68 protein-coding genes are annotated in these 43,684 nt (G+C 70.2%); 61 read left to right on the top strand and 7 right to left on the bottom strand.

Features of this window, described 5'->3' with window-relative positions; genetic code table 11:
• Positions 1–36: 36 nt before the first annotated feature.
• Both ABT245_RS40610 and ABT245_RS40605 read right to left on the bottom strand, forming a co-directional pair.
• Positions 37–1,254: a tyrosine-type recombinase/integrase gene (locus ABT245_RS40610; RefSeq protein ID WP_351744546.1), complete on the bottom strand. Its 1,218-nt coding sequence runs from the start codon at positions 1,252–1,254 to the stop codon at positions 37–39.
• 362 nt (positions 1,255–1,616) lie between these two features.
• Entirely contained in the window at positions 1,617–2,201 is a 585-nt protein-coding gene (locus tag ABT245_RS40605; protein WP_351744543.1) for a hypothetical protein, read from the bottom strand.
• Positions 2,202–2,391: 190 nt separating this feature from the next.
• On the opposite strand from ABT245_RS40605, the gene ABT245_RS40600 reads away from it, so the two are divergent.
• From ABT245_RS40600 to ABT245_RS40455, 29 genes are all read left to right on the top strand, one after another.
• Entirely contained in the window at positions 2,392–2,694 is a 303-nt protein-coding gene (locus tag ABT245_RS40600) for a helix-turn-helix transcriptional regulator (RefSeq protein WP_351744541.1), read from the top strand.
• A complete protein-coding gene (locus ABT245_RS40595; protein WP_351744538.1) occupies positions 2,691–2,906 on the top strand; it encodes a helix-turn-helix domain-containing protein in 216 nt (71 codons plus the stop codon). The genes ABT245_RS40600 and ABT245_RS40595 overlap by 4 nt, the downstream gene beginning before the upstream one ends.
• A gap of 86 nt (positions 2,907–2,992) precedes the next feature.
• A complete protein-coding gene (locus tag ABT245_RS40590; protein ID WP_351744535.1) occupies positions 2,993–3,478 on the top strand; it encodes a hypothetical protein in 486 nt (161 codons plus the stop codon).
• Positions 3,475–4,050 (top strand): hypothetical protein, encoded by a 576-nt coding sequence (locus tag ABT245_RS40585; protein ID WP_351744533.1) that lies wholly within the window; start codon positions 3,475–3,477, stop codon positions 4,048–4,050. The genes ABT245_RS40590 and ABT245_RS40585 overlap by 4 nt, the downstream gene beginning before the upstream one ends.
• Entirely contained in the window at positions 4,047–4,325 is a 279-nt protein-coding gene (locus ABT245_RS40580) for a hypothetical protein (RefSeq protein ID WP_351744530.1), read from the top strand. The genes ABT245_RS40585 and ABT245_RS40580 overlap by 4 nt, the downstream gene beginning before the upstream one ends.
• A gap of 2 nt (positions 4,326–4,327) precedes the next feature.
• The gene (locus tag ABT245_RS40575; RefSeq protein WP_351744527.1) at positions 4,328–4,942 is read left to right on the top strand and encodes a hypothetical protein; all 615 of its coding nucleotides are present in this window, start codon (positions 4,328–4,330) and stop codon (positions 4,940–4,942) included.
• Complete coding sequence (locus ABT245_RS40570) at positions 4,939–5,280, top strand: hypothetical protein (protein ID WP_351744524.1); 342 nt, start codon at positions 4,939–4,941, stop codon at positions 5,278–5,280. The genes ABT245_RS40575 and ABT245_RS40570 overlap by 4 nt, the downstream gene beginning before the upstream one ends.
• Before the next feature lie 100 nt (positions 5,281–5,380).
• A complete protein-coding gene (locus ABT245_RS40565) occupies positions 5,381–5,695 on the top strand; it encodes a hypothetical protein (RefSeq protein ID WP_351744521.1) in 315 nt (104 codons plus the stop codon).
• Positions 5,692–6,141 (top strand): hypothetical protein, encoded by a 450-nt coding sequence (locus tag ABT245_RS40560; RefSeq protein WP_351744519.1) that lies wholly within the window; start codon positions 5,692–5,694, stop codon positions 6,139–6,141. Before ABT245_RS40565 ends, ABT245_RS40560 begins: the two co-directional genes overlap by 4 nt.
• Entirely contained in the window at positions 6,138–6,977 is an 840-nt protein-coding gene (locus ABT245_RS40555) for a hypothetical protein (RefSeq protein WP_351744516.1), read from the top strand. Before ABT245_RS40560 ends, ABT245_RS40555 begins: the two co-directional genes overlap by 4 nt.
• Entirely contained in the window at positions 6,974–7,219 is a 246-nt protein-coding gene (locus ABT245_RS40550) for a hypothetical protein (protein WP_351744513.1), read from the top strand. The genes ABT245_RS40555 and ABT245_RS40550 overlap by 4 nt, the downstream gene beginning before the upstream one ends.
• The gene (locus ABT245_RS40545; protein ID WP_351744511.1) at positions 7,216–7,764 is read left to right on the top strand and encodes a hypothetical protein; all 549 of its coding nucleotides are present in this window, start codon (positions 7,216–7,218) and stop codon (positions 7,762–7,764) included. The genes ABT245_RS40550 and ABT245_RS40545 overlap by 4 nt, the downstream gene beginning before the upstream one ends.
• Before the next feature lie 99 nt (positions 7,765–7,863).
• Positions 7,864–8,565 (top strand): VWA domain-containing protein, encoded by a 702-nt coding sequence (locus tag ABT245_RS40540; RefSeq protein WP_351744509.1) that lies wholly within the window; start codon positions 7,864–7,866, stop codon positions 8,563–8,565.
• The gene (locus ABT245_RS40535) at positions 8,562–8,858 is read left to right on the top strand and encodes a hypothetical protein (protein WP_351744507.1); all 297 of its coding nucleotides are present in this window, start codon (positions 8,562–8,564) and stop codon (positions 8,856–8,858) included. Before ABT245_RS40540 ends, ABT245_RS40535 begins: the two co-directional genes overlap by 4 nt.
• 60 nt (positions 8,859–8,918) lie before the next feature.
• A complete protein-coding gene (locus ABT245_RS40530) occupies positions 8,919–9,317 on the top strand; it encodes a hypothetical protein (protein ID WP_351744505.1) in 399 nt (132 codons plus the stop codon).
• Positions 9,318–9,340: 23 nt separating this feature from the next.
• Positions 9,341–11,080 (top strand): hypothetical protein, encoded by a 1,740-nt coding sequence (locus ABT245_RS40525; protein WP_351744502.1) that lies wholly within the window; start codon positions 9,341–9,343, stop codon positions 11,078–11,080.
• The gene (locus ABT245_RS40520) at positions 11,070–11,390 is read left to right on the top strand and encodes a hypothetical protein (RefSeq protein WP_351744500.1); all 321 of its coding nucleotides are present in this window, start codon (positions 11,070–11,072) and stop codon (positions 11,388–11,390) included. The genes ABT245_RS40525 and ABT245_RS40520 overlap by 11 nt, the downstream gene beginning before the upstream one ends.
• A complete protein-coding gene (locus tag ABT245_RS40515) occupies positions 11,387–12,226 on the top strand; it encodes a DNA adenine methylase (protein ID WP_351744497.1) in 840 nt (279 codons plus the stop codon). Before ABT245_RS40520 ends, ABT245_RS40515 begins: the two co-directional genes overlap by 4 nt.
• On the top strand, positions 12,223–13,758 hold the full coding sequence (locus tag ABT245_RS40505; RefSeq protein WP_502982294.1) for a WhiB family transcriptional regulator: 1,536 nt from the start codon (positions 12,223–12,225) through the stop codon (positions 13,756–13,758). Before ABT245_RS40515 ends, ABT245_RS40505 begins: the two co-directional genes overlap by 4 nt.
• Positions 13,751–13,972: a hypothetical protein gene (locus ABT245_RS40500; protein ID WP_351744494.1), complete on the top strand. Its 222-nt coding sequence runs from the start codon at positions 13,751–13,753 to the stop codon at positions 13,970–13,972. Before ABT245_RS40505 ends, ABT245_RS40500 begins: the two co-directional genes overlap by 8 nt.
• Before the next feature lie 70 nt (positions 13,973–14,042).
• Positions 14,043–14,288 carry a hypothetical protein gene (locus ABT245_RS40495; RefSeq protein WP_351744492.1) on the top strand — a complete coding sequence of 82 codons (246 nt, stop codon included), beginning with the start codon at positions 14,043–14,045 and terminating at the stop codon, positions 14,286–14,288.
• The gene (locus ABT245_RS40490; protein ID WP_351744489.1) at positions 14,285–14,953 is read left to right on the top strand and encodes a hypothetical protein; all 669 of its coding nucleotides are present in this window, start codon (positions 14,285–14,287) and stop codon (positions 14,951–14,953) included. The genes ABT245_RS40495 and ABT245_RS40490 overlap by 4 nt, the downstream gene beginning before the upstream one ends.
• Before the next feature lie 49 nt (positions 14,954–15,002).
• A complete protein-coding gene (locus ABT245_RS40485; protein WP_351744486.1) occupies positions 15,003–15,665 on the top strand; it encodes a hypothetical protein in 663 nt (220 codons plus the stop codon).
• Between the two features lie 312 nt (positions 15,666–15,977).
• On the top strand, positions 15,978–16,139 hold the full coding sequence (locus ABT245_RS40480; RefSeq protein WP_351744483.1) for a hypothetical protein: 162 nt from the start codon (positions 15,978–15,980) through the stop codon (positions 16,137–16,139).
• Entirely contained in the window at positions 16,136–16,405 is a 270-nt protein-coding gene (locus ABT245_RS40475) for a hypothetical protein (RefSeq protein ID WP_351744481.1), read from the top strand. Before ABT245_RS40480 ends, ABT245_RS40475 begins: the two co-directional genes overlap by 4 nt.
• Positions 16,402–16,764 carry an HTH domain-containing protein gene (locus tag ABT245_RS40470; protein WP_351744478.1) on the top strand — a complete coding sequence of 121 codons (363 nt, stop codon included), beginning with the start codon at positions 16,402–16,404 and terminating at the stop codon, positions 16,762–16,764. Before ABT245_RS40475 ends, ABT245_RS40470 begins: the two co-directional genes overlap by 4 nt.
• Positions 16,765–16,894: 130 nt before the next feature.
• Positions 16,895–17,623, top strand: coding sequence for a DNA-methyltransferase (locus ABT245_RS40465; RefSeq protein ID WP_351744475.1), 729 nt, complete (start codon positions 16,895–16,897; stop codon positions 17,621–17,623).
• A gap of 14 nt (positions 17,624–17,637) precedes the next feature.
• Positions 17,638–17,841 (top strand): hypothetical protein, encoded by a 204-nt coding sequence (locus tag ABT245_RS40460; RefSeq protein ID WP_351744473.1) that lies wholly within the window; start codon positions 17,638–17,640, stop codon positions 17,839–17,841.
• Positions 17,842–18,042: 201 nt separating this feature from the next.
• Positions 18,043–18,204, top strand: a complete 162-nt coding sequence (locus tag ABT245_RS40455; protein ID WP_351744470.1) for a hypothetical protein — start codon at positions 18,043–18,045, stop codon at positions 18,202–18,204.
• A gap of 3 nt (positions 18,205–18,207) precedes the next feature.
• Here the strand turns inward: ABT245_RS40455 and ABT245_RS40450 are convergent, their stop codons facing one another.
• Positions 18,208–18,423 carry a hypothetical protein gene (locus ABT245_RS40450; RefSeq protein ID WP_351744468.1) on the bottom strand — a complete coding sequence of 72 codons (216 nt, stop codon included), beginning with the start codon at positions 18,421–18,423 and terminating at the stop codon, positions 18,208–18,210.
• A gap of 40 nt (positions 18,424–18,463) precedes the next feature.
• Between ABT245_RS40450 and ABT245_RS40445 the strand changes: the two genes are divergently transcribed.
• From ABT245_RS40445 to ABT245_RS40310, 28 genes are all read left to right on the top strand, one after another.
• Positions 18,464–18,847 carry a holin gene (locus ABT245_RS40445; protein ID WP_351744466.1) on the top strand — a complete coding sequence of 128 codons (384 nt, stop codon included), beginning with the start codon at positions 18,464–18,466 and terminating at the stop codon, positions 18,845–18,847.
• Positions 18,844–19,098 (top strand): hypothetical protein, encoded by a 255-nt coding sequence (locus ABT245_RS40440; protein WP_351744463.1) that lies wholly within the window; start codon positions 18,844–18,846, stop codon positions 19,096–19,098. The genes ABT245_RS40445 and ABT245_RS40440 overlap by 4 nt, the downstream gene beginning before the upstream one ends.
• Positions 19,095–19,259 (top strand): hypothetical protein, encoded by a 165-nt coding sequence (locus ABT245_RS40435; RefSeq protein WP_351744461.1) that lies wholly within the window; start codon positions 19,095–19,097, stop codon positions 19,257–19,259. The genes ABT245_RS40440 and ABT245_RS40435 overlap by 4 nt, the downstream gene beginning before the upstream one ends.
• 252 nt (positions 19,260–19,511) lie before the next feature.
• The gene (locus ABT245_RS40430; RefSeq protein ID WP_351744458.1) at positions 19,512–19,979 is read left to right on the top strand and encodes a hypothetical protein; all 468 of its coding nucleotides are present in this window, start codon (positions 19,512–19,514) and stop codon (positions 19,977–19,979) included.
• Positions 19,966–21,594, top strand: coding sequence for a hypothetical protein (locus ABT245_RS40425; RefSeq protein WP_351744455.1), 1,629 nt, complete (start codon positions 19,966–19,968; stop codon positions 21,592–21,594). The genes ABT245_RS40430 and ABT245_RS40425 overlap by 14 nt, the downstream gene beginning before the upstream one ends.
• 17 nt (positions 21,595–21,611) lie before the next feature.
• Positions 21,612–23,036, top strand: a complete 1,425-nt coding sequence (locus ABT245_RS40420; RefSeq protein ID WP_351744453.1) for a phage portal protein — start codon at positions 21,612–21,614, stop codon at positions 23,034–23,036.
• 3 nt (positions 23,037–23,039) lie between these two features.
• Positions 23,040–24,065: a VG15 protein gene (locus ABT245_RS40415; protein WP_351744450.1), complete on the top strand. Its 1,026-nt coding sequence runs from the start codon at positions 23,040–23,042 to the stop codon at positions 24,063–24,065.
• 47 nt (positions 24,066–24,112) lie between these two features.
• Positions 24,113–24,778, top strand: coding sequence for a hypothetical protein (locus tag ABT245_RS40410; RefSeq protein ID WP_351744448.1), 666 nt, complete (start codon positions 24,113–24,115; stop codon positions 24,776–24,778).
• Positions 24,779–24,820: 42 nt separating this feature from the next.
• Positions 24,821–25,777 (top strand): SU10 major capsid protein, encoded by a 957-nt coding sequence (locus tag ABT245_RS40405; RefSeq protein WP_351744446.1) that lies wholly within the window; start codon positions 24,821–24,823, stop codon positions 25,775–25,777.
• Positions 25,778–25,789: 12 nt separating this feature from the next.
• Positions 25,790–26,005, top strand: coding sequence for a hypothetical protein (locus ABT245_RS40400; protein WP_351744444.1), 216 nt, complete (start codon positions 25,790–25,792; stop codon positions 26,003–26,005).
• Positions 26,006–26,014: 9 nt separating this feature from the next.
• Positions 26,015–26,362, top strand: a complete 348-nt coding sequence (locus ABT245_RS40395) for a hypothetical protein (RefSeq protein WP_351744441.1) — start codon at positions 26,015–26,017, stop codon at positions 26,360–26,362.
• A complete protein-coding gene (locus tag ABT245_RS40390; protein ID WP_351744438.1) occupies positions 26,359–26,769 on the top strand; it encodes a DUF6093 family protein in 411 nt (136 codons plus the stop codon). Before ABT245_RS40395 ends, ABT245_RS40390 begins: the two co-directional genes overlap by 4 nt.
• 17 nt (positions 26,770–26,786) lie before the next feature.
• Positions 26,787–27,167: a hypothetical protein gene (locus ABT245_RS40385; RefSeq protein ID WP_351744436.1), complete on the top strand. Its 381-nt coding sequence runs from the start codon at positions 26,787–26,789 to the stop codon at positions 27,165–27,167.
• A gap of 4 nt (positions 27,168–27,171) precedes the next feature.
• Positions 27,172–27,585, top strand: a complete 414-nt coding sequence (locus tag ABT245_RS40380) for a hypothetical protein (protein ID WP_351744433.1) — start codon at positions 27,172–27,174, stop codon at positions 27,583–27,585.
• Positions 27,586–27,597: 12 nt separating this feature from the next.
• A complete protein-coding gene (locus tag ABT245_RS40375) occupies positions 27,598–27,927 on the top strand; it encodes a hypothetical protein (RefSeq protein ID WP_351744431.1) in 330 nt (109 codons plus the stop codon).
• 87 nt (positions 27,928–28,014) lie between these two features.
• Positions 28,015–28,494 carry a phage tail tube protein gene (locus tag ABT245_RS40370; RefSeq protein WP_351744429.1) on the top strand — a complete coding sequence of 160 codons (480 nt, stop codon included), beginning with the start codon at positions 28,015–28,017 and terminating at the stop codon, positions 28,492–28,494.
• On the top strand, positions 28,494–29,015 hold the full coding sequence (locus ABT245_RS40365) for a hypothetical protein (protein ID WP_351744426.1): 522 nt from the start codon (positions 28,494–28,496) through the stop codon (positions 29,013–29,015). Before ABT245_RS40370 ends, ABT245_RS40365 begins: the two co-directional genes overlap by 1 nt.
• Positions 29,016–29,035: 20 nt before the next feature.
• Positions 29,036–29,320, top strand: coding sequence for a hypothetical protein (locus tag ABT245_RS40360; protein WP_351744423.1), 285 nt, complete (start codon positions 29,036–29,038; stop codon positions 29,318–29,320).
• Positions 29,321–29,337: 17 nt separating this feature from the next.
• Entirely contained in the window at positions 29,338–33,387 is a 4,050-nt protein-coding gene (locus tag ABT245_RS40355; RefSeq protein ID WP_351744420.1) for a phage tail tape measure protein, read from the top strand.
• Between the two features lie 17 nt (positions 33,388–33,404).
• Positions 33,405–34,274 (top strand): phage distal tail protein, encoded by an 870-nt coding sequence (locus tag ABT245_RS40350; protein ID WP_351744417.1) that lies wholly within the window; start codon positions 33,405–33,407, stop codon positions 34,272–34,274.
• 13 nt (positions 34,275–34,287) lie between these two features.
• Positions 34,288–35,310 (top strand): hypothetical protein, encoded by a 1,023-nt coding sequence (locus ABT245_RS40345; RefSeq protein WP_351744414.1) that lies wholly within the window; start codon positions 34,288–34,290, stop codon positions 35,308–35,310.
• Entirely contained in the window at positions 35,307–36,383 is a 1,077-nt protein-coding gene (locus tag ABT245_RS40340) for a hypothetical protein (protein WP_351744411.1), read from the top strand. Before ABT245_RS40345 ends, ABT245_RS40340 begins: the two co-directional genes overlap by 4 nt.
• The gene (locus ABT245_RS40335) at positions 36,384–37,133 is read left to right on the top strand and encodes a hypothetical protein (RefSeq protein ID WP_351744409.1); all 750 of its coding nucleotides are present in this window, start codon (positions 36,384–36,386) and stop codon (positions 37,131–37,133) included.
• Entirely contained in the window at positions 37,130–37,348 is a 219-nt protein-coding gene (locus ABT245_RS40330; protein ID WP_351744406.1) for a hypothetical protein, read from the top strand. The genes ABT245_RS40335 and ABT245_RS40330 overlap by 4 nt, the downstream gene beginning before the upstream one ends.
• 58 nt (positions 37,349–37,406) lie before the next feature.
• Positions 37,407–38,282, top strand: a complete 876-nt coding sequence (locus ABT245_RS40325; RefSeq protein ID WP_351744403.1) for a peptidoglycan-binding protein — start codon at positions 37,407–37,409, stop codon at positions 38,280–38,282.
• A 9-nt stretch (positions 38,283–38,291) separates the two neighbouring features.
• Positions 38,292–38,633 (top strand): hypothetical protein, encoded by a 342-nt coding sequence (locus tag ABT245_RS40320; protein WP_351744400.1) that lies wholly within the window; start codon positions 38,292–38,294, stop codon positions 38,631–38,633.
• A gap of 14 nt (positions 38,634–38,647) precedes the next feature.
• Positions 38,648–38,863, top strand: coding sequence for a hypothetical protein (locus ABT245_RS40315; RefSeq protein ID WP_351744397.1), 216 nt, complete (start codon positions 38,648–38,650; stop codon positions 38,861–38,863).
• A complete protein-coding gene (locus tag ABT245_RS40310) occupies positions 38,860–39,198 on the top strand; it encodes a hypothetical protein (RefSeq protein WP_351744394.1) in 339 nt (112 codons plus the stop codon). The genes ABT245_RS40315 and ABT245_RS40310 overlap by 4 nt, the downstream gene beginning before the upstream one ends.
• Before the next feature lie 67 nt (positions 39,199–39,265).
• On the opposite strand, the gene ABT245_RS40305 is transcribed toward ABT245_RS40310, so the two are convergent.
• From ABT245_RS40305 to ABT245_RS40295, 3 genes are read right to left on the bottom strand one after another with little or no spacing between them, the layout of a single operon-like run.
• Complete coding sequence (locus ABT245_RS40305) at positions 39,266–40,117, bottom strand: helix-turn-helix domain-containing protein (RefSeq protein ID WP_351744392.1); 852 nt, start codon at positions 40,115–40,117, stop codon at positions 39,266–39,268.
• A 23-nt stretch (positions 40,118–40,140) separates the two neighbouring features.
• A complete protein-coding gene (locus ABT245_RS40300; RefSeq protein WP_351744389.1) occupies positions 40,141–40,668 on the bottom strand; it encodes a DUF6879 family protein in 528 nt (175 codons plus the stop codon).
• Positions 40,640–40,900, bottom strand: a complete 261-nt coding sequence (locus ABT245_RS40295; protein ID WP_351744387.1) for a hypothetical protein — start codon at positions 40,898–40,900, stop codon at positions 40,640–40,642. Before ABT245_RS40295 ends, ABT245_RS40300 begins: the two co-directional genes overlap by 29 nt.
• A gap of 229 nt (positions 40,901–41,129) precedes the next feature.
• On the opposite strand from ABT245_RS40295, the gene ABT245_RS40290 reads away from it, so the two are divergent.
• Together ABT245_RS40290 and ABT245_RS40285 are read left to right on the top strand one after the other, a co-directional pair.
• Positions 41,130–41,501 (top strand): hypothetical protein, encoded by a 372-nt coding sequence (locus tag ABT245_RS40290; protein ID WP_351744384.1) that lies wholly within the window; start codon positions 41,130–41,132, stop codon positions 41,499–41,501.
• A 202-nt stretch (positions 41,502–41,703) separates the two neighbouring features.
• On the top strand, positions 41,704–41,865 hold the full coding sequence (locus ABT245_RS40285) for a hypothetical protein (protein ID WP_351744381.1): 162 nt from the start codon (positions 41,704–41,706) through the stop codon (positions 41,863–41,865).
• 126 nt (positions 41,866–41,991) lie between these two features.
• On the opposite strand, the gene ABT245_RS40280 is transcribed toward ABT245_RS40285, so the two are convergent.
• Positions 41,992–42,225 carry a helix-turn-helix transcriptional regulator gene (locus tag ABT245_RS40280; protein WP_351744378.1) on the bottom strand — a complete coding sequence of 78 codons (234 nt, stop codon included), beginning with the start codon at positions 42,223–42,225 and terminating at the stop codon, positions 41,992–41,994.
• Positions 42,226–42,393: 168 nt separating this feature from the next.
• Here ABT245_RS40280 and ABT245_RS40275 point away from each other — a divergent pair, with 168 nt between their 5' ends.
• Positions 42,394–42,597, top strand: a complete 204-nt coding sequence (locus tag ABT245_RS40275; RefSeq protein WP_351744376.1) for a hypothetical protein — start codon at positions 42,394–42,396, stop codon at positions 42,595–42,597.
• Positions 42,597–43,460, top strand: coding sequence for a helix-turn-helix domain-containing protein (locus ABT245_RS40270; RefSeq protein ID WP_351744373.1), 864 nt, complete (start codon positions 42,597–42,599; stop codon positions 43,458–43,460). The genes ABT245_RS40275 and ABT245_RS40270 overlap by 1 nt, the downstream gene beginning before the upstream one ends.
• Positions 43,461–43,684 lie beyond the last annotated feature (224 nt).

Here is a 43,684-nt window from a genome sequence, read left to right as displayed (position 1 = left end):
AGCCGTTCTCCGCCTGGAACATCCAGTGGTGATGCATCAGGCTCCAGAAGCAGACCGGCGTTTTACCAGCTCAAGCGGCCTATTTTTGCTACCCCCAGAAGGGGTATGCGTCACACGTGCGTCACGAGCGCCCGCAGTGATTCGCCCCCACGCCTCCGTGATGCGCTCCGCCGCCTCCGGCGCCAGATGCGCGTAACGCTGCGTCGTCGCATACGACTCATGGCCCAACAAATGCTGCACCCGGTACAGGTCCACCCCGTCCATCACCAACCAGCTCGCCGCCGTGTGCCGCAGCGTATGCGGCTTCGCGTATTCGACTGCGTGGTCCTTCGGATTGACGCATGCCGGGTTCCCCTTCTCATCCTTGCCGCAGGTGTGCAGGCACGTACGCGCCCGCACAAGCGCCGGCTTCCAGTGCACCTCCCAGAACGTGGGGTACTTCAGCGCCCCGCCACCGGGGCCCGGGAACATCAGGCCGTCCCTGGGGCGGCCCTTCGCCAGCTCGGCCAACTGGAACATCACGTGTTCCGGTACGGGTACCTCCCGGTAGCTCTTCGACGTCTTCAGATACGGCCTGATCCCCCTCTTCGTCCAGTTGTCCACGATGGCAATGTGCCCGCGCGTCCACTGAACGCGGTCAATGCGCAATGCGGCAATCTCCCCATACCGCGGACCGCTGTACAGACCGAGCTCGACCATGGCGTGGACCGTGCGCTTGTCTCGGAACTCGTGGAGAATGGCATCGGCCTCCGGCTGGGTGAAGTACCGGTGTGCGCCGTGCGGCACCGTCGGCAGGTCGATCCCCTCGCACGGCGAGTGGGTGATCTTCCTGTTCAGGACGGCAGCCTTCATCATCTGCGCAAACAGCGAGTACACCTTGGGCACGGTCGGGGCACCGGGGCCGTTGCGGGCCATGTCCTTGACCCACTGCTGCACGTGCAGCGGCGTGGGGTCGGCCAGCGCCCAATCCCCCCAGTGGGGCTCGATGTTGCGTCGCCAGTAGCCCTCGTAGTTGTAGAGGGTGCCGGGCTCGACGACCATGGCGTCGAGGAACTCTCGGCCCCAGTCACCGATGGTGGCACGCCCCGCTTTAGGGTCCCGCCAGGTGCCGGCCGCGATGGCGACCTCTCGGTCTCGCGCCCACCGTTCCGCCATCTTCTTCATGGGGAAGGTTTCGGTGTCGCGTTTCTTCTTCGGGATGACCCATACGGTTGCCTGCCACTTCCCTGATGGCAGTTGCCGGATGTAAGCCATGTCCCCCCCTTGGCTGTTCAGCTGACTTTTCGGATGCGCGCTCGCGCGCGTGGGCCCGGATGGGCCTCATAAAGAGCGTTGTACATGCCCTCTGAAGCCTCTGTGGCGGTTTCGGTCCCCCAGCCAGCGGAGAGGACGGATACCGGGCCGTATTCGGTGCTGATCATGTAGCCGATCGCGCCTACGGGCAGAGCCCGCGCAGACATGGCGCGACGTGGTGCGTCGCTCACGAAACCCCCCTGGGTCTACGGGGGTTAAAGGTAAACGTCAGGTCAGGAAATATGTAGGGATCTTCACATTCCACTTTTGACGCGATCGGGTCGCGGCGTCACCATCCGTAACCGACAGGTGTTACGAAAAGATCACGGCGCGTTCTGAGCCCGACCGCTCCCCCCACGCCGCATCTCCTCCTCCAACTGCTCCACCCGCGCGATGTGCTGGCGGCGCTCGTGCTCACTCATCGGCCCCAACGCCCGCGGCCGGGCCACCGCAAACGGCGGCTTCCCCTTCCGCTCGATCACCACGGACTCGATCTCCTCCGGCGACAACTCCGGCACCGCCCCGGCCTCGACCGCACCCACCTCCGGCACGACCGCCCCTTGGCGCCCCTCCTCACGAGCGGCCAGCAGCGCCAACCCCATCTGCTCCAGCAGGGCCCGCTCCTTCCGATTGAGCCGGTTCAACTCCTCGGGCAGCTTGAAGGGCTCAGCCGGTCGCTCCCGGTAGATGCCGGCCGCGCGCTCAATGTCGGCGCGCGGGAGCCCCAGGGCGAGAGCAAGACCATCGATGGTTCGCTCCGTGAGCTTTCCGCCGTGCTTGCCCGTGACGATGGCGCTGAGGTTCGCGGGGGTGAGCATGCCGCGGGATCGGGCAGCGGCTGTCCGGTAGCTCAGATCGAGGGCTGCGAGGCGGTCCTTGATGAGCCGTGCGAGGTCGGTCGTCGTCATGTCGCCAATCTGACGGGTCGGGCCCCGTTTCCACAGTTCGCAACCGAGGCAGTTGGCAAGTAATTCGACGCACAGAGTACGCGCGCGAGTCGCGAGCTAGGCAGTCATCACCTCATGCTCCTTGCCAACCTGGCAAGGAGCGTTTAGTGTTCAGCCGTCTACTTGCCAAACGGAACGGAAGGGGGTCATCATGAGGCGCACTCGATCACGCAAGCGAAAGGCCACGTGGATGCGGCTCAGGAACCCGGACGCGATCAAGAGGCGGCGCAAGCGCATGCGCTACACGCAACGCGACCTCGGCGCCCTCGTGGGCTGCTCTCACACGATGATCGGCCTGCTGGAAACCGGGAAGATCAAGACCTGCACCCACAAGCTCGCCGAGCGGATCTGCAACCGCCTCGACATGGACCTCGACGACACCTTCGAGGTCCCGCAGGCCGTCAGCATGCCCAAAATGTCAAGTGTTCAGCCGAACACTACGGCGACAGCGTGAAGGCCCCACAGCTTCTCAAGCCGTCCGAGGCCGCCCGTCGGCTCGACGTGTCCCGGCCGACGGTCTACGACATCGTCGCCGCCGGCCACCTGGACGTCGTCACGGTCGGCACCGGCACCCGGCCCGGGATCCGCATTCCCGAGGAATCGCTCGCTCGGTACATCGAGGCCCGGCGAGTCCGGGCCCGCAAGCCGCTCCGCGCGGCTGCCTGAACCCCTGATGCGCCGCAGGGCCGCCCGACTTCCCGGCCTGGCGACCCCACGACCCGGCGCCTCTACCCACAGAAAGAGAGTCACCGGTGTCCGCTGAGACTACCGAACAGACCGCCCCCAACGATCCGCGCGCTTCCTACATGCGTGCCAGGTCCCTCGCCGACCGCATCATCGCCAGCGTCAAGGACCTCCCGGACTCGACGGAGACGCGACGCGAGCCCGGCACCGACATCTTCGGCGTGCGCCTGCACTTCGGCACGGGCCTGACCGCCGGCCTCGCGGTCCTCAACACCGCGGCCCTCCTGGACAGCGAGCCCGTCCGCGAGGACGAGGAGACCCGCACCTGGATCGAGGTCCGCACGCATACGGACGGGATCCCGGTGATCGCCCGCGCGCTGGCGAGCCGCGAGGATGCGGACCAGCTCCTGCAGCAGATCCCGGCGGTCGTCCTCGTCACGCCGCCCGGCGGCTCCTCCCTGTCCATGCAGCCGGTACCGCTCGCCTCCAGCGTCGTCGCCCGCGTCCCCGCCGTCATCCCGACGCCCGCTGACACCGTCGGCGGTGGCCAGTGACCCGGGATCCGCGGCACGTTCCGCTCAAGCTGCACTCCGCTATCGAGTTCGCCGCGCAGCTGCTTGACCTGCCCCTGGACGCCCGCCAGCTCGAGGCCCTGGCCGTCGAACTCACCGGGCCCGTGCGGGCGCTGATCGCCGAGGCCCGTGCCGACGTCGGCGACGACAGCCCCGTCCGGTACGCCGTCGCCGACACCTCGGCAGGGGAGTTCGAGGAGTCGGAGTTCGCGGGCTGCACCGTACGGGTCGGTCTCGACGTCGACCTCGGCTCCCCGGCGGCCGCGCTGGCCGACCGGCTCCGCTCGACCCAGTACGACGTGGTCAGCACCGAGGTCCCCGACGCGGGCACGCTCGGTATCACCGTCCGCCCGCAGTCCCTGGACTGCTGGCGCTGGTGGACAGCACAACTGGGTATCGCGCTCGCCTCCGTCGTCACCGACGGAGATGCGGTCACCGCCACCGGCACCTGCAAGGGCGTCACCGTCCAGCTCCGCGGCGAGGGTGTGTCCGCGCTGCTCGCCGACCGGGCGGCGGCCCGGCTGATGGGCGTGACCGCACCGGCGGCGCCGTGACCGGCCCGGCCACGACCGCCGAGTGGCTGGCCTGCGCGGTCATCGGCACCGGCACCGCCGGCGCCGTCCTGGTCCTGCTCAAGACGGTGCTGGACGAGGGTCGGCTGCCCGACTGCTGGGCCGCCCGCCCCACGCCCCGCCCGTGCCCTCCCGCGCTCCCCTCCTACGCCCCGCGCCGCGCGCGCCGCAGGCACGCCGGCCTCCCGGCCCTGGACGAGACGCAGCCCCTCACCCGCGTGCAGCCCCAGCATGCACGCCACAGCAAGGGAACCTGACCGTGTATCTGATCGAAGACCTCTACCTCGGGTGGCAGCCGCTCACCCACACCGTCGACTGTGCCAGCCCGGCCTGGGACGTGGCGGAGCTGCGTTACGACACCGGCGCCCGGATCCTCCCGACCGGCGAGCAGCACCACGCCTGCCCGAACGAGACCTGCGGCCATGCCGACACGTTCGGCCGGGTCCAGCTGCGGCTGCTGTGCCGCAGCTGCCACACCGTCTACACCATGGCGGCCGAGGGCGCCGGGGCCCGGTGCACCACGACCTCGGTGACCGGCTGGGGCCAGCCGCCCCGCCAGCACGGTGACCTGTGGCTGTGGCCCGGGCAACCCGCCACCGCCCAGCACCAGCCGCACGCATACCTCGTCACGCGGGACCCCAATCCGCCGACCCGGGCCAGCCTGTACGGGATCGTCACCGTCTACCGGGAGGCCGAGGGCACCCAGCGGTGGATCGCCGCCGCGGTGCCCGATGACCGGGGCGAGCACGAGGTGCACAGCCTCCGCTGGCGGCACCGTACGGCCGGCCTCGCCGACGTAACTGGGGCCGCCGACTGGATCGCCGCCGCCGGAACCGACGGCTCGCAGCGTCCGTTGGTGGTGGCCGTCCGATGAAGCGCGACACGAACGTCACCATCAGCATCGGCGTCGACCTCTCCGAGCTGCAGCGCGAGCCGGACTCCCGTCTGGCCATGCTGTGGCACCTGGCCCAGGCGAACCCCGCCCCGCACGATGACAAGCAGGCGGGCGAGATCTCCGCGAAGGTCGGCTACGAGATCATCCGCCGCTGGCTGAAGGCCACGCCGCCGGAGATGTACCGCCACCAGGAACGCTCCTACTACTGGGGCCACTTGAGCCGCTTCGCCTCCCACCGGGACGGCGACTGGCGACCGGACCCCGAGAAGCTGGCCAGGTTCGAGCAGGCGCACGCCCCCAGCGGGGGTGAGAGCTGATGGCTGTCTTCCTTCTGTTCCTGGTCTCGCTCCTGGCCGTCGTGCTGATCGCCGTCGCTGTCCTGATCCCGGACGGCACGCCCCAGGACGGTGAGGACTGATGCGGCCCCGCGCGCAGCGCCCGCGCCTGCCCGAGACCAGCGCACGCCAGCGCAAGGCCCGGCTCGCGTGGAACGGCGGCATGACCGGCGAGAGCCGGCCGCCCGCCCCCGTCGCCCCGTTCGAGGCATGCCCGGTGACCTGCTGCGGTACCCCCGCCGACGACCAGGCCCCACCCGGCGGCGGCATGGTCCAGGTGGCCGGTGCCGCCGACGGCGCCGACGCGCACTGGTACTGCCCGGGCCGCTGCACGGTCCTCGCCCGCACCCGTGCCGAGCTGCGTGCCGTCCCGGTGCGCCCGGGCGGTGTGCGGTGAAGTCCCGCTTGGAGATCATCGCCGCCCGGCTGCGTCACCCCGAGGCCGTACGCCTGCCGCTGGCCTACGAGTTGCGCGATTCCGTCGTGCAGCTGCTCGGGCCCGGCACCACGGTCCCGACGTGGACGGCGACGCCCGAGGTCCTCGCCGCGGCAATCAACGAGGACCTCGCCCGGGCCGAGGCCGAGGAGAAGGACATCCCCGCCGACAGCACAACCGCTGGCACACCGGGGACGACGTCCACTCCTCACGCGCTGGTCTTGCAGCGCAAGGGCCACGACTTCGTCGGCGCCTGCCGGTGCGGCCGGGCGATCGGCCGCACCCCGCAGGGACGGTCGGTCAACGGCCTGGTCGGCCTGTGGGAACAGCACGCCGCCCAGGCCGACCCCGACGCCGCCTGGGCCGACGCCCTCACCGCCCTCTCTCCCCCGATCGGAGCGTCATGACCGAGACCACCACGCCCACGCCCGTACCGGTGCCGACGGCGGAGGAGATCGAGGCCGCGGCCCGCACCCTGATGCGGGCCTGGGCCCCCGGCACCCTCCTGCCCGGCGACCCGGGATACGGCGACGCCGCCGACCAGGACGACGAAGACGACCTGTGCGGCTGCGCCGGCACCGACGAGTACGGCAACGACCTCGGCTGCAACTGCGGCGGCGGCTGCAACTGCGACAGCTGCGAGTACGACCGCTACGCCCAGTACAAGCGCTGCTGGGTCCAGGGCTGCGGCAGGAAGACCGCGTTCCGGGTCGTGCGGTGGTGCCACGACGAGTTGCAGCACGTGCACGAGCCGACCACACGCGGCGCGGTCTGCCCGCATGCCGAGGGCGAGGAGCACTGGTGCACGGCCGACACCGTGTACGTGGACGCCGGACCCCAGCCGCGCGTCCTCAGCTACCAGCCGGCATGCAGCATCGCGCACGCCGTGCAGCTGCGCACCGCCAGCCAGCAACGCGACCCGGAGGGCCGCTACCAGTACTACCTGGAGGCCCACACGCACACGCCGCACGACCAGGACCTCCCCGCCCCGCTGCCGCAGCTGCGCGAGCACACCCGCAGTGCCCGCGACTCGACCGCTTTCGCCGTCAAGGCGTTCGGCACGAACGGTGATCCCGGCCCCTGGCTGGGCTACGTCCGCCGGTCCGTCGCGCTCGCCGCGTGGAACGCGCGCCGCCCGCTGGAACGGCCCGACGACGGCCTGGCGGACGTGTGGGACGACGAGGTACCCGGCCCCGTCCAGGAAGAGCCCGACGAGCACGACGAGCCGGACACCCCCGAGTGACGACGGACGACCGGCGCCCCGGCGCGGAGGGCCTGTGCGGGATCCCCGGCACCGACCACGCGCCGGGCTCGCGCCTCTACCCCTGCGGCTGGCGGTGCGCCCTGCACACCCCCAACGCCCTTGCCGGGCGGCCCGAGACACCGCCCGGCCCCGGCTGGCCCATCTACCGCCAGCCCCCAACCGACACCGCTGACGAGGCATCCGGGATGACCGGCACCAAGCACGAGGACCCAACACGATGACCGCCATACCCAGCCCCCGCGACCTCGCCCGCCGCCAGCCCCCCAAGCCCACCCCGCCCCCGGCGCCGAGCAGGCACCGGCCGTCCCGCCCGGCAGCCGCGCAGGCACCGGCCACGGCGACGGAGCCCGAGCCGACGCCCGCTCCTCCGGTAACGGCCGCCGACGCCATCGCCCCGAGCCGCCTCCGCGAGGGCGAACGCATCCGTGGCGTCTTCGAGTCGGCGATCCGGATCAGCGGCATGACACCGAACACCCGCCTCACCGCGCTCACACTCCTCAGCTACGCGAACTTCCGCACCGGCCGCATCCCCACCCGCCGCGAGCCCAGCGCCGAGCAACTCGCCCGTGCCACCGGCCTGACCGCCAGCCAGGTCCTGGTCCAGCTGGAGATCCTCACCCAGCGCGGCTGGCTCCACCGCCGCGCTATCAAGTCCGGCCCCCGCAAGGGCGCCCTGGTCCTCGACCTGGCTGTTCCCGCCGCCGTCCTGCACCAGCTGCGCGAGCGCGCCGCCCAGACCGCCATCCAGGCCACCGCCTCCTCCTGACCGCGGTCCGTACCGAGCCCGCCGGGCGGGCGATGCCCTCGCCTCCCGCCCGCCGGCGCATCACCCGCATCACCCGCATCAACATCCAAGGAATCCAACGTGATTGATCTCGCCAAGGTCGAAGCGCAGGCCCCGGGCCTGGTGTCGCTGGCCAAGACCGCCGCCGTATCGCTGAGCAAGCAGGGACTGTCCGGCAGCCGCGCCGCTGTCTATCTCGTCATCGACCGCTCGTACTCCATGCGCGGCTACTACGCGGACGGCAGTGTGCAGCATCTCGCTGAGCAGGCCCTGGGGCTGTCGGTGAACCTGGACGACGACGGCGTGGTGCCGCTGCTGATGTTCGATTCCCGCCCGTACCCGGTCGTCGGCGTCCACCTCGGCGACTACCAGGGCGTCGTCGCCGAGCAGCACGCGCTGTTCGGCGGGGAGCCCACGATGGGCGGCACGCAGTACCAGCCCGCGATGGCCGCGGTGGTCGAGCACTACCGCAACTCCGGTGCCACCGACCCGGCACTCGTGATCTTCCAGACCGATGGAGTCCCGCAGGACGCCCGGGCCACCGCCGACTACCTCGCCCGCGTCTCGAAGCTGCCGGTCTTCTGGTCCTTCCTCGGCTTCGGCCGTGACAAGGTCCCTTTCCTGCAGCGGCTGGACGACCTGTCCGGCCGCGCCGTGGACAACGCCTCCTACTGCCACGCCGGCCCCGCGCCCCGCCAGCTCCGCGACAGCGTCGTCTACGACGGCCTCACCCGCGAGTTCGCCACCTGGCTCCCCGCCGCCCGCGCCCTGGGCGTCCTGTGAGGCGCGCCCTCGCCGTGCTGGGCGCGGCGCTGACCGGTACCGCGCTGCTGCTGACCGCGTGCAGCGACGGCCACCCGCAGGGCCCGGCCGGACAGGTCGTCGCGAAGGACCGCGACTACGACTGCCACACGGCCACGCCCCGGCACGGCACGAAGAAGACCCGGTCGTGCGGCTGGGAGTACGAGCTGACCACCCGCGACCGGCACGGCCAGGCCCACGAGTTCGACGTGTCCTCCACGGTCTACGACCGCTGCCGCCGCGGCTCCGCCTACCCGGCCTGCACCACCCGCTGACCGCTGGGCGGGCGACGACCACACCTCGCCCGCCCAGCGCACCACTCACTGGAGCCCGTCATGGAATTCCGCACCACAACCCCCAGCCGGATCTTCCCCGCCACCGGCGGCGGTGCCGGCCTGAACTTCCAGCGCCTCTGCTCCCACGGCACCCCCACGATCTCCATGCACCTTTTCAGCGAGCACGACGACACCGGTGAAGACATCGGCATCATCCTGCCGACCTGTGCCGCGCCCGACCTGTTCGGTGCCGCCCTCGCCTCCATCCATGTCGCTCTCGGCAAGGACGCCGCGGACGAGTTCATGCAGCAGCTGCTCAACGCGCGCGACGAGGGCATCGAGCAGTTCGCCGCCGGCCTGGCCGAGCGCGCAGCAGCCCGCGCCGCCTGCTGCGAGGCCGGCTTCCTCACCAAGGGACGCGAGCACACCTGCCGCCCCGACACCACCCCGTCCGCCTGACACACCGCCCCCGAAGGATCCTGATGTCCGCCGTCGCGCTCGCAGCCCCTACGGCTGCACCGCACGCCCAGCCGCCCCGCGCGGCCGAGGGCGCGCGCCCGCGCGACGGCGGCGGACTGACGGTCAAGGTCCCCCTGCGCCTGGTCGCAGGCGCTCAGTACCCCGATACGGCCCTGAGCGTCTACGTCAAGATCGCAGCCCTGGCCCTCCGTCCGGAGGGCTGCCGCGCCAAGGTCGTCACCCTCGCCACCTACCTCGGCATGTCCAAGTCCGCAGTCGAGCGGGGCCTTCGCCCGCTCACCCAGCCGGACCCCATCGACGGCCTGGTCGAAGTCCCCACCGTCCGCAAGACCGCCCGCGGCGGCACCGGCGAGTCCGCCCACCGCATCACCCGTCCCCTCACCGAGGGGGAGCTGTGGGTGCGGATACCGGTGCGCGCGGCCGAGGCCCTCACACCGCGGCTGCTGCGCCTGTACGCGCTCCTCGCCTACACCACCGCCCGCCGTCTCCCGGTCACCGTGGCCGAGCTGGGCGAGATGCTCTTCCACCACACCGGCCAGCGTGCCGGTGAGCACCTTGGGGAGCGGCAGGTCCGGCGCCTGGTCGACGAGCTGGAGACCACCCGCTGGCTCACCGTGCACCGCCGCGAGGGCGAGCAGGGCCGCCACGCCTACGAGACCCACCGCCACCCGCTACGCACCGTCCCGGCCCCAGCCGCGACCACCGAGGAGCCGACGGCCGTCGAGCAACTGGCCCTGTGGAACGACCCGGCACCGGTCACTGAGGACGGATCCGGTTCGGATCTTGGTGACGGATCCCTCGCGTCTAAGGAAGACCCGCAGATTGACCGACGTGATGAGACGGAGCTGGGTGGGGGTATCCGCCGTAGGCGAGGTGACCGTAAGTGGGCCGCGCATCCTGTGGATAACTCCGCGCGGGACTCGTCCGGCCCGGCCGGTCTCGGGCTGCGCCCGGATGCCGGAACCGCTGGCCCGGGCACGCCCGCCGGCCGCCCCGCCTACACCGGTCCCGGCCTGCAACTGTCCCCCCGGATCTGGCGCGTCCTGGCCCCCGTCCGCCACGAACTCGACGGCATCCGGCCCTACGTGCTGCGCCGTATCGCCCGCGAGATCGGCGCCCAGCTCGACGCCCCCGCGGGCAGCGAGGACCGGCTGACCGACCGGATCACCCGCCGCTACGCGTGCACCGAACCGATCCAGGACATCGGCCGCTGGCTGATCGGCGCCGCCCTGGTCCGCCACGGCTGCGGCGACCCACGCTGCGAAACCGGCACCATCTGGCCGACCGGCGAGGACTGCGAGATCTGCGCGGTCAACCGGCAGGTCGCCGCCGCCCGGGCCCGCCGGGACGCCCAACTCGCCGAGCGAGGGCAGCGCGGCGGGGCATCCCAGGGCGAACCATCGGCTGAGGCCGAGCGCCCGGTCGCCGAGCGGCACCGGGCAGCCGGCCGCGACCAGGCCCGGCTCCTGGGCGAACTCGCCGCCCGGGACGAGGCCTTGCCCGCCGCCGCGGTGTCCGGGCCGCGCCTGGAGCTGGTGCTGCCGCCTTCCCGGCCGCTGCCGCCGAAGGCCACCTACCGCGAACGCGAACACGTCGGCGACGAAGAGATCCGGTCGGCGATCGCCGACCTGGGGCCCGCCGTCGCCCTGCACATCTACGGCCATCTCAGGACGCTCCCACTCCTGACCGGCCGCACCCATCACGACGAGACCGGTAGCGACCGGAGGACTCATGCCCAGTGACCACGACATCGTCCTGTGCGCCGACTGCCACACGGCCCGGATCCGGTGGGCGATCACCGTGAACGGCCGCCGCCAGGCCGTCAACGCCGACCCCGACCCGACCGGCAACCTCGCCGCGCGCACGGACCACACCGGCACGCTCAAGGTCCGCGTCCTCACCGCCGAGCGGGACCGCCTGGAGGGCGGCGAGTGGCAGGCCATGCCCCACGCCGCGACCTGCACCAACCGACCCACCCGACCGCGGCCGAGGGCCGCCTCGAGGACCCGCCGCCCCATCGTGCGCCCCGGCACCTGGCAGTGGACCCGATGAAGCCGCCCGTCCCCTACTTCGGATCGAAACAGCGCCTCGCTGACTGGATCGTGTCCTTGCTGCCCGAACACGGGCACTACGTCGAGCCGTTCGCCGGCGGCCTGTCCGTCCTCCTCGCGAAGCGGCCGTCCCCGATGGAGACCGTCAACGATCTGGACGGGGACCTGGTCAACTTCTGGCGCGTCCTGCGCGACCGTCCCTCGGATCTGCTGCGCGCCTGTGAACTGACCCCGCACGCCCGCGCCGAGCTGACCGGGGCATGGGAGCCCGCCAAGGACGAGGTGGAGCAGGCACGTCGGGTGTGGGTGCGGCTGTCGCAGGGCCGCGGCGGGATGATGCGGCGCAGCGGCTGGAGGCACTACACCACCACGTCGCGTTCCAGCTTCAGCATGCCCGACCACCTCGACGCCTACCGGGAGCGGCTGCTGCCAGCGGCCGAGCGGATCGCGTCCGTGAGCCTGGAGTGCCTGCCCGCTCTCACCATGGTCGGGAAGTACGGCGCCGCGCCCGACGTGCTGCTGTACGTCGACCCGCCATATCTCGGTACCACCCGCAGCCACCGCGACCGGTACGGCGCAGAGATGCGCGGCGAGACGGAGCACCGGGAGCTGGCGGCCGCGCTCGCAGACTGCCGGGCCGCGGTCGTCCTCTCCGGCTACCACAGCCCGCTCTATGACGAGTTGTATGCGGGCTGGCACCGCTACGAGCAGCAGACCACGACCGGCAACGCGAAGACGGAGCAGACCCGGACCGAAGTGCTGTGGGCGAACCGTCTCCTCAACGACCAGCTCGATCTGTTCACCGACGAGACCGGCCCACTGGACGGCCCGGCATGAGTACCTCCTCTTCGGCGGACTGGCACGGGCAGGCAGCATGCGGCGGCGGCCACCGCGACCTGTTCCACCAATCCGACGGCACGGCAGCCCAGGCGTTCTGCCGCGGCGGCTGCCCGGTGCGCGCCGAGTGCCTCTACGACGCCCTCGAATCCGACGCGCCGACCGGAGTCTGGGGCGGCCTCACCCGTAAAGAGCGCCGCGCGCTGCCCGTCCTCCCGGCCGGCCGTGTGCAGGCGATCGGCCGACTCCGTGAACTCCTCACCGCCGACACCGCCAGCACCCCGGGCGGTCCCGCAGACACGCCGCCGCCGGCGAAGAAGAAGCCCCGCCGTAAGACGGCACCCGCACCGCCCCCGCCGGCCGCCCCGCCCGCACCTCGGCGCGCCAAGGCGCCTGCCACGGTGCCGCGCAAGGACATCGCCGAGCTGCTGCAGCAGGGTGCCAGCCAGCGCCAGGTCATGAAGCAGCTGGGTGTTTCCCACCGGGTGGTCGTCGCCAGCCGTGACACGTTCGGCGTTCCGCGCCAAACCGGTCCCGGTTTCCGGTACTCGCCCGAGCGGCGCGCCGAGAACGAACGGCGCGCCGCCGAGCTGATGCGCGCCGGGGCGTCGTACGACGAGATCAAGGCCGAGGTCGGTATCAGCGCCCCGACAATCCTCGCCATCCGGAAGAGAGCCGATCTGCCTGCGTCCGGGCGCACCGGAGGCGGGCAGGCGCGGACGAAGGCCGACGGCCTCGCAGCGTCGACCGAACCGTACGGCGACGGACACGTCCGCTGGACCGGCCCGATGGCCGGCCGTCTGCCCCAGCTCTACGCGGAGGGCCGCAGGTTCAACCCCCGGCACGTGGTGTTCGAGCAGCACCACGGGCGCCCGCCCGAGGGCCGCGTGCGCAGCAACTGCGGCGAACGCGACTGCATCGCCGGCGCCCACCTCACCGACGTCGTACTGCGCCGAGCCCGGCCCAAGAAGCCCGTGACGGTTCGAGCCCTCACGAACCTGCTGGACGAGATCGACCGCCCGGGCGGCCCGCAGGCCGCCCGGGACAACCGCCTCCGCATCCCCGACAACTACGAGGAACCACCCATGGCCACCGCACCCGCCCCCGCATCGGCGCCCCTGGCAGCCGTCCCCCAGCCCGACGACCCCGCCGGCCCGCTGCCGGAGGAACAACTCCTGGAGTGGGCTGACGCTCACCCCGACCGGGACATCCGGGACCAGGCGGCGCGCGCCCGGGCCGCCCTGGAAGGTCTGCGTACCCGGCACGCCGCAGACCGCGAACTGACCTCCATCATCGACGAGCGGGAACGGCTGGAGCAGCGGCTCGCCGACATCGCCCGCCGCGAGGCCGAGCTGAACCCGCCCAAGGCCAAGGGCCGCCGCGCGTCGCCCAGTTACGACGCCGCGACCGTGCGTGCCTGGGCAAAGGCCAACGGAATCGACTGCCCGGACCGCGGCCGCATCCCGAAGACGGTCGTCGACGCCTGGAAGAACGCCGGCAGCCCGACCACGGCCGGGGGCAGCGGTGGCTGAACCCGTCGACTGCGCGCTGTGCCACAAGCCGATCCGTTCCACGGCCGCCATCGGCCGGCGGATCGGGTCCCGCTGCTGGCGCAAGCTCCGCCCCGAGCAGCGCGCCGCGCTACGCCGCGACCCCACCCGCATCCGCGCCGTGCTCACCCAGCCCGTCCCCATCGCCGACACCCAACTCCCCCTCAGCGAAGCCTCGGAGGACCTGTGCCCATGACGAACCCGCCATCTGATCCCGTCGACTACCGGACCGCCGAGGAAGCGCGGCAGGACGGGGCGCAGCCGTCGTGATCGTCTTCGAGGCCATCGACGCCCTGCTCGCCCTCGGCTGGCGCTTCCTCGCCTGGCTCACCGTCCTGGCCGCGCTCGCCACCCTCGCACTCCTGGCGCTGACCACAGTCATCTGGCGGCTGTGCACCAGCCTGTGGCGGCGCCTCTGTGGCCCGTCCTGGGCACACGGCCAGCTCCGCGCAGGGCGTCTCGCCCGGGCCACCCGACGCAGCACCTCAAAGAACTACCGGGAGGCAGCATGATGCCCCGACGCCGTTACCAGCACGCCGCCTCCGTCGGCGCTGTCCTCCTGGCCGCCGCTGGCATCGCCTCCGGCCTCCGCGGCCTGCCCCTGCAGGCCGCGGTGTTGGGCATCGGCGTCCTGGTCCTCACCGAAGCCGCCATCCGTGAACACCGTCGGCACCAGCGCTACGCCCTCGAGCAGAAGTGGGCCCGCCGCCACGCTGCCGGCGATAACCCGCCGCCCCTGGTCCCCTGCTGCCTGCTCGCCCACCACTCCCACGGCCAGGCCCACGACCACCGATGCACCCGTCCCGGGTCCTCCGGCCCGGCGGCCGACGACGCCGCGCTGATCGAACACGAGCGCCAGCGCTTCGACGAGCTCGTCGCCAGCCTCGACCTCCCCGACCACGACCATCGTCACGCCACACGGAAGGAACCGATGACTGGCCAGACCGAACACCGGTGCAAGCCCGGCGCCACCGTCTACTACTGCCCGGCCAGCGGCGATACCGAGTCCGACTGCCACGGCGGTTTCGACCAGTGCTGCGACCGGCCCGACCTACACCGGCCCGTCTCCACCGCAGGCGAGGTCGTCGACTCGGTACACGCCGCCCTCGACGAGCCCGCGCCCGGCCCGGCAGCGACCCAAGCGACCGAGCCCGACGACCCCCGGAACGCAGATTGACCTAGACCCGCCACACCGCCCTAGCCGAACCCGAGGAGAGCACCACCCCGTGACCTGCGAACTGTGCGGAAACGCGACCAGCGGCTACCTGTGCACCCGGCACAGGGAGGAGCTGGCCGCGCGGTTGGCCGAGCTACCCGCCCTGTACGACGAGGTCGGCGAGTGCCTGGTGCCGCGCCGCTCCGGCTGGGGCGAGATCGTGGCCACACACGGGGCAGCCGGCCCGCAGTCCCCAATCAACGAGGACGTCTTGGACACGGTGAACTGGGGCCGCGCCGCCGAGGTGATGAGGTTGTGGCGCATCGATGTGCGGCGCGTCCGCTGGCCGCACCGGGGAGCGCCGCCCCCGGGAGGGCTGGCCGAGGACTGTCGTTGGCTGGCGCAGCAACTCGACTGGATCACCGCCGCCTACCCGGCGGCCGGGGACCTGGCCCGCGAGGTGTGGACCCTGGAGGCGCAGGCCCGGACGGTCGTCGGTGACCCGGCGCCGCGAACACAGCGGCTCGGGACGTGCGTGGCCATCACCGCCGAGGGCGTGGTCTGCGGGGCGCAGATCTCCCGCCTGCCGGGGCAGACCCGGCTGGCCTGTTGGTGGTGCGGCTACACCTATGCGACCGCGCAGGACTGGGCGCGGCTGCAGCACTTCCAGCCCGCCGAGTCGGCTACTCCGGCTTCGGAGGGCGCTGCGGCAGCTCATCCGTCCCATGCGTGAGCCAGCGCAGGAAGGCGTTGATGTGGGTGTTCATGTCGGACCCCACAGCAGTCACGGCAGCCTTCGCCTGTTCGTACAGCTCCGGTGAGTCGGGGCGGTACGTCCTGGCTTGCTTCTTGTGAACTCCTGCTGGCATAGCGGGAATTCTCCCACAGTGGATTGCCACGGTCCACGGGTGGGACTACATTAGTGGAGTGCCACTCGGCGTCACTCCACGACGCCGAAGGACACAAGACGGCCCCGGCTCGGTGACTCCACCACCGGCCGGGGCCTGACCAACAACCATCCTGATCACACCAGGAGGCATCGGCTATGGCCGATCATTTCGCGCTGCCCGAACGGGCCGCAAGTTCCCCCACGTCCCGCCATCTCATCGCCGCGGGCATCATCCGCCGCCACGGCAACCGCACGATCACCGTGCGCGTCACCGCAGCCGGCGTCACCGGCACCATCCGCAAGGTGGTGACCCGGTGACCACCCCCAACCTCCCCGAGTCCGCCCGCGAGCTTCGCACACTCCTCTCGGCCGTACTCGACGCCATCGCCATCCCGTACCCCGCCACCGTGGGCGACGGCGAGATCCACGACCGCATCCTCCTCGACCGCGTCATGGACGCCAGGGTCGCCCTTGAAGGAGTGCTCCAGCGTGGCGACGACCCCGGATGGTCCGCTGACTATCTGCGAGCGCGCCTCACCGAGAAGCCGGCCACCGGCTACCGGACGGCGGGTGGCGCACAATGAGCCAGCCGCTCACCATGACCGCGCGCCGTGCGAAGGTGGCGCAACTCCTGGCGCACGACCCCGGCATGTCGGCGCGCGCCATCGCCGCCAAGCTCGGCGTCGGCAAGGACACCATCCGACGCGACATGGACGCCCTGCGCGCCGCCGATGCGCCGGTAGAGCCGCCTGCGCCACTCAATGGCGACGTCCTTGTTCTGGCGCTCGACGACGGTCTGCGCCAGGCCCTCGCCGTCCTGCGCGCCAGGCTCAACGCGCCGGACAACGAGGAGCAGAACCACGCTGCGGCGCGCGCCGCGATCCGCGCCACCGCCGATGCCGTCCTGGAGGCACACCCGGAGCTGGCTCCTTCGAGCACCTGATCGCCCACGGGTTTACATAGAACAAACGTTCGGGAATCAGAGTGATGGCCTGCACACCATTCAGCTGTGCAGGCCATCGCTCTTACGACTCGCTCGCCTACGGCGCATGCGACCCGGCGAAAGGCCAACAATGCCCACCTGGACGATCCACAACGGAGACGCCCTCACCATCCTCCCCACCCTCAAAGACCCAGCCGACGCCGTCATCTGCGATCCCCCGTACAACAGCGGGGGCCGGACCATGACCGAGCGCACCAGCCGCACCGCCCGCGAGAAATACCTCACCGAAGGCGGCCGTAACCACGGCTTCGACCTCGGCGACTTCACCGGTGACAACCGCGACCAGCGCTCCTACACCGCATGGCTCGCCCTCATCCTCGCCCACTGCTACCGCCTCACCCGGCCCGGCGGCGCCGCCCTGGTCTTCACCGACTGGAGGCAGCTCCCCGCCACCACCGACGCCCTGCAGGCCGCCGGCTACACCTGGCGCGGCGTCGCCGCCTGGCACAAGCCCGCCGCCCGCCCTCAGCCCGGCCGCCTCAAGCAGGACTGCGAGTTCATCGTCTGGGGCAGCAACGGTGCCATGGTCCCCGGCAACGATCCCGTCTACCTGCCCGGCCACTTCACCGGGAGCCAGCCGCGCGGCAACAGCCGGCTCCACATCACACAGAAGCCGCTCGACGTCATGCAGCAACTCGTGCGCATAGCCCCACCCGGCGGGATCGTCCTCGACCCGTTCACCGGCTCTGACACCACTGGCGCCGCAGCACTCCTGGAAGGACGTCATTTCGTCGGCATCGAACAGTCCGCCCAGTACGCCACAGTCGCCAGGGACCGTCTGGCCGAGGCCGCCGCCTGAGTCACACTGGTGCCATGCAGTCGCTGAACATCCGCCCCGGCCACCTCACCGCTCACCAGGCCCGCCAAGTCCTCGGCGGCATCAGCGCTGGCGCTCTCCGCAACCTCGTCTACCGCGGACGCCTCCAGCGGTCCGGCGGCACAGAGCGATACCCGTACTACGCCGTCACAGACGTCACCGCACTCGCCGCCGAACGCGACCAACGCCAGTCCGCTTGACCGCAGGTCAGACCCTGTGTGACGATCGCCGTGGACAACTGTGCCCACACGAGGCACCACAGACACACGATCAGGCCCTCACCGACTCAAACGGTGAGGGCTTCGTCGTGCCCGGCGACGGCGCAGAGACCGGGTAGCGACCGGGAGGCGCGGGAGAGGGCAACCCGCCTGCGCCGTCGCCCACCACGCCAGGAGGTGACCGTGGCCATCCCCACCGAGGACCAGGCCATCGACAACGCAGCCCGGCTCCTGGAACGCGCGGAGATCGAACTGACCAACCTGCCGCTCATGGAACGGCTCGAAGGACTCGCCGACTCCTGGCTCAACGTGGCGCACCTCCTGCGCCAACGAGAGAGCGCCTGACCCTCAGCCCTTCGGCTTGCGCCACGGACGGCCATCGCCACCCGGCCTGAGCGTGACCTCCGGATCCGGGCCCATCCGGCGCTGACGCGACGTCGCCGCCACAGCACCGACGATCAGACACGCCGCCGGCAGGAACAGCCAGAACACGTGAGTCCACACCCCAGCGAGCACCAGCACCACGCCCGCAGCCACGACACCGACAGCGGCGTCCGTCTTCATCTGCACCACCCCCAAGGGCGAACACGGTAGCGGAGGTGACATGGCCAAGTCCCAGCGCTGGCGAGTCTGCTCGACGCCTGGCTGCCCCGAGTACACCCAGCAGGGCAAGTGCGACGCCCACCGGCGGGCGGCCGAGCAGCGGCGCGGCAGTGCCCGGCAACGCGGATACGACCGCCAGCACGAGACACGGTTCCGCCGCCCCGTCCTCCAGCGCGACCCCAACTGCGTCTGCACCGACGAGGCCCACGGACACAGCAACCCGTGCGGCCAGCCCTCCCGGCACGCCGACCACTACCCCCAGGACCGCCGGGCCCTGGTCGCCGCCGGCCTCGACCCCAACGACCCGAAGCACGGGCGCGGCCTGTGCACCTCGTGCCACAGCAAGAGCACCGCAGCCGAGCAGCCTGGAGGATGGCACCGATGACCCAGCACCAGGTGGAGATCCGCACCGAGGGCACGCGCGGCCAAGTCCTCATCGACGGACGTGACATCGCCCGCAGCGTGACAGGACTGACCTTCAAGGCCGGCATCGATGGGCCACCGCAGCTCATCATCGACCTCCAACTGATCGACGTGACCACGGTCGACAGCACGGAAACACAGGTGCTGCTCGGCGACGGCGTAGCGGACACGCTCAAGGCGCTCGGCTGGACAGCGCCTGAGGACGACGGGTGAGCGGCAGCGCATGGCCGAGCAACGACGAGCTGCGGTACTCGGGCGTCGAGCTGGCCGTGCGCGGCCTCTGGACCGACTTCGAGCAGGAGCTGTCCCGGACCCGGCGCGGCCGACTGGTCCTGCGGCTGGCCCGGCTCTGGGCTCGCCTCCCGAGGCGCTGACCTGCATCGATGCGAGGCCGCCGCTCGGCCCGCCCGTAGCCCTGGGTCACGCCTGAGCTTCTGAGCTGCGGAAACGATGGTCACAGGGAGTGGTGATCACCCTGGGGGGATGCCCCAATCAAGATCATCCGGGGGACCGCCGGGGAGGTGGCTCCCTGGTCTGCCGGGTTCAGAGGTCCGGTGATCATGCTCCGTCGTCACGCAATGTGATGACGCTGATGCCGCGCAACGCGGCCAACTGGAGTGATCAACATGGCGAAGGGCGGAGCACGCACACGATCCGGTCCCGCCCCTGATCCCGATGCGCTGCGGCGTGAGCGGGACGCTGGCGAGTGGACGATCCTGCCCGCCGAGGGCCGCCAGGGCGCAACGCCCGAGTGGCCCCTGACACGGAAGACGGCGCGAGAGTCACGGCTGTGGTCGCAGCTGTGGGCCAGGCCGCAGGCCCTGATGTGGGAGCGGTACGGCCAGGAACTGGAGGTGGCGCTGTATGTGCGCCGGTTCGCGGAGGCCGAGGGGCGGCAGTCGTCCGTGGCCCTGTCGACGCTGGTCCGGCAGATGGGTGACTCTCTCGGGCTGTCCACGCCGGGGATGCGCGCGAACCGGTGGCGCATCGAGCGCCCCGGTGAGGAAGACAAGGCACCGTCGGGGCAGGCGCCGACGATCGCGCCGACCTCGGCGCGCGCCCGGCTGAGGGCGGTGGCCGGTGGTAGCGGCTGACGACGGCACCTGGTCGTTCGACTTCCCCACGCTGTTCGTCGTCCCGGACTGGATCACCCGGCACTGCCGGCTTCAGTCGGTCGGCGGCCTTGACGACACGCCGCTGCCGTTCGAGATGTACGACTGGCAGCTGCGGATCACGGCGAACCTGTACCGGGTCAAGCCGAGCGCCGAGCTGGGCCAGTTGGCGACCGCGTTCCACTACCGGCGGGCGCAGGCCGTGGCGCCGCAGAAGTCCGGCAAAGGCCCATGGGCGGCCAGCATCGTCGCGGCCGAGGCGGTCGGGCCTGTGCTCTTCGGCGGGTGGGCGCGCGGCGGCGAAAGGTACCGCTGCACGGACCACCGGTGCGGCTGCGGCTGGGTGTACGAGTACGAGCAGGGCGAGCCGATGGGCCGACCGTGGAACAAGCCGCTGATCCAGATCACGGCGACGTCCGAGGACCAGACGGATAACACCTACCGCCCACTCCAGGAGATGATCCGCGATGGGCCGCTCTCGGAGATCATGCGGGTCGGCGAGCAGTTCATCCGGCTTCCGAACGACGGCCGGATCGATGTCGTTACCTCCAGCGCCCAGAGCCGTCTGGGCAACCCGATCACGTTCGCCTCACAGGACGAGACCGGTATCTGGACCGAGGGCAACGGCATGACGAAGGTGGCCACGACGCAGCGCCGTGGCCTGGCGGGCATGTCGGGGCGCTCACTGGAGCAGACGAACGCGTGGGATCCGACCGAAAATTCGGTGGCACAGAAGACGGCGGAGACCAAGGCCAAGGACGTGTACCGGTTCCACCGGCTGCCGCCCAAGGACCTGGATTACGAGAAGAAGACCGAGCGCCGGAAGATCCACGCCGCGGTCTACCGGGGCAGCTCGCACATCGACCTCGACGCCATCGAAGGCGAGGCGTTCGAACTGCTGGAAAAGGAGCCGGCGGAGGCCGAGCGCTTCTACGGCAACCGGATCACGGCCGGTATGGGCACCTGGCTTCAGCAGGACCGCTGGGACGCCCGGATCGCACGTGAGGCCGTTCCCGACGGTACCCGGCTGGTCCTCGGATTCGACGGGTCCGAAGTCGACGACTGGACAGGGTTCCGGGCGGAGACACTGGACGGCTACCAGTTCACCCCGACCTACGGGGACGGTCTGCCGTGCATTTGGGACCCGGAGGACTGGGACGGCCAGGTGCCGCGCCTGGAGGTCGACGCGGCCCTGGACGAACTGATGGAGCGCTATGACGTGGTCCGCATGTACGGCGACCCGCCGTACTGGACCAGCGAGATGGCCGCCTGGCAGGCCCGCTACGGCGAGAAGCGCGTCACGGAGTGGCAGACCTACCGCGTGGTGCAGATGCACGCGGCCTGCGAGCAGCTTCTGACGGACGTCACGAAGAAGGACACCCTGTTCCGGCACGACGGCTGTGAGACGACGTCCATCCATGTTCGTAACGCCCGTAAGGCTGCGCGGCCGGCGAAGCGTTACGTCCTGCGGAAGGCCGCCGCCCACCTGAAGATCGACTTCGCCGTCATCTCGGTCGTCACTCACGAGGCGGCCAGCGACGCCATCGCGGCCGGCCTGAACAAGCCGAAGAAGAAGTCCACCGTCATCGTCCTGTGAGGGAAGGGGGTGCTGCCGTGCTGGCCAAGGACCGTACCCCCGCTGAGTGGGTGGCCTATCTCGCTCGTGTCCATGAGGGCCTCCAGTCCGGCCTGGAGGAGCTGAACCGGTACTACGAGGGCAAGCAGCCACTGGCGTACCTCGATGAGGAGCTGCTGGAGGAACTCGGGGAGCAGCTCAAACAGGTGGTCATCAACTGGCCCCGGCTGGTGGTGGATGCTCTTGACGAGCGCCTGGACGTCGAGGGGTTCCGGTATGCCGACGACGAGTCCGCGGCTGACGATCTGTGGAAGATCTGGCAGGCCAACGACATGGACAACAAGTCCCAGCAGGCGCACGTCGACGCGCTCGTAATGCGCCGCTCGTTCCTGGTCGTCGGGACGAACGAGCGGGACGCGGCCACGCCGCTGCTGACGGTCGAGTCCCCGCTTCAGATGCAAGTCGACTGGGACCCGCGGACTCGTGAGGTGCGGGCGGCGCTGAAGCGGTGGCACGAGCAGGACCCGCTGACCGACGCGGTCACTGACCGGTATGCGGCCCTGTACCTGCCCGACAAGACCGTCTACTACAGGCAGACCTCGGTTACGTCCTGGCAGGAGACCGGCCGGGACGAGCACAAGCTGGGTGAGGTCCCGGTGGTGCCGCTGGTGAACCGGGGCCGCATCATGAAGCCGGGCGGCGTCTCGGAGCTGGCGGACGTCATCCCGGTCTCTGACGCGGCCTGCAAGATCGCATCGGACATGATGGTGTCCGCCGAGTTCCACGCGATGCCGCGCCGGGTGGCGTTCAACGTCGACGAAGAGGACTTCAAGGACGCCAATGGCAACCCGGTGTCGAAGTGGTCCCGGATCGCCGGCCGTATCTGGGCCATGGGCAAGCGGCGCGGCGCCGGCGAGGACGGCGGCGCGGACGTGATCCAGTTCCCCGAGGCGCAGCTGTCGAACTTCCACTCCACCATCGAGCTGCTGGCCCGGATTGTGGCCGCGCTGTCGGGGCAGCCGCCGCACTTCCTGGGCCTGGACACGAACAATCCGCCCAGCGCGGACGCGATTCGGTCCGCTGAGACGCGCCTGGTGAAGCGGGCCGAGCGGCGGCAGGACTCGTTCAGCGGCTCCTACGAGCGCATGAACAGGCTCATCCTGCGGTTCCGCGACGGCGGCTGGGATCCGCGGTCCTGGAACCTGGAGACGTTGTGGCGTGACCCGTCGACTCCGACGTTCGCGCAGAAGGCAGACGCCGTTGTCAAGCTGGTCCAGGCGGACATCCTGCCGCGCGAGCAGGCCCGTGAGGATCTCGGCTACACCGCGGTGCAGCGGCAGCGGATGCGGCAGATGGACCGGGATGCTCTGGACCGGGTTGTCGGCGCCGACTACGCGGCCGAGTATGCGCCGGGGCCCAACGCCTCACCGGACGGGCCGCCTGACCCGGCCGTGGCGGGGTAGGCCGTGGTCGACGAGGCACTGCGCGCTGTCGCGCTGGCCCAGTACCGGCGGCAGCAGGCTCTCGTGCGGCGCGCGGCCAACCGGGTTCAGGCGGTGTGGCGGCAGATCAACCGGTCGGACATCACCGGCTCGTGGGAGCAGCTGTCGCCGCTCCTGGTGGCCGCCGTGGTGGAGGCGCAGACCGAGGCCGCGCGGCTCGCTGACCCGTACCTGGATGAGGTCCTGGCCGCCGAGCATGCTGATCCGGCGGCTGTCGGACGGGTCAATCCGTCCGCGTTCGCGGGGATCGCCTCGGACGGCCGTCCGCTGCTGTCGCTGCTCTATCAGCCGGTCATCGACTGGAAGGTGCGGATGCTGGCCGGGCAGTCCATGCAGGACGCGTTCCACGGGGCGATGACCAGTGCGCTGCGGATCACCGCGACGCAGGTAGCCGATGCGGGCCGCGGAGCGACCGGGGTGGCGATGGCGGGCCGGCGGACGATCCAGGGCTACGTGCGGGTGGTCAACCCGCCGGCCTGCAGCAGGTGCATCATCCTGGCGGGCAAGGAGTTCGGCTGGAACAAGGGGTTCCAGCGGCACCCGCGGTGCAAGTGCATTCACCTGCCGACCACGCTGATCGCCCGGAACCAGCACCGCCGCGGCTCGCTCGGCGAGGGCGGCGGCTTCCTGGACCCGGACGCCTACTTCAGCCGGCTCTCGGCGGCCGAGCAGGACCGCATCTTCGGTAGGGCGGGTGCCCGTGCGATCCGGGAGGGCGCCGATATCGCGCAGGTCGTCAACGCCCGCCGCGGTATGTACACCGCGGACGCCTACGGGCGCCGGGTGGCGGCGACCCGCGAGGGCGCCACCCGCCGCGGTGCGTTCTGGCGGCAGGAGCGGCGCCGTGCCATCGACCGCGGCCTGGTCGACTCTCGCGGCCGGGACTTCCGGCTGCGGACGCCGCGCCTGATGCCCGAGGAGATCTTCCGGCTCGCCGAGAGCCGGGATGAAGCGCTGGCCATGCTGCGGCGTTTCGGCTACCTGACCTGACCCCGGCGCAATGCTGGCGGTCCCACCCTCCTGCAACGGGAGCAGTAATGAGCACACCGACCCCTACCGAGCCGATCGACCCGGGCGCGGGCAACCCGCCGACCCCGGCCGCGGACCCGGCCGCACCTCCAGCACCCGTAACCGACCCGGCCACGCCGCCGGAGCCCGGCACCGGAGACGATCCGCCGCTGGGTCCGGCCGGGGAGAAGGCCCTGGCCGCGTGGAAGAAGCGGGCCAGGGACGCCGAGCAGCAGACCAGGGACCAGGCCGCGCGGCTCAAGGAGTACGAAGACCGCGACAAGACCGAGGCCGAGAAGCAGGCGGACGCCCTCAAAGCCGCCCAGGACCGCGCCGAGCAGGCCACCCGGCTTGCCGTGTCCGCGAAGGTCGAAGCCCTTGCGGCAGGCCGCTTCCAGGACCCCCTGGACGCAGTGGAGGCGCTGCGCAGCGGCTCCTACGTCACCGGTGAGGGCGTGGTCGACGCTGCGGCCATCACGGCGGCCCTGGACGACCTGCTGACGCGGAAACCGCACTGGGCTGCCGCCGAGCCGGGCCCGCGTACACCGCGGCCGGACCCGGCGCAGGGTGCCCGGCCGGGAACGCCGCCGAACCTCACGCAGCAGATCAGCGAGGCGGAGAAGGACGGCAATCACAAGCTGGCGCTGGCGCTGAAGACGCAGCAGCTGCGCGAGCTGAAGACCCCCACCAAGTAGGGCAGGCCGCGGGCCGGGCCCTCACCCGAGAAAGGAGCGGCCATGGCCGCAGTCAGCGGGCAGGGTACGACCTACAACCTGCCGAACTACCATGGACAGCTTTACTCGGTCACGCCGACCGAGACGCCGTTCCTGGCCGCGATCGGCGGCCTGTCCGGCGGGAAGCGCACCAAGAGTGTCGAGTTCGAGTGGCAGACCACCGACCGGCGCACGTCGGCCGCGAACAACTCCGTTGTCGAGGGCAACAACGCCCCGACCGGCGTGGCCCGGTCCCGGTCGAACGTCACCAACGTGGTGGAGATCCACCAGTCCGCGGTCGAGGTGTCCTACACCAAGCAGGCGGCGACCGGCATGTATTCCGGTATCAACATCGGCTCGGACGACGGCGCCGTGGACGACGAGCTGACCGCGCAGATCAGCGCCGAGCTGGAGTCGATGGCCGTCGACGTCGAGCTGTCGTTCCTCACGGGTGTCTACGCCAAGCCGGCGAGCAACGCGACCGCGCGCAAGACCCGCGGTCTGCTCACGGCGATCACGACGAACGTGAACGCCAACGGCGGCACCGCCCGCGCCCTGTCCAAGGCGATCGTCGATGCCACTCTGGCGACGATGTTCGGCAACGGGGCGAAGCTGCCGCAGGACTCGACCGTGCTGATGACCGGGCCGGGACAGAAGGTGAACCTCACCAACCTGTACTCCACGGCGACGCTGAACCAGCCGACCATGACCCGCAACATCGGCGGCGTGAACATCGACACGCTGGTCACGGACTTCGGGACCTTCGGCGTGATGCTCAACCGGTGGATGCCGGCCGGGCAGATCGCGGTCGTGGACCTGTCGGTGTGCGCTCCGGTGTGGCTGGAGATCCCCGGCAAGGGCATGCTGTTCGCCGAGCCGCTCGCCAAGGTCGGCGCGGCCGAGAAGTGGCAGCTGTACGGGGAGGTCGGCCTGGAGTACGGCCCCGAGTCCTACCACGGCCTGATCAAGGACCTCACGTAAGGAGACGGCAGCATGCCGAAGTTCGAGAGCACGAAGTTCCGGGGGCTGACTCTCCAGGACGACAAGGGCATCTGGGCCCGGTTCGAGGGCGGGGTCTTCGAGACCTCGGATGCGGCCGTGGCCAAGCGCCTGAGGGCCCTCCCGGAGGACTACGAGGTGTCCGAGGTGAAGGCCGCGGCCAAGTCCGACGACCAGGGCACCGGCGGCCAGGCCGCGTCCAAGCAGTAGGGGGCGGCCGTGGCTCTCGCGACGCTCGACGACCTGGCGGACCGGCTGGGACGGGACCTCACGGACTCGGAGAAGCGCCGGGCAACGGCCTGGCTGGAGGACGCCACGGCCCTGATCCTGAAGCGGTTCCCGCAGTACGAGACGGCACCCGGCGCGGTCTCGAAGAAGGTCTGCTGTGCGATGGTGCTGCGGGCGCTGACCAACCCGGACGGCAAGCGGCAGGAGTCCATCGACGACTACTCGTACACGATCGACTCCTCGCGTTCGCGCGGTGAGATCTATCTGTCCGACGAGGAAGCCGACGAGCTGCGGCCGGCCGGGAGCGGCGCGTTCAGCATCGTCCTGGGGGCGTCGTGAACGTCGACGGGGTTCTCGCCGCGGGGCGGGCCGCCGAGGAGTTGCGGATGCGGGACACTGTCCGCCTCTACGAGCAGGCCCCGGACCTTTTCGACCGGGCCACCGGGACCACGGTGCCGGGCGCGAAGACGACGCTGTACGAGGGCAGGGCCCGCGTGAAGCCGATCGCGCAGGCGGCCGGTGAGGACGTCCAGGCCGGGGACCGTGAGGTCCGCCTGCTGGAGTACCAGGTGTCCCTGCCGTGGGGTGCCCGGCTGCCTGCCGGAACGCGTGTGGTGCCCGGCATGCAGGTGGAGGTCCTGGGCTCCCTGGACGCCCGCATGGCCGGGCTGATCCTGTGGGTCACCGGGGCCAACTTCGGTGACCAGGTGACCGCCTGGCGTCTGATCACGGAGGACCGGTCCTGATGGACAACCGTTTCGACATGAGTGATGTCCGGCGCCTGGAGCGGCATCTGGCCCGCAGCATTCCCCGGCTCCGGCGGGATGCCCGTGCGGTCACGATGCGGGGCGCCGTGAACATCAAACGCGACTGGCGGGCCAACGCCCGGCAGACCGCGGGCAAGCACGGCCGTCTCTACCCGCGCAGCATCGGCTTCGACTTCGCCGCCTACGGCCCGGACATCTGGATGGCCGTCATCGGCCCGGACAAGGTCGGCCCGCAGGGCGCGCTGGGCAACCTGCTGGAGTACGGGTCGGTGCACAACCCGCCGCACAACGACGGCGGCAGGGCCCTGGCCGCGGAATTGCCACGCTTCGAGGCCCAGATACAGCTGCTCGCCGAGCGCGGCCTGGCCTGGTGGTGACCCGATGGCCACCACTCCCGAGGTGCTGCCGCACATGGACGCCGTCCAGGCGGCCCTGACAGCCGTCGGGCTGACCGTGTATGTGGGCGGCACCCCGGCCGGTAATGGCTGGACCGCGCCGGACAAGTTCGCGGTCCTCTACCCGGATCCGGGGATGGCGCGCTGTGAGTCCCTCGCCGACGAGCGCACTGATTTCGACTCCACCATGCAGATCACCTGTGTCGGAGGAGACCCGGTGCGCGCCCTGTGGGTGGCGGACCGCGTCCGCCGGGCACTGGCCGCCCCGCTGGCCGTCCAGGGCCGGGCCTGCTGGCCGGCCGAGGACCTGGGCGGTCCGCCCCTGGCCCGGGACGACGACGTCACCCCGCCGCTGTTCTATGTCCCGGTCCAGTACCGGATCTGTTCCACACCTGCCTGATGGAGGGCACCCATGGCAACTCTCGCAACCCAGGCCATCGCCCTGGCCGGCCTGAACCCCACCTACGCCAACGCGGCGGCCGGCGGCGACAAGGCCGAGTGCGGCGACCGTAACTTCCTGCACGTCAAGAACGGTTCGGCGTCCAGCGTCACCGTGACGCTCACCGCGACCGCATCGGTGCGCGGCCAGGCCGTCTCCAACCTGACCGTGTCCGTGCCGGCGTCCGGTGAGCGGATGATCGGCCCGCTCCAGCCGGACCTGTTCCTGTCCCAGACCGATGGCCTGTGTGCCGTCGGCTACAGCGCCGCCGCCTCGGTCACGGTCGCCGCCCTGCGTATCTGACACGCCCAGACCTGAGACCCGCCGGGTCTCTCTCCGATTCCGCCCCGTGCCAGCCGGCTGGGGCTTTTCTATGCCCTGGAGGGCCCCATGGCTGACCTGATCAGCGACGGCAAGACCCGGGTGGCGTGGCTGTCCACCGTCGCCAACATCAACGCGCCGGCCGTCGCCGAGCTGACCGCCGGCGCCGACTACACCAAGCGGATCACCCCCGACGGTCTCAAGCTGGACCCGTCCACGGCGGACGTCGACACGTCCTCGCTCGCCTCGACCTTCGACACCAAGACGGTCGGCCGCGTCGGCTTCGACACGGAGCTGACGTTCAAGCGCGGCGACACCCCGACCGACGATGCCCCTTACTCGACACTCAAGTACGGGGTGTCCGGGTTCCTGGTCGTGCGCCGCGGCACCGCCTACACCACCGCGTGGGCCACCGGCCAGAAGGTCGAGGTGTACCCGGTCACCTGCGGCGAGCCGCAAAACAGCTCGCCGGCGGCGAACGAGGTCATGAAGTTCGTCTCCCCGATGAAGGTGACGGACGCCCCGGCGACCTCGGCGACGGTCGCCTGATGGCCCGGAACATCGCCGACATCCTCAAGCAGGCCAAGCCCCGGGAGCGCACCGTCATGGTGTGCATCCGGGGCGACCTCGCCGGCGAGGCGGAACGCCTCTCGGACGAGCTGGCCAAGGTGTCGGAGGACTGGGAGCCGGCCGATCTCACCGAGGAGCACCCGGGCCGGAAGATCGCGGCCCGGCTCAAACAGGTCCGGGACCAGGCGCGCGAGGCCGAAGTGCCGTTCACCTTGCGGTACATCGGCGACCGGGCGTACTCCGACCTGCTGGCCGCGCACCCCTCGGACAAGGACGAGGAACTGTTCAACAGCGACACGTTCCCGCGCGCCCTGATCGCTGCCTCGAGCGTCGACCCGGTGATGTCCGAGGACCAGGTGACCGAGTTGTTCGAGGTCATCAACGAGGGCGAGATCAAGAAGCTGTTCGATGCCGCGTGGGACGTCCACAACAGCGCGGACACCGTCCCTTTCTCGCTGGCCGCCTCCGCACTCCTGGCGGGCCTTGGCGGCGTGAGCTAGAAGCAGCCCGCGCCTGGGGCGTGCCCAGGTCCGTCTTCCTGGGCCGCGTGGTCGCCGACGGCGAACCGTTGTGGCTCTCGGAGGACCGGGCCTGGGCGCTGGCCCTGCTCGACGTCGAGGCGGACGCCTGCCCCGACTGCGGCCAGCCCTGGGGCGAGGCCACCGACCAGGCCAACGAGTTCGCCTACCGGGCCGACCTGATCCGCTGCCACGCCTGCACCACCTCGGCGAAGACGGTCCGCGCCTATCAGGACAAGGGCGGATCCGGCGACGGCCTGCACGTCCACCTCGAACGAACCACATAGACGACGGGGGGTGAGCCGTGGCCACCCGTACCGTCACCGTCCGGCTGCGCGCGGACATCAACCAGTACACCCGGTCGATGCGGCAGGCCGCCAGCCAGACTTCCCGCCTCGCCGGTATCGGGGCGACGGTCGGTACCGCGATGCTCACCGGGTTCGCCGTCGCCGCCGCGTCCGCAGCGAAGTTCGACAAGGCCCTGTCCAACGTCCGCGCCGTCACCGGGGCGAGCACGGCCAAGATGAGCAAGCTGCGCGCGGCAGCCCTGGAAGCGGCGAAGACCACCCAGTACACCGCGACCCAGGCCGCGGACGCCGAGGCGGAACTGGCCCGCGCCGGCGTCTCGGTTGCGGACATCACCGGCGGCGCCCTCAAGGGCTCGCTGGCGCTGGCCGCGTCCGGGCAGATGGACCTCGCCGATGCCGCGGTCATCAGCGCGCAGGCGATGAACACGTTCGGCCTGCACGGCAAGGATGTCAGTCACATCGCCGATGTCCTGTCCGCGGCGGCGAACAAGAGCGCGGCCGACATGCACGGCCTCGGACAGTCCTTGCGGATGGGTGGTCTGCTCGCCAACCAGACTGGCCTGTCCCTTGAGGACACGGTCGGCACGCTGGCCGCGTTCGCCGACCATGCCCTGATCGGCTCCGACGCCGGTACCTCGCTGAAGGTGATGTTGCAGCGGCTGGTGCCGCAGTCGGCTGAGGCGCAGCGCGCCATGGACAAGATCGGCTTCAGCGCTTACGACGCCGAGGGCAACTTCGTCGGCCTGGAAGAGCTGGCCCGGCGCATGAAGACGTCGTTCTCGAAGCTGACGCCCGAGGCCCGCAACGCGGCCATGGCGACCATCTTCGGCGCGGACGCCGTCCGCTCGGCGACGATCCTGTACGAGCTGGGCGCCGACGGGATCCGCGGCTACACCAAGGCCGTCAACGACCAGGGCGCCGCCGGCCGTATGGCCGCGATCCAGACCGACAACCTGATCGGCGACCTGGAGCGGCTGCGCAGTGCGATCGAGGTCGCGCTGATCGAGGGCGGCAGCGCGGCGAATGGCACGCTGCGGACGATGGTCCAGTGGGTGACCCGCCTGGTCAACGCGTACAACGGCCTGCCGCCCGAGTTGCAGCACGCTGTGACGCTGTTCACGGGAATTGGCGGCGCAGTCACTCTCGCTGGCGCGGGGTTGCTTCTGCTGCTGCCGCGTATTGCCTCCACACGGACAGCGCTTGCCTCTCTCGGGGTCACGGCCGCTCGCACGCGGACGACTCTCGGGCTCTTGGGCAAGGCGACCGCGATCCTTGCTGCTCTGGAGGCCGTGTCCTACGCGACGCAGAAGGTCCGTGACCAGTTCAAGGAAGCCCCGCCGTCGGTGTCGAAGCTGGCCAACAGCTTCGTTGACATGGCGAACTCGGGGAAGGTCAACGGCGAGGCCCTGAAGAAGCTCGGGGGCGACCTGGACGTGTTCGGCGAGGCTGTCCAGCGGGTTGCTCACCCGGACTGGAAGGCCCGCTCCACGGACATCGTCAACAGCCTCACGCTGAACCTGACCAAGGGGATGATGGAGGCCCAGATTCCCCTGGACGAGGCCCAGGACAAGATCAAGGCTGTCGACTCGGCTCTGGCGGAACTGGCGTCAGGCGGGAACGCCGACCTTGCGGCGAAGAGCTTCGATCGGCTCGCCGAGGCCGCGCGTAAGGACGGCACCAGCAAGGAGAAGCTCCTTACCCTGCTGCCGCAGTACACGGATGCGCTCGCCAGCGTGGACACGCAGAACAAGACGGCCGGGTCGTCTCAGGAGGAGCTGGCGCAACAGCTCGGTATCACCGCTGACGAGATGGGTGACCAGCGCACGGAGGCGGAGAAGCTCTCCGACGCCCTCAACACCCTCAACGGTGTGGCGATCTCGACGGCCGAGCGGGAGATCAGCTTCCGGCAGTCGCTGGCCGATCTGACGCAGGCCGTGAAGGACAACGGCCACTCGCTGGACGTCACGTCGGACAAGGGCCGGAAGGTCAAGTCCGCGTTCCTGGATGCGGCCAAGGCCGCCATGGAGCACGCCCAGGCCATCGCCGAGCAGACCGGCAGCCAAGTCCAGGGGCAGGCGGCGCTGGAGACGGACATCGGTCTGCTGCGCAAGCAGATGCGGGCCGCCGGGTTCAGCAAGGACGCCATCGACAAGCTGACCGGGGCCTACCTGCGGCTGCCCGTGTCGAAGACCACCAGCGTCAGGGCGGACACGAAGGCCGCTATGAGCGATCTGCAGGCGGTACAGCGGAAGATCGCCAACACCAAAGGGAAGAGCGTCACCGTCAACGCTCTGACCAAGTCCGCCGAGGCTGCCCTCAAGAGCCTCGGGTTCAAGGTCACCCACATGAAGGGCGGGAAGGTGTCCATCACCATCCCGACGGGTGGCCCCGCCTCGGCGGTCGGCACCATCCAGGGCTACATCAACGGGATGCACGGCAGGACCGTCACCGTCACCATCAACGGCGTGAAGACGGGCGTGGACCCGGAGCAGTACTACTCGCAGGGTCCCCACAAGTCGAACGCCAACGGCGCCATCTACTACGCCGACGGCGGCATGCGCGAAAACCACATCGCGCAGATCGCCAAGGCGGGCACGTGGAGGGTGTGGGCCGAAGACGAGACCGGCGGCGAGGCATACATCCCCCTCGCCCAGTCGAAGCGGACACGGTCCCGGAAGATCGCCGCCGAGACGGTGCGCCTGCTCGGAGGACAGGTGCAGTGGTTCGCCTCCGGCGGCCTGGCCGGCTTCACCTACACGCCCACCGGGCAGGCGGTGCTGGGTGGTCCGTCGGATGCGAAGCAGCGCTACGACCAGGAGATCGCCGACCTGAAGAAGGCGTGGGAGGACCTGAACAAGGCGCTCAAGGACCAGAAGAAGGCCGCCGACAGCCTCAAGGCGGCCGAGAAGAACCTGGCCAGCGTCCGCAAGGGCCACCACACCACGGCCCAGCTGCGGTCCGCGCAGGAGCGGGTCGACAAGGCCAAGTCGACGAAGAAGAAGGCCGACGCCAAGGTCCGTGAGGAACGGCAGGACGTCTACGACGCCGACAAGGAGCTGGGGCTGGCGAAGGGAGCCAAGGCTCCCAAGTCGTTCAACCTGAAGGCATACGAGACTCAGCTGAACGAGTCGGTCGCCGCGACCGAGAAGTGGCGCAAGAACCTCAACAAGATCGGCAAACGGGGCGGCAAGGAACTCCAGGCGATGCTGGAGGGCATGGGCGAGGAAGGCTACGCCCTCGTCAACGCCCTCGCGGGCGCGTCGGACAAGCAGTTCAAGTCCATCGTGTCCAAGCTCCAGAAGACGGGCGACCTGGCGAAGGCGACGCTGGCCGACTTCACCAAGCAGCTGAACGCGAACACGAAGGAATCGCAGCAGTTCGCCGCCGACTTGCAGAAGCTGGCCGCCCAGGGCTTCGGCGACCTCGCCCAGGCCCTCGCCGCGCAGGGCGACGCCAACGCCATGACCCTCGCCCACCAGGCCGCCTCCGACAGCAAGGCCGCCGCCGCGGCGAACAAGTCCGTCAGCCAGGCCCAGGGGGCGCTCACCGGCGAGGACCTGGCCAACAGCCTCGTGCTGCTGTCGACGCTGCGCGGCGGCCCGAACCGCGGGTTCGCCGAGCTGATCGCCGCTGGCCTGGACGTGGCCACCATCCGCGCCCTGGTCCCGAAGATGACCAAGCAGATCGCCGCGCTGCCGTCCGCGAACAAGGACACGTTCGTGCGGCAGTGGGTGCAGCAGGGCGGCAAGGCCATGGCCGTCGGCGGCATCCTCACACGGCCCACGATGGTCCTCGGCGGCGAGGCCGGCGTGCCCGAGGCATGGATCCCGTGGAACCGGTCCGCCCGCTCCAGGGCGCTGCTGGCGAAGTCCGCGGCGGCGATGGGCTACCAGCTGGTGCCCGCCGGCCGGTACCGGGGTGCGCCGTCCACGGCCGCGGTGGCGCGCGAGGTGTCCAAGCACATCGAGGTGCACCTGCACGGCGCCAAGCAGTCCACGGCCGAGCAGGCGCACGACCTGGCCCGCGTCATCAACTTCGTGGGCTGACAGAGAAGGGGGTCGGGATGCCGTACACGCCGGGGGCGGTCCTGGACGGGCTGGGCGCGAGCCTGGGCGCCCTGCGCCTGGGCGCGGTCGACGACACGGGGGTGGCTTGGATCTTCCAGACCCTGGACGGCTGGGACTCGCCCGATATCCGCTCCGAGTTCTCCGAACGGGAGGGCGACCATGGGGCGTGGGCATCTCCGGTCTACCTCGGCGCCCGGCCGCTCACCCTCGCGGGCACCATCGTCGCGCCCTCCAGGGATCTCCTGGACCAGGCGATGGAGCGGCTGCAAGCGGCGGCCGGCCTCGGGGACACCGTGCTGACGGTGTGGGAGTCCCGACCGAAGCAAGCTGTAGTGCGGCGGTCGGGGAAGCTGCTCATCCAGTACGTCACCGACACGACCGCCACGTATTCGGTGATGGTGACGGCCGCCGACCCGCGCCGCTACAGCACGACCCTCCAGACGGGTTCGACGCTCCTGCCGTCGACGTCGGGCGGCCTCGCCCCGCCGCTCACGCCGCCGCTCACCAGTACCGCGGAGACCGTTCAGGGTCAGATCACCGCCTTCAACGAGGGCACGTTCGAAACCAAGCCCGTCCTGATCGTGGACGGCCCCGTGGTGGCGCCGCAGATCCTCGTGCAGATGCCCGACGCGTCGGTGGTGTTCCTCAACTACTCCGAAACCCTCGGCGAGGGAGAGCAGTTGGTCATCGACACCGATGCGCACAGCGTGATCCTCAACGGCAACGCCTCCCGCCGCCGGTTCCTCACCCTGCCCACGGGATGGCCGACGATCCCCGCCGGTGCGGTCGTCACGTTCCAGTTCCGTTCCTCGTCCATGAACAGCACCGCGCAGCTGACTATCCGCTGGCGTTCTGCCTGGCTGTGAAAGGAGACCCGCCGTGGTAGCGGTCAACCCTGCCTGGATCGACAGCGTCGCCCTCGACGCGTTCCGTCTGCGCCGCATCGACTCGCTGATGGTGATGAGCAACGGCCTGGACCCGTTGGGCGCCCGCACGGGCATCCTGCCCGGCTCGAACTCCTTCAACGTGACCGTGTCCGGCACCACCATCACCGTCGGCACCGGCATCACGAGCCTCTACTACGCCGGACAGGGCACCTACCGAATCGCCATCACAGCCGCATCCACCCTGACCCTGGACGCACCACACGCAACGCTGCCCCGCGTCGACCTGGTGTATCTGCGAGTGTGGGACAACTCCGTCGACGCCTCGGGCCTGAACAAGGCCGATGTTGTCTACCTGGCGGGGACCCCGTCATCGTCGCCGTCCGCGCCGACCCCGCCGGGCACCCAGATCTACATGCGGCTCGCCCACATCACGGTGCCGGCATCCGGTGGCGGCGCGCCCACCGTCAACACCACGGTGAGGCCGGTCACCGTGGCCGCCGGCGGGATCCTGCCCACCACCACCGCCCCGTCGACGCCCTACACCGGCCAGTACTACGACGACGGCACCACCCTGTGGCGGTGGGACGGCAGCGCCTGGAAGGGAATCAACCCGCTCCTGCCGTCCTCATCCGAGCAGATCTCGTTCCCGTCCTCGCCCGCCACCGGGTCGTTCACGGACTTCACGGCTGCTCAGTGGCCGCCGCTCACGGTGATCGTGCCCCCGTCGGGCATGCTGAAGATCACGATCGGGGCCGCCTGCCTGAACACCAACACGGCCACCTCGACGGCGTGGTGCCGCTGGCGGTCCTCGGGCGGCCTCACCGAGTCCGCGACCGACACGAACTCCGTCTCCACGATCGGCAGCCGCGTCTACGCCTCCCGCACCGTGCTCCGCAAGGGCCTCACCCCCGGTGCCAGCGTGACGCTCACCCCGCAGTACAACGTCAGCTCCTACAACTCCGGGGCAACGTCGGTCACGGGCGGGCAGCTGATCGTGGAGCCGATCGCAGGATGACCGCCGTCGAACTCGCCTGGTACGGCTGCGACCTGCGCACCGGCGGCATCGTCGAGGACCTGCCCTCCCTCAAACCGACCGGGGCACTGACACGGAAGCTGGGAGCGCAGACCACGCTCCAGCTGGAGCTGTCCCTGGACGGCGCCCCACGGGAATGGGAGGCGGCGACAGCACCGGGCCGCTCCCTGCTCGTCGCCGTCGACACGAACACCGACACGCCCGTCTGGGCAGGCGGCGTCCTCACCCGCGACGGCGGCAGCGCGAACAGCGTGCAGCTCGGCGCCGGCACCCTTGAGGCGTACCTGGACGCCCGGTTCCCCGGCACCCAGACCCTCATCGGCGCCGACCAGGCCGCCGTCATTGCTGCCCTCGTCACTCCGGCGCTGGCCGGCGGCCCGCCGATCGTCATCGACGCCCCGCCCACCGGCACGGTCATGGACTACCTGTCCAGTGACGGCGACGACAAGACGGTCCTGTCCTGTCTGACCGAGGTCATGGGCCTGGACGGCGCCCCCGAGTGGACCATCGACGTGGCCTGGAACCCGGGGCACAACGGCTTCCAGTTCCCGCTGAGGGTCCGCAAGCAGATCGGCCTCCAAGCCCCCAGCCCTGAGGCGGTGTTCGACTTCCCGGGCTGCGTCGCCGAGTACCAGCTGACCGAGTCCTACGAGCAGGGCAAGGGCGCCTCCCGCGTCATCGCCCGCGGCGAGGGCGAGGGCGCCTCCCGGCTCACCTCCGCCCCGCAGGAAGCCGGCGCGCTCATCGCGAACGGCTGGCCCGTGTGGGAGTACCGCTACACCCCGTCCACCGGCATCACCGACCCCGACCAGCTGACCGCGCACGCCGCATCCTCGCTCACCCTCATGGCCCAGGGCGCCCAGGTCTGGACCGTGCAAGGGGTCGCCTCCCGCTCACCCCGCCTCGGCACCGACTTCGCACTGGGCGACACCGTCCGCGTCACCGTCGAACACTCCCGCCGGCACCCGGACGGCGCCGACATCGTCGCCCGCTGCTGGGCATGGGAACTCGACCCGGGCGCGGACCGGGTCCGCCTCCTGGTAGAGGAGAACTGAATGCCCCGCCAAGTCGACCAGCTGCCGGCGGACGCCACCAGTCTGGCCCGCCGGGTCCGCGCCCTGGAGCGCGCACTCGACGAGCTGCGGGCCTCCCGCCGCGCCTCCCACACCACCATCTCCCAGGGCGCCATCCAGGTCGTCCGCCCGGGCAGCGACACGCCTGCCGCGGTCATGTCCACCGACCTCGGCGACGGCGAGGCCGGCTTCCAGACCAACTCCACCGACGGCACCACCTACGCCCGCCTGGAAGCGGGCGAGCTGACGTTCGGCGCACGGGACATCCCCCAGATCGTGCCGACCGGCATGCGCGCACGGATCGACGGCGGAACCCTCGACATCCAGTCCGGCATGATCTCCGGCGGCGCCCAGGCCCACATCCTCATGGCCTCCGGAGACAGCCCCCTCGCGCCCGGCAACGGCGCCCCCCTGATCAGCCTCATGTGGGACGGCGCCGGCAGCGCGGACATGATCGTGGACGTCTCCGGGATCCTGCTGCCCCGCAGCATGGCCTGGGGCACCGTCAGCATCACCCCGTCCGCCGCGAACACGCCCACCTCGTCGACCATCACCGGTCTCACCGTGCGGGGTTCGACGTTCATCGGGCTGGCCACCCCCGTCACGACTGCACCGGGGACTGTGGTGACCGGTGTCAGCGCGATCAACGCGTCATCCACCGGCGTCACGATCTGGCTGACCCGGACCACGACCGTCGCGACCTCCGTGAACTGGATAGTGATCGGCATATGAGCGCGAGCGACATCACCGTGTTCGAGCCCGCGAAGTACTACAGCGTGACCGCCCGCGACAACAACCCAGCCTGCCGCAACTTCGAGGACGTCTTCGACGTGCCGTACTTCTACTCCAACGCGGGCTCGAACTGCTCTGTGCAGTGCGGCGTCTGCGGCCAGCGCATGGAAATCCTCACCGCGGTCCTGCTCGACCCGCAGCCCGAATTCCCCTGACCCACCCTGTCCCGCCCCGCGCCGCCCGGCCGGGGCCTTCTGCATGTCTGGAGCACGCATGGCCGATCCGATGTCCGCGGCGCAGCTCGCTGCCGCTTTGAGAGCCGAGGGCCTGACCGTGAAGGAACGGTCCGGCTGGTCCGCCCACAACCGTGCCGGCCACGGCGCGTGGGGCCCGCTGAACGGCGTCATGATCCACCACACCGCGTCCGGTGACGGCACGGGCATCGTGGACCTGTGCTGGTCCGGCCGCTCCGACCTGCCCGGCCCGCTCTGCCACGGCGTCATCCACAAGGACGGCACCGTCACCCTGGTCGGCTGGGGCCGCGCCAACCACGCCGGCGTCGGCGACCAGGCCGCGCTGACCGCGGTCATCAACGAGTCGACCGCGCACCCGGCACCGGGCCGGGGCACGGTCGACGGCAACGCCCGGTTCGTGGGCTTCGAGTGCGTCAACCGCGGTGACGGCGACGACCCGTGGCCTGAGGCCCAGTTGGATGCGATAGCCCGGGCGAGCGCGGCCGTGTGCCGGTTTTACGGCTGGTCGGCGGATTCGGTGATCGGCCACAAGGAGTGGACGAACCAGAAGGTCGACCCGCGTGGCTTCACGATGGCGTCGATGCGGGGCCGGGTCATGAAGCGGCTCGGGGCCAAGCCGGAGGCGCCCAAGCCGTCGAAGCCGACCTACGAGCCGTTCCCCGGCGCCGGCTTCTTCAAGGCCGGCCGCCGCTCGCCGGCCATCGCCGCCATGCACAAGCGGCTCGTCGCCGAGGGCTGCAACCGGTACAAGTCCGCGACCGGTCAGGACGTATGGGGCTCCGGTGACGTCGCCTCGTATGCGGTCTGGCAGCGGAAGCTGGGCTACTCCGGTGCGGCGGCCGACGGCATCCCGGGCGCTACGTCCTGGGCCAAGCTCCACGTCCCCAACGTCTGAGGCGGGCTCGTGATCCTGAACCTGACGCCGCACCCGATACGCCTCTACTGGGACGAGCGTGAGGACGGTATCGACGACCTCGAACCGCACCTGCGCGAGGTGATCCCGCCCGAGCCAGTGCCCGCGCGGCTTGCCACGATCGAACTCGGCGGCGGCATCACCTTCGAGATGGTCGAGTTCGGGCACGCCCAGAACCTCCCGCCCAAGCGGGACGGCCACCAGTACGTCGTCTCCCTCGTCGTCGCCCTCGCCCTCGCGGACCGGCGCAGCGACCTGCTCGTCCCCTACCGCGAGGTCCGCAACGCCTCCGGAACCGTCATCGGCTGCCGCTCCTTCGCGCAGCCCGTCTGAGAAAAGAGCCCCCCATGAAGTTCTTCACCGATCTCGCCGAGCGCACCATCGCCACCTACCTGGAGGCGTTCCTCGGCCTGCTCCTCGCGTCCAGCATCGTCGACCTGTCCACGGCCAAGGCCGCCGCGGTCGCCGCGATACCGGCCGGCCTCGCCGTCGTGAAGGGCGCCCTGTCCTCGCTCGTCGGCTCGTCGTCCTCTGCTGCGGCCCTGCCGGGGGGTGAGGGATGACTGTCCCGGCCGCGGATGTGGCTGTCGAGCTGGAGCGGCTGCGTGGCACGGTCACGACCGGGTTTGCTGAGGTCAAGGGTTCGCTGGCGGTGGTGGTCGAGCGGACGGCCCGCACGGACGAGGCGGTGAAGCAGCTGCGTGAGGACATGGACAAGGCGGTCGGCGGACTCCGTGCGGACACCGAGGCCGAGCTGAAGAAGCGGGACGACGCCACCGAGGCGCTGCGCACTGACGTCGAGGCGCTGAAGCAGGGGCGTTGGCCGCTGGGTCAGATCGGCGCCCTGGTCGCCGTGGCCGGTGCCGCGACCGGAGCCGCCGCTCTGTTCCTCCGCTGACCCAAACCCGAGCGGCCCCGTTCCTCCCCACGGTGGGAGGAACGGGGCCGCTTTCGTGCGTTCAGGGTCAGTTCAGGGCTTCGATCGCCTTGAGGATCAGGGCGCGCGCCTCAGCCCCGTACACGGCCATGGTGCGCAGTTGCTCGAACGCGGTCAGATACAGGGTGATCTCAGAGGGCTGGGTGACGCGGACGCGGGCCGACAGCAGCTCCACCGAGACAAGCGTGTCGTCGTACACGTGGAACAGCTCCTGCGGCCACAGGACGCGCTCCCGCGTCGCGCTCGGAATGATGCCCAGCGACACCGAGGGAAGGGCCCCAGCGGTAAGCAGGTAGCCGAGCTGCGCGGCCATCGCATCAGCATCGCCCAGCTGGAAGTAGAGAACGCCCTCTTCGATGAGCATGACGAACCGGTGCCCCGCATCGTGGATGACCTTCGAACGTTCCACGCGTGCCGCTGCCGCGTCGTCGGCGTCGTCAGGCAGGCCCAGCAGCCGGGCGTTGGCCGAGAGCAGGGCGCGCGCATACCCCTCGGTCTGCAGAAGACCCGGAACCAGAGTGGGCGAGTAAATCCGGAACAGCTCTGTGGACTGGTACAGCTCAACGTAGCTGTCCTGCAAGCGTTTCAGTCCAGCTCGGACCTTGCGCCGCCACTCGACGTACTGCGACTCGGCATCCCGGGACTGGGCGATGATGTCCCCGGCCTGGTCCTCTGCGCCGCACGCGGCGCACCAGCTGCGGATGTCGTCCGGCGTGGGGGGTGTTCGCGCGTTCTCCAGGCGGGACGTCTTGGGGTGTGTCCAGCCGCAGCGAACGGCCAGCTCAGTTCCGGTGATCCCGGCGTCGGCGCGTAGGTCCCGCAGACGCTGCGCGACGCGTTCGCGCGCTGCCTGGGCCGTGGAGGACGGGGAGATGGGCATGAGCTGGCCGTGCACCTTCCGTGCTAGTTGATCTCGTACTCGGCATGCGGGATGGCGCGATCCCATACCGTCTCGAACGCCTGAGCGCAGAGCTTCGCGGCTGCGGGGTCCTCGCTGATCTCCCCGCCCGCCGAGGCGCCTTGGCCCGTGAAGTGGTTCCAACGGATCAGCTGGCCGTCGATCAGCCAGAAGTCGTTGCCCGGCAATGCGATGTCCGATGCGCGTCGGCGCGGCAGCCACCGGACCAGTTCGCCCGCCCCGATGTTGACGACAGTGCCCGCCTGCTCGAAGCGGATGTACTCACTGACCGGTTCGGAGACGATGCGGGCCCGGCGCACGACCACACCACGGGCAACAGTTCGGCGGACCAGTTCCACCCAGGGCGCCCAGTACGGCGAGGCGGGGTCTGTGTCGCGCTGCCCCGTGTTCTTCCAGCGGGTGAAGTCGTCGGCCTCACTGGTAACGCCGTAGGCATCCCGCATTTCCAGGTGAACGGCTGTGCGTTGTGCGCCGTCCAGGAGTTCATCGAAGCTGGGCACGCTCTGCCGCATCGCACGCCTTCCTCAAGATTGACACCATGCGTGCCGGGATCCTGACTACTGCCTCGTGGTTGGGGATGCCCACCGCATGTCCCGGTACCTCGAATGCGGCGCATTCCGCTTCGAGGTCCGTGTCCGGCTTCCACCCTTGGATGACCAGCTCGCATTTGCTCTCGTCGACCCAGACGGTGGGGCTCTCGCCTGTTCCGGTGTTGGGGTCGATTCCGATGAACCGTAGTGTCATCGCCGCCTCCGGCGCTCGTGGTGTTCACAGATGTTCATCACCGTTGCTGTCGAACCGTGAACGGTCAAGAGGGCGAATGCGCCATGAGCATTGCCGATCGACTGGTGTGAACATCGGTGAACATTCCTGGCTGTGCTGCACGTCACGCTTCTACTGTCGGCGGGTACGACAAGACCCCGGCAACCGTGCAACCGGTCCCGGGGCGTGGCCGACTGGTGAAGGAGTCGACATGCCGCACGCTACGATGAGCAGCACGATTCAGGAGATCCCCGCCGAGGTTCTTGACGCCCTGACGTTGCCCGACCTGGACGGCTTGCCCGACGCCAAGATGCGCGGCGCCGAATGCCTCTGGTGCCGGAAGCGGCTGACCGCGGAGACGGCCATCGACCTCGGCGTGCAGCGCGCCCCCATCGAGGACTCCTCATCCATCTCAGGGTTGAAGTGGTATCCGCGCGCCTGCCGGGGCTGTGTCGCCGACTGGGCACACCGCGGCCTCTTCGCCCACACGCCCATGTGCGACCTCTGCGAGACGGAAGAGACCGCCGCCAGCTGCATCGTCGGCCGCAGCCTCTACCGGCTCGTCAGGGACTGCCGCCGATGACGATTACCGCTGGCAGCGTCGGCTTGTGCTCCTGGTGCCGGTTCATCGCCACCGACCTACTGCTGATCCAGGTCCCGGCGGATGCCGGTTCTGGTCCGCGGCCGACCGCTCATTACGCGTGCGGCCGGTGCCGGAAGAAGCACGGCCTGGTCCCGTTCGACGAGCACCGGTCCACAGAAGACATCCGCCGGGAAGGCGCAGAATGACGAGGATCTGCCGCCGCTGCGACCAGCCCATCACCGGCCCGGCCGACGAGGTGTCGCCACTACGCCCGACCGGCGCCGTCCACACCGTGTACACCCACGCGGGCGGCCGATGCCCGAAGGTGCGGCAGCAGACCGCCCCGGCGCGCCGTATTCCGTAGACCCCCGCTGCCGGCGTAGTGCTCTCCCGCTGGCAGCGGTCCCGCGGCAGCGCCGACACCCCTTCGATGGGGGTTGCCGCGGGCCGACCCGCCGTCGTGCGTCTCCCCCGTGGCGCCGGCGGCGGGTCACCGCACGAGATCGGCGAGCGGCACGTCGAGAGCGTCGGCAATGCGCAGCAGCCATGACAGGCGTGGATCGGTCGTGCCGGCCTCGATGCGCTGGATGGTGGCCCGGTCGACGCCGCTCGCGTCGCGTAGGCCCTCCTGGGTGAGGTTGGCCCACAGGCGGGCTTCACGGATGCGTGTGCCGATCTCGCGGCGGCGCTGAAGGGTCCAGCCGTCGGGCGGAGTGATCGGCACTCGACAAACGCTCTAGGCAGAGTGACCATGAGTCAGCTTCTGGCCAGATGCTTTATTTGATCTTCGTCGCATCTCTACCCACGCGGCACCTGCACTGATGCATGATGCTTGGGAGGTCAGGCAATGATGCACGCATACCCGACAACTCTCACGCATCACGGAGGACACATGGTTCAGCTGGCTGGCTGCGAGGACAACGGTTGCCCCGGAATCTGGATCGACGGTGACCAGCTCCTCGCACAGGGCGCCACGGTCACGGATCAGGACATCCTGGCCCGCACCAATCCATCAGACAGCGAGAGCCTTGTCGCACTGCCGAAGCGCATGCTCGGGGAAGCAATGGCCTCCGCACTGACCCGCCTCATCGCCTGATGACCGAGCCGCTCGATGCTTACCAGCAGGCCCGGCTCAGCGCCCTGGGCCTGCGGCTGCGCGACCTTCGCGAGAAGGCCGGCGTGTCCGCGCGCGCCGTCGCGGCACGGGCGGACATCAACCAGTCGACCATGTCGCGGATCGAGACGGGGCGGATTCGGCCCTCGGCGGAGGTGCTGGGCCGGATCATCGCCGCGCTCGACTTGGACCAGGCGGCTGCGGACGAGCTGCATGACCTCCTGGGAGTGCTCCACACGGAGACCGAGCACCTTCGGCGCTACGCCCGTCGCGGCTTCGGGGCCCTGCAAGCGAGAATCGGGGCGCTGGAGCGTCACACGCGCCTTGTGCGGTCCTTCCAGCCCAGCACTGTGCCCGGGCTGCTCCAGACCGCCGAATACGCCGCACAGGCCCTCGGGAAGGTGTACTACGCCAGTAGCACGGACCTGGCGCGGGCGGCGCACGCCCGGATGGAGCGGCAGACGATACTCCACGAGCCCGGCCGCGAATTCCGGTACGTGCTCACCGAAGCCGCCTTGCTGCACTGGGTCTGCCCGGCTCGGGTGATGCTCGCGCAGATCGACCGGATCCGGGAGCTGGCGACGCTGCCGACCGTGCGGCTGGGGATTCTGCGGCAGGACCGGGCGATGCCGACGTTCCCGCAGCATGGGTTCACGCTCTTCGATGACGAGCGGGCTCACATCGAGTTACACACGACGCATCTCAAGTTGACGGCGCCCAAGGATGTGGCCGTCTACATTGCGACTTTCGCGGAGTACGAGCGGGCCGCGGTGTACGGCGAGGAAGCTGAGATGGTGTTGCGTCGAGTGATGCAGGAATACCGGCGTCGTGCTGACGATGCATGATGCGTCATTCAAGCGTTCATAGCGTGCATAGATAGCTACTGTGAGTGAAGCCCCCGGGTCCGCCTCCCGGGGGCCTTTTCATGCGTCCCTCATGCGTTCCGCGTGCGTCACAGCACCCGACGCGACCGACACGACCGACAACAGCGACACCCTAGAGCGCAGGTCAGAGCGGTTCCGAATCCCTGACCTGCCTAGCCGTTCTCCGCCTGGAACATCCAGTGGTG

The sequence above is a fragment of the Streptomyces sp. NPDC001508 genome (assembly GCF_040298665.1).
Lineage (GTDB): Bacteria > Actinomycetota > Actinomycetes > Streptomycetales > Streptomycetaceae > Streptomyces.
Note: the sequence above shows the minus strand (reverse complement) of the source record. Positions and strands in the feature narration are given on the sequence as shown.

Coding starts and splice junctions, on each gene's coding strand:
- ABT245_RS40610 (WP_351744546.1), bottom strand. CDS start 1,254: ATGGCTTACATCCGGCAACTGCCATCAGGGAAGTGGCAGGCAACCGTA.
- ABT245_RS40605 (WP_351744543.1), bottom strand. CDS start 2,201: ATGACGACGACCGACCTCGCACGGCTCATCAAGGACCGCCTCGCAGCC.
- ABT245_RS40600 (WP_351744541.1), top strand. CDS start 2,392: ATGAGGCGCACTCGATCACGCAAGCGAAAGGCCACGTGGATGCGGCTC.
- ABT245_RS40570 (WP_351744524.1), top strand. CDS start 4,939: ATGAAGCGCGACACGAACGTCACCATCAGCATCGGCGTCGACCTCTCC.
- ABT245_RS40565 (WP_351744521.1), top strand. CDS start 5,381: ATGCGGCCCCGCGCGCAGCGCCCGCGCCTGCCCGAGACCAGCGCACGC.
- ABT245_RS40555 (WP_351744516.1), top strand. CDS start 6,138: ATGACCGAGACCACCACGCCCACGCCCGTACCGGTGCCGACGGCGGAG.
- ABT245_RS40545 (WP_351744511.1), top strand. CDS start 7,216: ATGACCGCCATACCCAGCCCCCGCGACCTCGCCCGCCGCCAGCCCCCC.
- ABT245_RS40530 (WP_351744505.1), top strand. CDS start 8,919: ATGGAATTCCGCACCACAACCCCCAGCCGGATCTTCCCCGCCACCGGC.
- ABT245_RS40525 (WP_351744502.1), top strand. CDS start 9,341: ATGTCCGCCGTCGCGCTCGCAGCCCCTACGGCTGCACCGCACGCCCAG.
- ABT245_RS40520 (WP_351744500.1), top strand. CDS start 11,070: ATGCCCAGTGACCACGACATCGTCCTGTGCGCCGACTGCCACACGGCC.
- ABT245_RS40515 (WP_351744497.1), top strand. CDS start 11,387: ATGAAGCCGCCCGTCCCCTACTTCGGATCGAAACAGCGCCTCGCTGAC.
- ABT245_RS40505 (WP_502982294.1), top strand. CDS start 12,223: ATGAGTACCTCCTCTTCGGCGGACTGGCACGGGCAGGCAGCATGCGGC.
- ABT245_RS40490 (WP_351744489.1), top strand. CDS start 14,285: ATGATGCCCCGACGCCGTTACCAGCACGCCGCCTCCGTCGGCGCTGTC.
- ABT245_RS40480 (WP_351744483.1), top strand. CDS start 15,978: ATGGCCGATCATTTCGCGCTGCCCGAACGGGCCGCAAGTTCCCCCACG.
- ABT245_RS40470 (WP_351744478.1), top strand. CDS start 16,402: ATGAGCCAGCCGCTCACCATGACCGCGCGCCGTGCGAAGGTGGCGCAA.
- ABT245_RS40465 (WP_351744475.1), top strand. CDS start 16,895: ATGCCCACCTGGACGATCCACAACGGAGACGCCCTCACCATCCTCCCC.
- ABT245_RS40460 (WP_351744473.1), top strand. CDS start 17,638: ATGCAGTCGCTGAACATCCGCCCCGGCCACCTCACCGCTCACCAGGCC.
- ABT245_RS40450 (WP_351744468.1), bottom strand. CDS start 18,423: ATGAAGACGGACGCCGCTGTCGGTGTCGTGGCTGCGGGCGTGGTGCTG.
- ABT245_RS40445 (WP_351744466.1), top strand. CDS start 18,464: ATGGCCAAGTCCCAGCGCTGGCGAGTCTGCTCGACGCCTGGCTGCCCC.
- ABT245_RS40440 (WP_351744463.1), top strand. CDS start 18,844: ATGACCCAGCACCAGGTGGAGATCCGCACCGAGGGCACGCGCGGCCAA.
- ABT245_RS40430 (WP_351744458.1), top strand. CDS start 19,512: ATGGCGAAGGGCGGAGCACGCACACGATCCGGTCCCGCCCCTGATCCC.
- ABT245_RS40410 (WP_351744448.1), top strand. CDS start 24,113: ATGAGCACACCGACCCCTACCGAGCCGATCGACCCGGGCGCGGGCAAC.
- ABT245_RS40405 (WP_351744446.1), top strand. CDS start 24,821: ATGGCCGCAGTCAGCGGGCAGGGTACGACCTACAACCTGCCGAACTAC.
- ABT245_RS40400 (WP_351744444.1), top strand. CDS start 25,790: ATGCCGAAGTTCGAGAGCACGAAGTTCCGGGGGCTGACTCTCCAGGAC.
- ABT245_RS40385 (WP_351744436.1), top strand. CDS start 26,787: ATGAGTGATGTCCGGCGCCTGGAGCGGCATCTGGCCCGCAGCATTCCC.
- ABT245_RS40380 (WP_351744433.1), top strand. CDS start 27,172: ATGGCCACCACTCCCGAGGTGCTGCCGCACATGGACGCCGTCCAGGCG.
- ABT245_RS40375 (WP_351744431.1), top strand. CDS start 27,598: ATGGCAACTCTCGCAACCCAGGCCATCGCCCTGGCCGGCCTGAACCCC.
- ABT245_RS40370 (WP_351744429.1), top strand. CDS start 28,015: ATGGCTGACCTGATCAGCGACGGCAAGACCCGGGTGGCGTGGCTGTCC.
- ABT245_RS40365 (WP_351744426.1), top strand. CDS start 28,494: ATGGCCCGGAACATCGCCGACATCCTCAAGCAGGCCAAGCCCCGGGAG.
- ABT245_RS40350 (WP_351744417.1), top strand. CDS start 33,405: ATGCCGTACACGCCGGGGGCGGTCCTGGACGGGCTGGGCGCGAGCCTG.
- ABT245_RS40340 (WP_351744411.1), top strand. CDS start 35,307: ATGACCGCCGTCGAACTCGCCTGGTACGGCTGCGACCTGCGCACCGGC.
- ABT245_RS40335 (WP_351744409.1), top strand. CDS start 36,384: ATGCCCCGCCAAGTCGACCAGCTGCCGGCGGACGCCACCAGTCTGGCC.
- ABT245_RS40330 (WP_351744406.1), top strand. CDS start 37,130: ATGAGCGCGAGCGACATCACCGTGTTCGAGCCCGCGAAGTACTACAGC.
- ABT245_RS40325 (WP_351744403.1), top strand. CDS start 37,407: ATGGCCGATCCGATGTCCGCGGCGCAGCTCGCTGCCGCTTTGAGAGCC.
- ABT245_RS40315 (WP_351744397.1), top strand. CDS start 38,648: ATGAAGTTCTTCACCGATCTCGCCGAGCGCACCATCGCCACCTACCTG.
- ABT245_RS40310 (WP_351744394.1), top strand. CDS start 38,860: ATGACTGTCCCGGCCGCGGATGTGGCTGTCGAGCTGGAGCGGCTGCGT.
- ABT245_RS40305 (WP_351744392.1), bottom strand. CDS start 40,117: ATGCCCATCTCCCCGTCCTCCACGGCCCAGGCAGCGCGCGAACGCGTC.
- ABT245_RS40300 (WP_351744389.1), bottom strand. CDS start 40,668: ATGCGGCAGAGCGTGCCCAGCTTCGATGAACTCCTGGACGGCGCACAA.
- ABT245_RS40295 (WP_351744387.1), bottom strand. CDS start 40,900: ATGACACTACGGTTCATCGGAATCGACCCCAACACCGGAACAGGCGAG.
- ABT245_RS40290 (WP_351744384.1), top strand. CDS start 41,130: ATGCCGCACGCTACGATGAGCAGCACGATTCAGGAGATCCCCGCCGAG.
- ABT245_RS40285 (WP_351744381.1), top strand. CDS start 41,704: ATGACGAGGATCTGCCGCCGCTGCGACCAGCCCATCACCGGCCCGGCC.
- ABT245_RS40275 (WP_351744376.1), top strand. CDS start 42,394: ATGGTTCAGCTGGCTGGCTGCGAGGACAACGGTTGCCCCGGAATCTGG.
- ABT245_RS40270 (WP_351744373.1), top strand. CDS start 42,597: ATGACCGAGCCGCTCGATGCTTACCAGCAGGCCCGGCTCAGCGCCCTG.